Source organism: Metabacillus sp. FJAT-52054 (assembly GCF_037201815.1).
Classification (GTDB): domain Bacteria; phylum Bacillota; class Bacilli; order Bacillales; family Bacillaceae; genus Metabacillus_B; species Metabacillus_B sediminis.
The window spans coordinates 3,965,009-4,022,679 of the sequence record NZ_CP147407.1 but is presented as its reverse complement, the minus strand read 5'-3'; the positions used below and the strand labels follow the sequence as shown (position 1 = coordinate 4,022,679).

At 44.4% G+C, this 57,671-nt stretch carries 53 protein-coding genes and 1 riboswitch (1 of these 54 cut by a window edge); of the genes, 31 read left to right on the top strand and 22 right to left on the bottom strand.

Annotated features, from left to right (window positions below; translation table 11 throughout):
* Window positions 1-18: 18 nt before the first annotated feature.
* Together WCV65_RS20670 and WCV65_RS20665 are read left to right on the top strand one after the other, a co-directional pair.
* Window positions 19-897 (top strand): hypothetical protein, encoded by an 879-nt coding sequence (locus WCV65_RS20670; RefSeq protein ID WP_338779085.1) that lies wholly within the window; start codon window positions 19-21, stop codon window positions 895-897.
* 304 nt (window positions 898-1,201) lie between these two features.
* Window positions 1,202-1,675, top strand: coding sequence for a hypothetical protein (locus tag WCV65_RS20665; RefSeq protein WP_338779083.1), 474 nt, complete (start codon window positions 1,202-1,204; stop codon window positions 1,673-1,675).
* Between the two features lie 118 nt (window positions 1,676-1,793).
* Here the strand turns inward: WCV65_RS20665 and WCV65_RS20660 are convergent, their stop codons facing one another.
* The 6 genes from WCV65_RS20660 to WCV65_RS20635 all read right to left on the bottom strand — a co-directional run bounded on the left by WCV65_RS20660 (window position 1,794) and on the right by WCV65_RS20635 (window position 6,977).
* Window positions 1,794-1,982 carry a FeoB-associated Cys-rich membrane protein gene (locus WCV65_RS20660; RefSeq protein ID WP_338779081.1) on the bottom strand — a complete coding sequence of 63 codons (189 nt, stop codon included), beginning with the start codon at window positions 1,980-1,982 and terminating at the stop codon, window positions 1,794-1,796.
* Window positions 1,983-1,997: 15 nt separating this feature from the next.
* A complete protein-coding gene (feoB, locus tag WCV65_RS20655) occupies window positions 1,998-3,989 on the bottom strand; it encodes a ferrous iron transport protein B (RefSeq protein WP_338779079.1) in 1,992 nt (663 codons plus the stop codon).
* Window positions 3,986-4,216, bottom strand: coding sequence for a FeoA family protein (locus tag WCV65_RS20650; RefSeq protein WP_338779077.1), 231 nt, complete (start codon window positions 4,214-4,216; stop codon window positions 3,986-3,988). The genes feoB and WCV65_RS20650 overlap by 4 nt, the downstream gene beginning before the upstream one ends.
* Before the next feature lie 118 nt (window positions 4,217-4,334).
* A complete protein-coding gene (locus WCV65_RS20645; RefSeq protein ID WP_338779075.1) occupies window positions 4,335-5,102 on the bottom strand; it encodes an ABC transporter permease in 768 nt (255 codons plus the stop codon).
* On the bottom strand, window positions 5,099-6,007 hold the full coding sequence (locus tag WCV65_RS20640; protein ID WP_338779073.1) for an ABC transporter ATP-binding protein: 909 nt from the start codon (window positions 6,005-6,007) through the stop codon (window positions 5,099-5,101). Before WCV65_RS20640 ends, WCV65_RS20645 begins: the two co-directional genes overlap by 4 nt.
* A 133-nt stretch (window positions 6,008-6,140) precedes the next feature.
* Window positions 6,141-6,977 carry an alpha/beta hydrolase gene (locus WCV65_RS20635; protein ID WP_338779071.1) on the bottom strand — a complete coding sequence of 279 codons (837 nt, stop codon included), beginning with the start codon at window positions 6,975-6,977 and terminating at the stop codon, window positions 6,141-6,143.
* A gap of 247 nt (window positions 6,978-7,224) precedes the next feature.
* Between WCV65_RS20635 and WCV65_RS20630 the strand changes: the two genes are divergently transcribed.
* From WCV65_RS20630 to WCV65_RS20610, 5 genes are all read left to right on the top strand, one after another.
* Window positions 7,225-8,199 (top strand): aldo/keto reductase, encoded by a 975-nt coding sequence (locus tag WCV65_RS20630; RefSeq protein WP_338779069.1) that lies wholly within the window; start codon window positions 7,225-7,227, stop codon window positions 8,197-8,199.
* Window positions 8,200-8,202: 3 nt separating this feature from the next.
* Window positions 8,203-8,781 carry a TetR family transcriptional regulator gene (locus WCV65_RS20625; RefSeq protein WP_338779067.1) on the top strand — a complete coding sequence of 193 codons (579 nt, stop codon included), beginning with the start codon at window positions 8,203-8,205 and terminating at the stop codon, window positions 8,779-8,781.
* 178 nt (window positions 8,782-8,959) lie between these two features.
* Window positions 8,960-9,063: riboswitch (SAM riboswitch) on the top strand.
* An 84-nt stretch (window positions 9,064-9,147) separates the two neighbouring features.
* A complete protein-coding gene (gene mmuP / locus WCV65_RS20620) occupies window positions 9,148-10,551 on the top strand; it encodes an S-methylmethionine permease (RefSeq protein ID WP_338779066.1) in 1,404 nt (467 codons plus the stop codon).
* Window positions 10,526-11,494 (top strand): homocysteine S-methyltransferase, encoded by a 969-nt coding sequence (mmuM, locus tag WCV65_RS20615; protein ID WP_338779065.1) that lies wholly within the window; start codon window positions 10,526-10,528, stop codon window positions 11,492-11,494. The genes mmuP and mmuM overlap by 26 nt, the downstream gene beginning before the upstream one ends.
* A gap of 39 nt (window positions 11,495-11,533) precedes the next feature.
* The gene (locus WCV65_RS20610) at window positions 11,534-11,725 is read left to right on the top strand and encodes a hypothetical protein (protein WP_123913024.1); all 192 of its coding nucleotides are present in this window, start codon (window positions 11,534-11,536) and stop codon (window positions 11,723-11,725) included.
* Between the two features lie 139 nt (window positions 11,726-11,864).
* Here the strand turns inward: WCV65_RS20610 and WCV65_RS20605 are convergent, their stop codons facing one another.
* A complete protein-coding gene (locus WCV65_RS20605) occupies window positions 11,865-12,755 on the bottom strand; it encodes a LysR family transcriptional regulator (protein WP_338779064.1) in 891 nt (296 codons plus the stop codon).
* A 112-nt stretch (window positions 12,756-12,867) separates the two neighbouring features.
* On the opposite strand from WCV65_RS20605, the gene WCV65_RS20600 reads away from it, so the two are divergent.
* Both WCV65_RS20600 and htpG read left to right on the top strand, forming a co-directional pair.
* On the top strand, window positions 12,868-13,890 hold the full coding sequence (locus tag WCV65_RS20600; RefSeq protein WP_338779063.1) for a YeiH family protein: 1,023 nt from the start codon (window positions 12,868-12,870) through the stop codon (window positions 13,888-13,890).
* Window positions 13,891-14,027: 137 nt separating this feature from the next.
* Window positions 14,028-15,908 (top strand): molecular chaperone HtpG, encoded by a 1,881-nt coding sequence (gene htpG, locus WCV65_RS20595; protein ID WP_338779062.1) that lies wholly within the window; start codon window positions 14,028-14,030, stop codon window positions 15,906-15,908.
* A gap of 65 nt (window positions 15,909-15,973) precedes the next feature.
* Here htpG and WCV65_RS20590 read toward each other — a convergent pair whose 3' ends face one another.
* The gene (locus WCV65_RS20590) at window positions 15,974-17,092 is read right to left on the bottom strand and encodes a GGDEF domain-containing protein (protein WP_338779060.1); all 1,119 of its coding nucleotides are present in this window, start codon (window positions 17,090-17,092) and stop codon (window positions 15,974-15,976) included.
* Window positions 17,093-17,276: 184 nt separating this feature from the next.
* Between WCV65_RS20590 and WCV65_RS20585 the strand changes: the two genes are divergently transcribed.
* The 3 genes from WCV65_RS20585 to WCV65_RS20575 all read left to right on the top strand — a co-directional run bounded on the left by WCV65_RS20585 (window position 17,277) and on the right by WCV65_RS20575 (window position 22,619).
* Complete coding sequence (locus WCV65_RS20585) at window positions 17,277-19,808, top strand: DUF2339 domain-containing protein (protein WP_338779057.1); 2,532 nt, start codon at window positions 17,277-17,279, stop codon at window positions 19,806-19,808.
* Window positions 19,792-21,054 carry a DUF3999 family protein gene (locus tag WCV65_RS20580; protein ID WP_338779055.1) on the top strand — a complete coding sequence of 421 codons (1,263 nt, stop codon included), beginning with the start codon at window positions 19,792-19,794 and terminating at the stop codon, window positions 21,052-21,054. Before WCV65_RS20585 ends, WCV65_RS20580 begins: the two co-directional genes overlap by 17 nt.
* A 110-nt stretch (window positions 21,055-21,164) precedes the next feature.
* On the top strand, window positions 21,165-22,619 hold the full coding sequence (locus tag WCV65_RS20575; RefSeq protein ID WP_338779054.1) for an RQC-minor-2 family DNA-binding protein: 1,455 nt from the start codon (window positions 21,165-21,167) through the stop codon (window positions 22,617-22,619).
* A gap of 99 nt (window positions 22,620-22,718) precedes the next feature.
* Here the strand turns inward: WCV65_RS20575 and WCV65_RS20570 are convergent, their stop codons facing one another.
* On the bottom strand, window positions 22,719-23,771 hold the full coding sequence (locus WCV65_RS20570; protein ID WP_338779052.1) for a DUF3900 domain-containing protein: 1,053 nt from the start codon (window positions 23,769-23,771) through the stop codon (window positions 22,719-22,721).
* A gap of 133 nt (window positions 23,772-23,904) precedes the next feature.
* Here WCV65_RS20570 and WCV65_RS20565 point away from each other — a divergent pair, with 133 nt between their 5' ends.
* The 4 genes from WCV65_RS20565 (at window position 23,905) to WCV65_RS20550 (ending at window position 27,768) form a co-directional block, all read left to right on the top strand.
* On the top strand, window positions 23,905-25,350 hold the full coding sequence (locus tag WCV65_RS20565; protein WP_338779050.1) for a DEAD/DEAH box helicase: 1,446 nt from the start codon (window positions 23,905-23,907) through the stop codon (window positions 25,348-25,350).
* A 359-nt stretch (window positions 25,351-25,709) separates the two neighbouring features.
* The gene (locus tag WCV65_RS20560) at window positions 25,710-26,192 is read left to right on the top strand and encodes a hypothetical protein (protein WP_338779048.1); all 483 of its coding nucleotides are present in this window, start codon (window positions 25,710-25,712) and stop codon (window positions 26,190-26,192) included.
* 69 nt (window positions 26,193-26,261) lie between these two features.
* Window positions 26,262-27,005 carry an alpha/beta hydrolase gene (locus WCV65_RS20555; RefSeq protein WP_338779046.1) on the top strand — a complete coding sequence of 248 codons (744 nt, stop codon included), beginning with the start codon at window positions 26,262-26,264 and terminating at the stop codon, window positions 27,003-27,005.
* 49 nt (window positions 27,006-27,054) lie between these two features.
* A complete protein-coding gene (locus WCV65_RS20550) occupies window positions 27,055-27,768 on the top strand; it encodes a DNA alkylation repair protein (RefSeq protein ID WP_338779044.1) in 714 nt (237 codons plus the stop codon).
* Window positions 27,769-27,842: 74 nt separating this feature from the next.
* On the opposite strand, the gene pepT is transcribed toward WCV65_RS20550, so the two are convergent.
* Window positions 27,843-29,075, bottom strand: a complete 1,233-nt coding sequence (pepT, locus tag WCV65_RS20545; protein ID WP_338779042.1) for a peptidase T — start codon at window positions 29,073-29,075, stop codon at window positions 27,843-27,845.
* A 157-nt stretch (window positions 29,076-29,232) separates the two neighbouring features.
* Here pepT and WCV65_RS20540 point away from each other — a divergent pair, with 157 nt between their 5' ends.
* Window positions 29,233-30,219: a bile acid:sodium symporter family protein gene (locus WCV65_RS20540; RefSeq protein WP_338779041.1), complete on the top strand. Its 987-nt coding sequence runs from the start codon at window positions 29,233-29,235 to the stop codon at window positions 30,217-30,219.
* Between the two features lie 330 nt (window positions 30,220-30,549).
* Here the strand turns inward: WCV65_RS20540 and WCV65_RS20535 are convergent, their stop codons facing one another.
* Both WCV65_RS20535 and WCV65_RS20530 read right to left on the bottom strand, forming a co-directional pair.
* Entirely contained in the window at window positions 30,550-31,485 is a 936-nt protein-coding gene (locus tag WCV65_RS20535; protein WP_338779039.1) for an aldo/keto reductase, read from the bottom strand.
* 182 nt (window positions 31,486-31,667) lie between these two features.
* Window positions 31,668-32,372 (bottom strand): AraC family transcriptional regulator, encoded by a 705-nt coding sequence (locus WCV65_RS20530; RefSeq protein ID WP_338779037.1) that lies wholly within the window; start codon window positions 32,370-32,372, stop codon window positions 31,668-31,670.
* 72 nt (window positions 32,373-32,444) lie between these two features.
* On the opposite strand from WCV65_RS20530, the gene WCV65_RS20525 reads away from it, so the two are divergent.
* The gene (locus tag WCV65_RS20525) at window positions 32,445-34,166 is read left to right on the top strand and encodes an alpha-glycosidase (protein WP_338779035.1); all 1,722 of its coding nucleotides are present in this window, start codon (window positions 32,445-32,447) and stop codon (window positions 34,164-34,166) included.
* A gap of 131 nt (window positions 34,167-34,297) precedes the next feature.
* On the opposite strand, the gene WCV65_RS20520 is transcribed toward WCV65_RS20525, so the two are convergent.
* The gene (locus tag WCV65_RS20520) at window positions 34,298-35,761 is read right to left on the bottom strand and encodes an alpha-amylase (RefSeq protein WP_338779033.1); all 1,464 of its coding nucleotides are present in this window, start codon (window positions 35,759-35,761) and stop codon (window positions 34,298-34,300) included.
* A gap of 393 nt (window positions 35,762-36,154) precedes the next feature.
* Here WCV65_RS20520 and WCV65_RS20515 point away from each other — a divergent pair, with 393 nt between their 5' ends.
* Window positions 36,155-37,552 (top strand): amino acid permease, encoded by a 1,398-nt coding sequence (locus WCV65_RS20515; protein ID WP_035410390.1) that lies wholly within the window; start codon window positions 36,155-36,157, stop codon window positions 37,550-37,552.
* 32 nt (window positions 37,553-37,584) lie between these two features.
* On the opposite strand, the gene WCV65_RS20510 is transcribed toward WCV65_RS20515, so the two are convergent.
* The 5 genes from WCV65_RS20510 to WCV65_RS20490 all read right to left on the bottom strand — a co-directional run bounded on the left by WCV65_RS20510 (window position 37,585) and on the right by WCV65_RS20490 (window position 40,292).
* On the bottom strand, window positions 37,585-38,022 hold the full coding sequence (locus WCV65_RS20510) for a DinB family protein (RefSeq protein ID WP_338782390.1): 438 nt from the start codon (window positions 38,020-38,022) through the stop codon (window positions 37,585-37,587).
* A 40-nt stretch (window positions 38,023-38,062) separates the two neighbouring features.
* The gene (locus WCV65_RS20505; RefSeq protein ID WP_338779030.1) at window positions 38,063-38,206 is read right to left on the bottom strand and encodes a hypothetical protein; all 144 of its coding nucleotides are present in this window, start codon (window positions 38,204-38,206) and stop codon (window positions 38,063-38,065) included.
* A 117-nt stretch (window positions 38,207-38,323) separates the two neighbouring features.
* Window positions 38,324-38,692, bottom strand: a complete 369-nt coding sequence (locus WCV65_RS20500) for a hypothetical protein (RefSeq protein ID WP_338779028.1) — start codon at window positions 38,690-38,692, stop codon at window positions 38,324-38,326.
* A 22-nt stretch (window positions 38,693-38,714) separates the two neighbouring features.
* A complete protein-coding gene (locus tag WCV65_RS20495) occupies window positions 38,715-39,233 on the bottom strand; it encodes an acyl-CoA thioesterase (protein WP_035410383.1) in 519 nt (172 codons plus the stop codon).
* 174 nt (window positions 39,234-39,407) lie between these two features.
* Window positions 39,408-40,292 carry a LysR family transcriptional regulator gene (locus WCV65_RS20490; RefSeq protein ID WP_338779025.1) on the bottom strand — a complete coding sequence of 295 codons (885 nt, stop codon included), beginning with the start codon at window positions 40,290-40,292 and terminating at the stop codon, window positions 39,408-39,410.
* A gap of 211 nt (window positions 40,293-40,503) precedes the next feature.
* On the opposite strand from WCV65_RS20490, the gene WCV65_RS20485 reads away from it, so the two are divergent.
* From WCV65_RS20485 to WCV65_RS20445, 9 genes are all read left to right on the top strand, one after another.
* The gene (locus WCV65_RS20485) at window positions 40,504-41,832 is read left to right on the top strand and encodes a DUF2252 family protein (protein WP_338779023.1); all 1,329 of its coding nucleotides are present in this window, start codon (window positions 40,504-40,506) and stop codon (window positions 41,830-41,832) included.
* A 599-nt stretch (window positions 41,833-42,431) separates the two neighbouring features.
* Window positions 42,432-43,616: a ParM/StbA family protein gene (locus WCV65_RS20480; protein WP_035410375.1), complete on the top strand. Its 1,185-nt coding sequence runs from the start codon at window positions 42,432-42,434 to the stop codon at window positions 43,614-43,616.
* Between the two features lie 12 nt (window positions 43,617-43,628).
* On the top strand, window positions 43,629-44,219 hold the full coding sequence (locus tag WCV65_RS20475; RefSeq protein WP_338779021.1) for a hypothetical protein: 591 nt from the start codon (window positions 43,629-43,631) through the stop codon (window positions 44,217-44,219).
* Window positions 44,220-44,483: 264 nt separating this feature from the next.
* A complete protein-coding gene (locus WCV65_RS20470) occupies window positions 44,484-45,677 on the top strand; it encodes a class I SAM-dependent rRNA methyltransferase (protein WP_338779019.1) in 1,194 nt (397 codons plus the stop codon).
* Window positions 45,678-46,048: 371 nt separating this feature from the next.
* Complete coding sequence (locus WCV65_RS20465; RefSeq protein ID WP_338779017.1) at window positions 46,049-47,728, top strand: DUF6583 family protein; 1,680 nt, start codon at window positions 46,049-46,051, stop codon at window positions 47,726-47,728.
* Between the two features lie 8 nt (window positions 47,729-47,736).
* Window positions 47,737-48,951, top strand: a complete 1,215-nt coding sequence (locus tag WCV65_RS20460) for an ABC transporter permease (protein WP_338779015.1) — start codon at window positions 47,737-47,739, stop codon at window positions 48,949-48,951.
* Window positions 48,948-50,114 carry an ABC transporter permease gene (locus WCV65_RS20455; RefSeq protein WP_338779013.1) on the top strand — a complete coding sequence of 389 codons (1,167 nt, stop codon included), beginning with the start codon at window positions 48,948-48,950 and terminating at the stop codon, window positions 50,112-50,114. Before WCV65_RS20460 ends, WCV65_RS20455 begins: the two co-directional genes overlap by 4 nt.
* Entirely contained in the window at window positions 50,111-50,824 is a 714-nt protein-coding gene (locus WCV65_RS20450) for an ABC transporter ATP-binding protein (RefSeq protein ID WP_338779012.1), read from the top strand. The genes WCV65_RS20455 and WCV65_RS20450 overlap by 4 nt, the downstream gene beginning before the upstream one ends.
* Window positions 50,825-50,896: 72 nt before the next feature.
* Entirely contained in the window at window positions 50,897-51,616 is a 720-nt protein-coding gene (locus WCV65_RS20445; RefSeq protein WP_338782388.1) for a pseudouridine synthase, read from the top strand.
* A gap of 254 nt (window positions 51,617-51,870) precedes the next feature.
* On the opposite strand, the gene WCV65_RS20440 is transcribed toward WCV65_RS20445, so the two are convergent.
* Both WCV65_RS20440 and WCV65_RS20435 read right to left on the bottom strand, forming a co-directional pair.
* Window positions 51,871-52,221, bottom strand: a complete 351-nt coding sequence (locus WCV65_RS20440; RefSeq protein WP_338779010.1) for a PqqD family peptide modification chaperone — start codon at window positions 52,219-52,221, stop codon at window positions 51,871-51,873.
* Window positions 52,214-54,106: an oligopeptide transporter, OPT family gene (locus tag WCV65_RS20435; RefSeq protein WP_338779008.1), complete on the bottom strand. Its 1,893-nt coding sequence runs from the start codon at window positions 54,104-54,106 to the stop codon at window positions 52,214-52,216. Before WCV65_RS20435 ends, WCV65_RS20440 begins: the two co-directional genes overlap by 8 nt.
* 197 nt (window positions 54,107-54,303) lie before the next feature.
* On the opposite strand from WCV65_RS20435, the gene WCV65_RS20430 reads away from it, so the two are divergent.
* From WCV65_RS20430 to WCV65_RS20420, 3 genes are read left to right on the top strand one after another with little or no spacing between them, the layout of a single operon-like run.
* Entirely contained in the window at window positions 54,304-55,344 is a 1,041-nt protein-coding gene (locus tag WCV65_RS20430; RefSeq protein WP_338779006.1) for a methyltransferase domain-containing protein, read from the top strand.
* A 51-nt stretch (window positions 55,345-55,395) separates the two neighbouring features.
* The gene (locus tag WCV65_RS20425) at window positions 55,396-55,944 is read left to right on the top strand and encodes a DUF4825 domain-containing protein (RefSeq protein ID WP_338779004.1); all 549 of its coding nucleotides are present in this window, start codon (window positions 55,396-55,398) and stop codon (window positions 55,942-55,944) included.
* 51 nt (window positions 55,945-55,995) lie between these two features.
* Window positions 55,996-56,610, top strand: coding sequence for a PH domain-containing protein (locus WCV65_RS20420; protein WP_035410355.1), 615 nt, complete (start codon window positions 55,996-55,998; stop codon window positions 56,608-56,610).
* A gap of 479 nt (window positions 56,611-57,089) precedes the next feature.
* Here WCV65_RS20420 and WCV65_RS20415 read toward each other — a convergent pair whose 3' ends face one another.
* Both WCV65_RS20415 and adh read right to left on the bottom strand, forming a co-directional pair.
* The gene (locus WCV65_RS20415) at window positions 57,090-57,467 is read right to left on the bottom strand and encodes a DUF779 domain-containing protein (protein WP_338779001.1); all 378 of its coding nucleotides are present in this window, start codon (window positions 57,465-57,467) and stop codon (window positions 57,090-57,092) included.
* 20 nt (window positions 57,468-57,487) lie between these two features.
* A protein-coding gene (adh, locus tag WCV65_RS20410; protein ID WP_338778999.1) for an aldehyde dehydrogenase crosses the window boundary here: on the bottom strand, window positions 57,488-57,671 show its end. The gene runs 1,334 nt beyond the window's last position; the window shows 184 of its 1,518 coding nt (coding positions 1,335-1,518); the start codon falls outside the window, past its right edge; the stop codon is at window positions 57,488-57,490.

Below are 57,671 nucleotides of genomic sequence, written 5' to 3'. Positions count from 1 at the left end.
AAAAGGAGGCGAAAATAAGTGAGCTTAATCTCTCTCTCAGATGATCGATTAACAAAGGCGAAATCACTGCTAGCCAGAGCTTCCATGTACCAGGAAGAACTGCTCCAGACCCCGATTTCTCATGAGTTCATCGAAAGAGCCACACCGGTTGTCTGGCTCGGGGAGGCGGTTCCGGGCAGCTGGGTGACCATGGCCACCAATCCGTCTCCAAAGGAATTTCTCAATCAGAACGATCAGCTGCTGCTTGGGGACCTGGCAAGATTTCATATTCGGGAAGAGGGACGATCATTAGCCGAGTATGCGAAGGATGAGGCTCAGTTAGAGTCTGCGATTGAGTTCTATCAATCGTATTTTAAGGAGGGAAAAGCGTACCGGACATGGTTTGGCAAACCCGGGGGAGCGAAGCTGGAAGGTTTCTTAAATGGAATGGGCGGTTCTTTTTACGGATCTCCCCATCTTCAAAACGTGGTTCATTCGGACTTTTTCCCTTTTGCAACACGTACGCATATGGGGAGGATTAAAGAAAAGCTTAGTTTGCTCGGTTCTGATTTTTCACGGGAGTTTTTGCAGGAAAAGCTCGAGTTTTTAAGGCCCGGCATGGTCATTCTTCTAGGGAGAGAGCACTGCGCTCTGTTTGAAAGGGTCGAACCTGGGATTGAATTTGATCCGCCGAAAGCGATGGAACCCTACCCAAGCGCAGCCTATCAGCTTGGCTTTCATTCGAGGCTTGGAATTCCGCTGCTTGGCCTTCATTTTAAGCCGTCCGAGCAATTCCTTGGGTTAGGCGGGGGACAGGATAAAAATGGCCAAAGCCATGGGAAATACGGGACAAAAGCGGCGTTGAACGAGATAGGGAGTGAAATTGCACAGAATTTGGAATCCTTTACGAACGGATGAAATAAGGTCCGCAGCGTCATCACAAACGTCCACTTCTGTTCCCATTCCTATTACATATAAATCCGGAAAATCCTTATGGAGCCGATCGTAAGTCAGATCTTCCATGTGGTGCTACATGAATGATTAGATAGAAATCATCAATAAATTAATAAAAGGAGGTGCACTTCCCCTCCTTTTTTTGCTTTTGGAAAGCTTGAATTAGGTCGAAAGACCGCTAGCAATGTCAATATCTATCAAATTGAGTAGTTTTACCTGTTTTAAATTCCATAAAATAGGATAATATAATAGAAAAAGGAGGATAACTATGAAAAAAATTCTTGTTATTGCATTAAGCTGTGCTTTGTGTTTTCTGCTAATTGGTCAAACGAATGTCTCAGCAGCAAAGTTAAAATTTGGTGACGTAAAAACAGTACAAATAAAAATGAGTAAAAGCCAATTGCAAACTAAATTTAATAACGCCGCCTTATTGAATAGCTTAACAAATAATAAAGCTGTCGATGGAGGGTTTTTAGCTTATGTAAGTGCTCTAGCCAAAAGTAGTGCTAAGAAAGCAGGGTTATATGGGTTTATAGGAGGAGCAACATTAATGGGGTTAAATAAACTCACGGCTGCAGAAAAAAAGGACTTTGCTCAGAAGTTAAAACTTGTAAATCAAAAGAAGGCAAAAGGGATAATTATAACCACGAAATATAAATATACTCAAAGTTTTGATATAGGAGATTCATCTGCCAAAGGTTATTGGATACGGACTGGTCCATCAAAAATCAAAACATATTAAACGTAAAAAAGGAAAGTAACAAGTTACTTTCCTTTTTTACTATTAATCTATTATATGGACATTACTAACTTAAATAATTCCTTCTTAAACAACCTTTATATATTCTATTTCTTTATGTTCATCCTCCGTTGGAATGCTTCAGCAAATCTCCGCGTTCCTCTGCCGTCACAATCGAGCAGCCGGATTTGCAGGATTTATTTAAAGCGCATGTGCCGCATTTTCCCTGGCGGCTTTTTTTGAAAAAGGAGACAACCATCCATGTGGCGTATCCAAAAATGAGCAGTCCTAAGATGATGCTTGCGATCATATCGGAAACCTCCTCTTATACGATAAATTGCCCTGCTTTATAAACCGCAAGGGCCACGATATAGGCGATGGCAAACGAATAGCCAATCGAGAACAGTGTGATCTTTGTGCTGCCCGTTTCTTTTTTCATGATGGCGACTGTTGCCAGGCATGGTGTGTACAGCAGAATAAACACAAGGAATGTATAGGCTGAGAGCGGTGTGAAATAGTTTGGCAAAAGCCCTGCCATCGTTTGTCCATCCGGTACGTGATACAGGATATTCATGGTTGCCACGACCACTTCCTTCGCAAGGAAGCCGGTAATGAGCGCAGAAACCGCCTGCCAGGTTGCAAATCCAAGCGGAGCGAAAATAGGAGCTACAGCGCCACTCGCAATCGCCATAAAGCTTTCGTCGATTGGAACGTCTGCTCCTCCAGGTCCAAGGTAAGAAAACAGCCAAATAAAGACGGTTCCTCCCAAAATGAACGTTCCTGCTTTTCGCACAAACCCTTTTCCTTTGTCCCATGTACTTTTCAGCAGCTGCCGCATTTGCGGAGCGTTATATGGAGGCAGCTCCATAACAAAATAGGATTTTTCATTTTTCAGGAAAAGCGAAAGAATTTTTGCGACGATCATTGCGACTACGATCCCGAGAACGTACAGGGAAAGGACGATCAGTGCCTGGTTTTTCTCAAAAAAGGCTGCCGCAAACAGAGCGTATACGGATAGTCTTGCCGAACAGGACATGAACGGCGACACGAGAATGGTCAGCAATCGTTCCCTTGGCTGTTCAATCGTTCTCGCTGCCATAATGGACGGAACATTGCATCCGAAACCGATGACAAGAGGGATGAACGCTTTTCCGTTCAGTCCGATGTATTCCATCAGGCGGTCCATCACAACAGCAACCCGGGCCATATATCCGGAATCCTCCAATAAGGAAATAAAGAAAAACAGAATAAAGATTTGCGGGACGAATACGAGAACGCCGCCTACACCCGCAATAATTCCATCAAGGACAACAGCCTTGATGAACGGTGTGGCACCGATGCTGTTCAATAGCAGCTGAGCTCCACTGGTTAAAGGACCTGTGAAAAAGGAATCCAGCATATCGGAGATGGGGGTTCCAAGCCAATCAAACGTCAGCTGGAAAACCGCAAACAGGATGAGAAGGAAAAAGGGAATGCCCAAAACTGGATGAATCGCAATTTTGTCTATCCAGGCGGTCAAAGGAAGGCTTTCGCGCTGACCCTGCTGTTCGGTCACCTGCTCAACCAATTGGGTGATAAAGGCATTTCTTGTTTTGTACATATCATCTTCCGCAGAATGGCCTGCTGCTTTGAAAAGCTGTTCCTCAGCTTCTTCCTTTATTCGGCTGAGTCCCGGAAACTTCTTGTTCATTTCCAGCTGAATGAGTTCATTGTTCATCAGATATTGAACCGCGACCCAGCGCTTTTTCATGTTTCCTTCTTCACCTATTTCAGTAAGCATGCGTGCAATAGCCGCTTCAATGATTGGATGGTAGGAAATCATAAAGGGAGCAGACGAATGAAGCGGCTCGTTTTTAAACAGCTGGGTAATCTCTTCACAGCCATGTCCTTTGCGGGCAACAGCTGAATAGCTCTTCACACCAAGCAGTTCACCGAGACGCTCTAAATGAATGGATATGCCGCGCTTTTCAGCTAGGTCCATCATATTCAATACCACGACTTGAGGAAGATTCGTTTCTAAAAGCTCAATCGTTAAATAAAGGCTTCTTTCGAGCTGATTGGCGTTGACGATATTGAGAATTTGCTGCGCTTCCTCCTGAAGAAGAGCAATGGATGCGACTCTCTCATCATTGGAAAGAGGATTAAGGGAATAGACACCGGGCAAGTCAATCAAAGATTGCATGGAGTCTTTAATCTTGCCGACCTTTTTATCAACCGTTACGCCGCTCCAGTTTCCTACATATTCGTAAGAACCGGTGATTTGATTGAATAAAGAGGTTTTTCCTGTATTCGGATTGCCAAACAGTGCCGTATTCATGAAAGACGAGCCCCTTTAATGCAGAACGTGTCCTTTCTGCGAATGCCGACCCTTTGTCCGGAGCACTCCAATAGGCATGGCCCTCCAAGCGGACAATAGCGGATCACTTTGACCTCTTTTCCTTCGTAAACGCCCAGATCCTTCAAACGGCGTTTAACAAATGGATGGAGCTCGGTTAAATCCTGTATTTTAAATGTTTCATTCTGTTGAATTTGGTTTAGGTTCATCGTGGTTCACCTCATAATAATGATACTCATTATCAATTAACATCTGAACCTAGTGTACTCTAATTATCCCAATTCGTAAATAACCTGAAAATATTTTTTGAAAGGGCTATCATACATATTAATTCGCTACATCCCTTTTCACAAAAGCAGCCCAAGCCAAGCCAAGAAAAGATATAAAATGAAACAGCAATACCAATAGGGTGAATAAGGGGCTCATGCCTTCAAATAGCGGTACATTTCCTCTTGCATATTGACCGAAACCCGTATTGGAAAACAGCAAAAACCGCCCCCACGCCACATCGTAATGGGCAAGTAGCTGAACAGCGCTTTTGGCTGCAAGAAGGATAATGAAAGTCAATCCTACAGAAAGGACCGTGCTTCTGAAAACGGCTGAGAGCATAAAGGCAAAAGTCGCCGTAATGATCGTTTCAATCAGACAGTCACCGTAATCGATTAAAGCAGTTGTTAAGAGCGGACCGCTTTCTGCGGCGTTTTGAAACCCGAATAAGAGCATTCCGAGAAAGACAGATAGAAAAAAATACAATAGAACGATATAAACACTGAAAAGAACCGTTGTTATGTACTTAGAAAGAAGAACCTTTGAACGGGTCGCTTTTCTAATCAATAAAAATTTAATCGTTCCCCGTTCAAATTCGCTCGCTACGATGGCGCCGGCAATTGCGACGGTGAAAAAAGGGAGCATACCTAAAAAACCGGTGCTGAACGATAGGAATCCGAGATAATTCTCCTCTACTCCCGCACCAGCCAGCATTTTCTTCATAAATAGAGCCATGACGAAGCAGATCACAGCGAGTCCGATCGCCAGTGCCCAGCTTCCTTTTTTCAAAAAGATTTTCATATGTTCGTTTTTTAACAGCCGGATCATTCCGTTGCCTCCTCTATAAGCTCGAGGAATGATTCCTCTAAGTTTTTGCGTTTTGGATGGATGGCGAAGACGTCAATTCCGTTTTCTGTGAGTGTCCTGTTGATGAGCGGAATTTCCTCTCGCCTCACGAGGAATTCCAGACCGCCGGGCACAGGTGCTGGAGAGTAGGCTTTTGCTGCTTCCTCCGCCTCAAGAGGTTGATTTACCTCGAATAGGACACGAATTGGCAAATCGCTAGCCTCATATCGAACATTTTGAACGGACAGAATCTCGCCTTTTTTGATTATCGCCACTCTGTCACACATGTCTTCTACTTCTTTTAGCAGATGAGTGGAAATGACAATGGCTACATTCTCTTTGTCCCGCAGATTTTTCAGGTATTCGCGAAGTTCCCGTATACCGGATGGATCTAGACCATTTGTTGGTTCATCCAATAGCAGCAGCTGCGGTTTATGGAGGACCGCCTGCGCAATACCAAGCCGCTGCCGCATGCCTAACGAATAGGTGCGGACCGGATCATGAATTCGCTCTCCCAATCCCACCAAATCTACGACTTCCGCAATTCTGCCTCTCCCGATTGGGTCGCTCATGTTTGCAAAATGAACGAGGTTATAATAACCGCTCATATAATTGTAAAACTCCGGATTCTCTACAATGGCACCAGCGAGGCTGACGGCTTTCTCAAAGTCCTTTTTTATGGAATAGCCGCCGATGGATATTTCCCCGGCGTTTAAGGAAACAAGTCCGAGAACGGATCGGATCATGGTCGTTTTACCGGAGCCGTTTGGGCCCAGCAAACCGAGAATTTCACCTTTTTTCACGGTCAGGCTGACGTTTGAAAGGATTTGGTGATGCTTAATCCTCTTACTGACATTTTCGATTTGCAATACAGGTGTTTCGTTCATCCTGCTCCTCCTTGTTCGTGATGATCTCTTTTGACTATAGCTTAAGACAGAGGAGCGTGGATATGGAAAACAGCAAAGAAAAAAACCAGTTTGCCAATCAAACTGGTTTTTTGGCTCATTATTGCTATTCATTTTAAGAATTGAGGAAGTTGATTAAACCCCGGTTAAATTCCTCGGCATGCGTAGCGTTGAAGCCATGAGGAGCGCCTTCAATCACAACAAGCTCACTTCCTGGAATCGTTTCATGGGTACGCTTGCCGCTCACTTCAAACGGTACAGTCCCGTCTGAATCCCCATGAATGATGAGTGTTGGGACGGTTATTTTCTCCAAGTCGCCCCGAAAATCGGTTTTAGCGAACGCTGCGATACAGTCAAGGGTGCCTTTTGGAGACGCCATTGCTGCAATATCCCGGTTATAGAGACGGAACGGCTCGCTGACAAGGTCTGTCTTGTCTCCGGCTGCAAAGAAGTTGTGAGTAAACGTATCAAGAAACGCGATCCGGTCTCCCTTTACTCCGTTTTGGAACTCTTCAATTGCCCCATCATCAAGACCTCCATCGGGGTTATCCGATGCCTTGTACAGATAAGGAGGGACGGCTGCGGCGAAAACCGCTTTGCTCACCCGTTCTGTTCCGTATGTGCTTATATAGCGTGCTACTTCTCCGCCGCCCATTGAAAAACCGACAAGTGCCGCTTCACGAAGGTCTAAGTGCTCAAGCAATTTGTTCAGATCGGCTGCGAATGTATCATATTCATAGCCGCTATAAGGCTGCGAGGATTTTCCAAATCCTCTGCGGTCATATGTAATGACTCGATAGCCTGCATCAATTAAAGCAGGCACCTGCTTTTCCCAAGAACGCCCGCTAAGCGGCCATCCGTGAATCAGTACGACAGGTTTCCCCGTTCCTTGATCTTCATAATAAGTTTCAATTGGTGCATCGTTTTCATTACCAACAGTTAGCATTGCCATGATTATCCCTCCAAGCAAAAATTCGGATGAACCCGAAATTTCTAAACACGCTGCTTTTTTCATCCTGTAAATGCCAATTACCCCGATTTGTTTTTAGGTAATCTTTTAAATGTTCTTTATGGAAAGATTTGATTAGGTCTGGTGCTTAGAACATTGATGTAAAAACGAATGACAAAAAATAATATTTGTCATTCGTTTTTTGTTTTGTTATGATGACACTATAAACAAACAAATGGGAGGTCTCAAAATGGAAAATATAAAAATTGGTGCATCGAAAATCGGTTTAGGATTAATGGGCATGTCGGATCTTTACGGTGCAGCGGACAGAAACGAAAGCATTGCGACAATTCATGAAGCATTAGAAAAAGGAATAACCCTTTTGGATACAGGAGACTTTTATGGAACCGGCCATAATGAGCTTTTGCTCCGGGAGGCTTTACAGGGGAAGAAGCGGGAGAATGCATTCATCGCAGTAAAAACGGGAGTGCTCAGATCTCCGGATGGCGGCTGGATCGGGATGAATAACCGGCCTGAGGCAATGAAAAATAATTTAGCACAGACCCTTCAGAAGCTTGGTACGGATTACATTGATTTATACCAGCCTGCACGGGTTGATCCGAATGTGCCGATTGAAGAGACCATAGGCGCAATGGCAGATATGGTCAAAGCCGGATATGTGAAGCACATCGGCCTTTCAGAGGCAAATGCTGCAACTATACGCCGGGCACACAAGGTTCATCCGATCAGCTGGCTTCAAATCGAATATTCTTTATTCAGCCGCGGAATTGAGAAAGAAATCCTCCCGACTATAAGGGAGCTTGGAATCAGCTTGTCTGCTTACGGTGTTTTATCCCGGGGATTGCTGAGCGGCAAGTGGTCCAAGGATCGTCAAGGCGCTCCAGATTTCCGTTCTTTTGCTCCGCGCTTTATGGGAGAAAATCTGGACAAGAACCTGGCTCTTGTAGAAAAACTGCGTGAAATTGCCGAAGAAAAACAAGCAAATGTCGCACAGCTTGCGATCGCATGGGTTCTTTCTAAAGGCGAGGATGTTATTCCGCTGATCGGTGCCCGAAAACGTTCCCAGCTTCAAGATGCATTTGGTGCCTTGAATCTTGAGCTCACTGAAGCGGATCTGGCCAGAATTGAAGAGGCGGTTCCTGCTGAAGCGGTAGCCGGGACACGCTATGCAGCTGAACAAATGGGAATGCTGGGAGTCGAATAAAGAATGGCAGAGCAATTAACAAAAGAAGAAATCCTGGATGCGGCGGAACAAGTGCTGCGCCGTTTTGGACCAGAGAAAACAAGCGTGGTAGATGTAGCCCGGGCCTTGAATATTAGCCACGGAACGATATACCGCCATTATCCAAGCAAAGCTTCGCTGAGGGAAGCGGTGGCTGAGAGGTGGCTCCACAGCATCATTCAGCCCCTGAAGAAAGTTTTCAAGAAAGAATGCTCATCAACGGAACGGCTCCTTTTGTGGGTGGAAACATTGATTGGCATTAAGCACTCACTCGTAAAGGAAGATCCTGAGCTGTTTAGCATGTACACTTCTCTAGCTGAAGAGTCAGTAGATGTGATAACCGCTCATATTAGTGAATTGGTTGGCCAGATCATTCCGATTGTTAAAGAAGGAATGGCAAATGGCGAGTTCAAATCCGCTGATCCTGAGACAGCTGCTAAAGGCATCTTCATCGCTACAGCTAAATTTCATCATCCGGCACACGCAAAAGAATGGGCCTCCCCGGATATAGATGCGGAATTTAGAATGGTTTGGGATTTGATTCTTTCCGGAATTATAAAATAAGAAAGCCGGTTTTCCTGGGGAAGGAAGACCGGCTTTTATCGTACAGGTTTGGTGCGACGAAATTGAAGTTGGAGTTTTTGAAAAGAATCTAAAAAGGCAATCTGTTCCCCGTTCGTACCTATTTTTGAAGAAATGTTGACAATTTTCTGATAGATTGATAGTGTTATAAAAAAATAATTTCTTATCCAGAGAGGTGGAGGGACTGGCCCTTTGAAGCCTCAGCAGCAGGTCTGTACAGACACTGTGCTAATTCCAGCGGGTGAATAGCCTGATAGATAAGCTTGTTCTTTTATTTGTCAGTCACGCACTCTTTGCGAAAAGGGTGCGTTTTTCATTTTTCTGGGTGTGGAACAAAGGAGAGTCAAGATGGAGAGAGAGACTGGATTTCAGCGGAAAATGCAATCAAGACATCTTATTATGCTTTCACTCGGAGGTGTAATTGGGACCGGATTATTCCTGAGTACAGGCTACACCATTCAGCAAGCAGGGCCATTAGGCACACTGCTTTCCTACCTTGTCGGTGCGGTGGTCGTTTACCTTGTTATGCTTTGTCTGGGAGAGCTATCGGTACATATGCCTGAAACAGGGGCTTTTCACAGCTACGCTGCTAAATACATTGGGCCTGCAACAGGGTACACGGTTGCCTGGCTGTACTGGCTGACGTGGACGGTTGCACTCGGATCGGAGTTTACGGCGGCCGGACTGCTGATGCAGCGGTGGTTTCCATCCGTTAATGTTTGGATCTGGAGTGCGCTGTTTGCGGTTTTGATCCTTGTATTAAATGCTGTGACCGTTAAATTTTTTGCAGAATCAGAGTTCTGGTTTTCTTCTGTGAAGGTGGCAGCCATCGTAATCTTCATCATCTTGGGTGGAGCTGCCGTTATCGGGATTCTTCCTCTGGCTGATTCTGAACCTGCGCCTTTTCTGTCAAACTTCACAAATGAAGGCTTGTTCCCGAATGGAGCGTTTGCCGTTCTGATGACGATGCTTGCTGTGAATTTTGCCTATTCGGGGACAGAACTGATCGGCATCGCTGCCGGAGAAACGGCGAATCCGGAAAAAACCATACCTAAGGCGATTCGGACAACGGTGTGGCGATTGATTATTTTTTTCGTTGGAACGATTGTTGTCCTGTCTGCGCTGCTGCCTTCCTCGGATGCCGGTGTGCTGAAAAGCCCGTTTGTGGCGGTTTTCGAGAGAATCGGAATTCCTTATGCTGCGGATGTGATGAATTTTGTTATCCTGACCGCCATTTTATCCGCCGCCAACTCTGGTTTGTATGCGGCGTCCAGAATGCTCTGGTCCCTCGCGGATAAGAAAACGATCTCCCCTGTTTTTGCAAAAGTAACGAAGCGCGGCGTGCCGTTAAATGCGCTTCTTCTCAGTATGGCCGGAGGCGGCTTGGCCCTGCTGTCAAGTGTCATTGCACCGGACACGGTCTACATCGTCCTTGTTTCAATTTCTGGTCTTGCTGTCGTGGCAGTTTGGATGAGCATCAGCGCGTCTCAGTTTTTCTTTAGAAGGCAATATATCAGGCAGGGGAAATCGGTAGAGGACTTGGGATACCGGACACCGTTTTATCCATTCGTGCCGATTGCATCTTTCGTCCTTTGTCTCGCGTCACTGATCGGAATCGCCTTTGATCCGACACAGAGGATTGCCCTTTATTGCGGCATTCCCTTTATCCTGTTTTGCTACGGAAGCTACTATGTAACCCAGACTATGAAGAAGAGGGGCGAAGTTTATGCCGAAAAAACTCAATCCAATTGAAGAGATTTTAGCTGCCTATCCCGTCATGATTCTTGATGGCGCTCTTGCTACAGAGCTCGAGCGCCATGGCTGTCACTTAGATGATCCCCTGTGGTCGGCAAAGGTGCTGCTCGAAAATCCTGAATTGATTTATCAGGTTCATACAGATTATTTCCGTGCTGGAGCTGACTGCGCAATTACGGCAAGCTACCAGGCAACGGTCGATGGATTTTCAAAGCGGGGAATGGAAGAAGCGGTGGCACTGGATCTTATCAAAAAGACGGTGCAGCTCGCTAAGAAGGCAAGAGACGATTTTTGGGAGGGGAATGAGCAGGCGAACCGTCCTAAACCGCTTGTTGCAGCATCGATTGGCCCTTATGGAGCCTATCTTGCTGATGGATCAGAGTATAGAGGAAACTATGGTGTGACAGATGAAGTGCTGGCTGCATTTCATCGTCCTAGAATGGCAGCCTTAATAGAAGCGGGTGTGGATGTGCTGGCCATTGAAACGATTCCTTCTCTTCAGGAAGCGAGAGTTTTAGCCTCGCTCGTAAAAGAATTCCCGGAAGCTTATGCCTGGCTGTCTTTTTCCTTGAAAAATGATGCGCAGATCAGTGACGGCACTCCGCTTGAGAAATGTGCAGACCTATTGGATGGAAACAGCCAGATTGCCTCGATCGGAATCAATTGTGCCCCGGCATCTCTTGTTGCGGAATCCGTTAAAAGACTCAGCGCCCGGACCGAAAAACCGGTAATTGTCTATCCGAACTCAGGAGAAGCATACGATGCCGCTACCAAAACGTGGCATGGGCATGAGTCCGACCATGAACTGGATCATGAATCCGACGACTGGTACCGTGCCGGGGCCCGGCTGATAGGCGGATGCTGCCGCACAGGTCCGCAGCATATTGAAAGACTTTCGGAAAAGTGGCGGGCAGCTGAGAAAGGACTGGAGCGGGCATGATATACTTGGAGAATCCAATTCCCGAAGGAGTTATGTCCAGTGAAATACTTCAAAGGCCAAATGAAACAGCTGGTAAAAGACAACAAAGAACTGCAGCACCGCTTAAAAGAAATGATGGAAGAACATGACCTGGAGAAAAATTTCGCCCTCAAAGCACTTTATCATTCAGAAGTGGCGGAAGGCGGAAAGTATCAGTTAGCCTACCAAGCACTTGACCTGCCTAAAGGGTAGGTCAATTTTTTTGTGATTTTTTACTCATCAAATGTTTTACAAAGAGAGAACTGCATTATTGATTCATCTGGTTGCTTGTTCAAGGATGCATGATCGAAAACCAATCCCTAAATCTTCGGCACGATTTTACCCGTCCAATCTATTTTTTCCATCGCTTCCTCAACGTCTCGATAAAGGCTTCCACGTTCATCTTGCTTTCCATGGCAGGCGAGTACACCATCGAAAGCTTCCGTTTAAAGGTGTGATCCTTTAACGGAATAATGGAGAGTACCTTGTTCCGGAGATCTCTCTCGATCACATGATAGGAGAGCAGAGAAAGGGATTCCATTCCGCTTATGATCGTCTCTTTTATTCCCTGATTGCTGCTGATGGTCAGGAGAGATTGAACCTTTAATCCGTTGGAGCGAATCACGTGCTCCAAGTATTCCCGTGTACCTGAGCCTACTTCTCTTGTGACCCACGATTGACTGTGAAGGTCTGCGATGCCGGTTTCTCTTTTTCCAGCCAGCTTATGTTTGTTGGAAGCTACGACAAACAGTTCATCCTCGAGGAAGGGCTCAACGGTCAGTTCTTTTTCATTGGTCTGCCCTTCAATGAGGCCGATGTCGACTTTAAATAAACGGACGGATTGAACAATCTCCTCCGTATTGCCGATGATGATCTCAAGATCCAGGTTCGGATATTTTGCTTGGAACTCGACAAGGAAGGCGGGAAGAATGTATTCTCCAATCGTGAAGCTCGCACCAATCGTCAGCTTGCCTTTTATATCATGGTGGTGCTCGAGAATATCCTGTTTCGTTTGGTCATACATGTTGATCATTTGTTTGGCACGGCTGTAAAGAATTTCGCCGGTCGGAGTAATTTTTAACGATTTTGGCGACCGGACAAAGAGTTTCGTTTGAAACTCCTTTTCCAGATTTTTTATATGAAGGCTTACACTTGGCTGTGAAATGTGAAGCAGCTCAGCTGTTTTCGTGAAATTCTTTACTTCTGCAAGTGTAACAAAGGTTTTCAGTGCATCATAATACATATCATCCCGCCTTATCTATTATAAAAACTAATAAATATAATCATTTATATGTATTTTACTAATAGTTCAGCTTCCAGTAAAGTGTAAGGAACAACATAAGGAAGTGGCAATCATGGAGGAAACAACGATAAGACCAATCAAACAAAATATAAATTTGGGGTGGATAAAAGGAATCGGAGTGACGCTGTTTTTGGCAGCCGCAGCCAAGTATCTATCAGTCTTGCCTTTCCTCTCCATTTTGGGACAGTTGGTTATCGCTTTAATGCTCGGTATGGCATGGAGAGCGGTGTTCGGTGTAAAGGAAGACTTAATCCCAGGTGTATCTTTTTCAAGCAAAAAGCTGCTAAGGGCCGGCATTATTCTGCTTGGTATGAGGCTGAATTTAGCGGATCTGTACAGTGCCGGATGGAATGTGCTTGCGATCTCCGTTATTCACGTCGTATTCGCTCTCTTTGTTGTATACTGGCTGACACAATGGCTTGGCGTAGATAAAAAGCTGGGCCTGCTTACTGCCTGCGGAACGGCGATTTGCGGTGCTGCAGCAATAGCGGCAATTTCCCCGCAGCTTAAAGCAAACGACGATGAGACGGCAATCAGTGCAGCCGTAATCGCAGTGCTCGGGACTCTTTTCACACTAATTTACACCCTGTTTTACTCTCTGCTCAATCTCAGCCCGGCTGAATATGGGGTTTTTAGCGGTTCTACACTTCACGAGGTCGCACATGCCGTCGCGGCTGCAGCTGCCGGCGGCGGCCAGGCGATCGACAGTGCGGTCCTTGCAAAGCTTACAAGGGTCGCGTTATTAGTACCGGCTTCCATTGTCATTGGGCTGATTATGCAAAAAGGCAAGCCGCGTTCGGGTAGTTATAAGGGATCCTTATCCATCGTTCCCTGGTTCATTTTCGGATTCCTTGCGATGAGCGGACTGAATACGCTTGGGGTGGTTCCTGAAGCAGCAGCCAAAAACATGGTGGACCTTTCTTACCTTTTGATTGCGATGGCGATGGCGGGTCTTGGAATGAATGTGGACGTGAAGACGTTCCGCACTTTAGGATTGAAGACTTTTATAGCGGCCCTGCTTGGATCCATCCTTTTATCGGTACTTGGATATATGCTTGTGAAACTTTTCAGCTGAAAACAGTTCCAGTTTTAAGAAAGGTTTTTAAGGGAAATGAAAAAATATTGATTAGCACTCTTGATGATAGAGTGCTATTTTTATAAACTGATAGAGCAGGTGTTTACAATATTAGGTGAAAGAAGGGAGATTTTTTTATGGAAAAGAAGCAATTCCAGGCAGAGTCCAAAAGACTGTTAGAAATGATGATTAACTCCATTTACTCTCAAAAAGAGATTTTCCTCCGCGAGCTGATTTCCAATTCCAGTGATGCGATTGACAAAATCTATTACAGAGCCCTTACAGACGATACATTAACGTTTAATAAAGAAGGCTACTACATAAAAGTAACGGCAGATAAGGAAAGCCGCACATTAAAGATCTCAGACACGGGAATCGGAATGACGAAGGAAGAGCTTGAGAACAACCTTGGGATTATCGCAAAGAGCGGTTCTCTTGCGTTTAAAACGGAAAATGAATCAAAAGACGGCCATGATATCATCGGACAGTTCGGTGTCGGCTTCTACTCAGCCTTCATGGTGGCAGACACGGTAACCGTTCTGACAAAGCCGATCGGCAGCGAGGAAGCCTATCTATGGAAGTCTGATGGGGCCGATGGGTATACAATTGAAACCGCGGAAAAGGATTCAGTAGGTACAGAGATTGTTCTGACCATCAAAGAAAACACAGAAGACGAGAGCTATGATGAGTATTTGGACGAGTTCCGCCTTAAGTCCATTATCAAAAAATACTCCGACTTTATCCGCTACCCGATCAAAATGGATTCGACGGAAAGCAAGCTGAAAGAGGGCAGCGAGGACGAGTATGAAGAGATTTTTGGAGAGCAGATTGTCAACAGCATGGTGCCGATCTGGAGGAAGAACAAAGCAGAGCTGACAAACGAAGATTACGAGAACTTCTATGCAGAGAAACGCTACGGATTCGATAAGCCTCTCAAACATGTTCACATCAGCGTTGACGGAGCTGTAAGATACAATGCCATTCTCTTCATTCCGGAGCAAACACCTTACGACTACTATTCAAAGGAATTTGAAAAGGGTCTTGAGCTATATTCCAACGGCGTCCTGATTATGGAAAAATGCTCGGATCTTCTGCCCGACTACTTCAGTTTCGTTAAAGGGATGGTCGATTCAGAGGACCTGTCTCTTAATATTTCGCGTGAAATGCTCCAGCATGACCGTCAGCTTAAGCTGATTGCGAAAAACATTAAAAATAAAATTAAGAGCCAGCTTCAAAGCATGCTGAAGGAAGACCGCGAGAAGTACGAGAAATTTTACGCTTCATTCGGCAGACAGCTGAAATATGGCGTATACAGTGACTTTGGAGCGAACAAGGAAGATCTTCAAGACCTGCTTATGTTCCATTCCTCCAAGGAGAAGAAGCTTGTCAGGCTTGCTGACTATGTATCCAGAATGCCTGAGGATCAAAAGTACATCTACTACGCTTCCGGTGAAAACCACGAGCGCATTGAAAAGCTTCCTCAAGCGGAACTGGTGGCGGATAAAGGCTACGAAATTCTTTACTTCACAGACGAAGTGGACGAATTCGCGATCCGCATGCTGATGTCCTATAAAGAGAAGGAATTCAAATCCATCTCAAGCGGCGATCTTGGAATTGAAGATGCAGAATCAGAAAAAGAAGCCCAAACAGAAGACGCGGAAAACAAAGAATTGTTCGGCCGCATGAAAGAGCTTCTTGCAGGCAAGGTAAAGGATGTACGCGTGTCCAAGCGTCTGAAGTCCCACCCGGTATGCTTGACAGCTGATGGGGAGATCTCCATCGAAATGGAAAAAATCCTAAAAGCGATGCCGGATAACCAGAATATCCAGGCGGACAAAATCCTTGAAATCAACCCGAATCACGAGGTCTTCCGTTCACTGAAAGACTCTTTCGAAAAGGATGAAGCAAAGCTTGCTTTATATACTGGCTTGATTTACAACCAGGCCCTTCTCATTGAAGGCCTGCCGATTCAGGATCCGGTTGAGTTTACGAACGACATTTGCAAAATTATGGTGTGATAATAGAGCAGGCTGCCGGTGAAAACTAGGCAGCCTGCTTTTTTCTTCGGTATCTCTCTACTGTTCTAGATGCACGGTCCTGTCTCCGTTTTTCGCTCCGCCGCTTCTTCAGCAGCATAGCCCACTCGGTTTCTTCCAGACCTCTTTGCTGCATATAGTCCGCGGTCGGCCGTTTCAAAGAGAAGCTCCGGACGATTGACGTTTTCCGGATAACAAGCGACCCCAATTGATGAGGTCAGCATAATGCCGGTACTGTCTGGCAGAATAAAATCTTCTGATTCAATTGCTTGCCGGATGGCCTCTGCCATTTTTCCTGCTTTTTCTAAAGAACAATCATATAAGAGAACACTGAATTCTTCTCCGCCATTCCGTGAAACCTCTTCTTTATTTCGTGCGTTTCGTTCGAGAATCCTCGCCAGTTGCTTTAGCACCGCATCTCCTGCCGGATGGCCGTAAGTGTCATTCACCATTTTGAAATGGTCTATATCGATAATCAGGATGGAAAGGTGTTTTCCGGTTTTTCGTGCTTTTTTTACATTGGCATTCATCAATTCATCAAATCGCCGTACGTTATTGATTCCTGTTAAAAAGTCTTTTGATGAAATGCTCTTAAGATTATGGAATTGAATGTTGGATTTTTTAATATAGTCAGCTACGAATGATAGGAAAAATCCGGATGGGAGCCCTGCTGCTAAAATGGCGATATAAATTTGCTTTAATACATCCCGGTCTTCCATTTGAAGGTGAAAGGAAAACATAACAACCACAATCGCTGTTACATTCATTGCTATAGACTTCTTAAGAGAGGAAAGTCTAGTCCGTGATAAGAAGATACAGAATAAAGATATGAGAATCATTGTGAGACAGGACGTGATTGAAAAAGCGCTCCACTCGAAGAAAAAAATTCCGGAGCTGCCAACAATGATAGCAGTAAGAATCGAAGCCATTGCCCCGCCATACCAGGTAGCTAATACGATGGCGAAAAACCGCAAATCGATCTGGGCGTAATCTCCAACAGGAATGGAATATACAATCATCAGGATCGAACCAAGAACTCCTGCAACAATCCCCGTCAAAGCCTTTGTGTACATATTTAAGTCGGTGGGGTATCTCCTGAAAATCTGTCCTGCAATAAATAAAAAGGAAGTTAAAATCGCTGTATGGGTGGTTAAGTCTCGGATCATGGCAGCAGCCCTCCTTTGGGGATTATTAACTAGTTCAATTATCCTATTTATTCTTTTGTATGTCTACATATAGTGAGAGTTTAAAATATTATTTTGTATTTATATAGTATTGATGTAAAAATAAGGGTATATAGTGCAATGGTGCTAATAAATTGTAAAACAAATGTCATTCAGGGGGCATAATATGGACGAATTAAAAGGCAGGCTGAGGCAGGCAAAAGAAGCCCAGGCTCAGCTGGCAAATGAATTTAACGAGATTGTGAGAGAGTATGAAGCTCAGGACTTTATACAGGAAAATGAGCGTCTCCATCACGATAACAAAGCATATGAAAAGCAGGTCCATGAATTAAAAAAGAAAAATCGGGAAGTAACAGATGAAAACAGCAAGCTCCGGGTTGCTCTTCAGGAGCAAATGCTGGATGAAAAGCTCAGCATTCTTAAAATCTCCCGTGAAAAGCTCCATACATATTTCGGGAAAGGAACCAACTCCCGTGAAAACCGGCTGCAGGAGCTTGAGCAGCAGGTAAAACGAAATATTGACCAATTAAAGCTGCAGGCTTCCAAAAACCTGGGGGAGGATCAACACGAAATCCTGTCCGAACTTCAGCAGTTTTCAATGAAGGTAGAGGAGCGGATCAGGCAGCATAAAGAGCTCTTGAACCAAAAGGAAAAAGAGGCCGCACAAGGAATAGCGGCGCAATATGAAAAACTGGCAGCCGAAGAACTGACAGAAGACATGATGCAAAAACGAATGAAGCAAAATCAGGTGGAAATGAAAATCGGTTTGAGCTGGATTAACCGGATTGGGATTTTGCTGATTATTCTTGGAGTCGGTGCGGCATTCAGATATACGTATGCCACTTGGTTTAACGACTACTTCAAGGGAGCAACCTTTTTCCTTCTTGGCGGGCTTATGCTGGCAGGCGGGGAATGGCTTTACCGAAAACAGCAAAAAACGTTTGCCCTCGGTTTGATTGGCGGGGGAATTGCTGTTCTTTACGGATCAATCTTTTTCAGTTACTTCCTGCTGGATATTATTGGCACGACCGTCGCCCTTCTTCTATCCGTTCTCGTGACGGTATCAGCGGTTCTGCTTTCGCTCCGCTATCATTCGAGAACTGTATGTACATTTGGTCTTATCGGGGGATACATTCCGCTGTATTCCTTTATTATTGCGTTTGGGATGGAAGGAAATGCTGTTTATGCAGCAATGGGCTATGTGCTTTTACTGAATCTTTTTATCCTCTGGATTTCGTTTCAGAGGCAGTGGAATATTGTCCATTACATCAGCTTCTTACTGAATATGCCGACCATGATTCTGCTCATTATCCTCTCAGGTAATCCGCTTGCTGATCTGGGCTATTCGGTTTTCACGTTCCTTCTTTATCTTGGAGTCACACTCAGCTTTCCGTTTAAGCACAAGCTCTCGCTCAAAATACTGGATGTCATCCTGCTTGGATTTAACACCTTTATTAGCTGTGTTGTGATTTACGACCTTTTTAGTGAGCTGGACTGGAATCAGTTCCGGGGTCTTTTAGCGGTTATCTTCTGTCTCGTGTATTTCGGTCTCGGCCGTTTTGCCGAAAAGAAATTGGTCAAGGAAACGCAAACGATGCTGCTCTTCTACGGCACATCTCTTACGTTTGCTATTCTGGTCATTCCCTTCCAGTTCGGCTTGGAATGGGTATCCATCGGCTGGCTCGCTGAAGCGCTTATTCTCATGATTTACGGCTATTCATCCAAGCACAAAACCCTGCAGCAGGCAGGCTGGGTCATCTACGCATTGTGCCTGTTCGGATTCTTCATTGAAGCCGCAGGTAAAAGAGCGGGCTTTGAGTATTTCTTTGATGTGAAGTACACCGCTATTACAGTGGGCCTGCTTTTCGTTCCGGTCTATTACTTGCTGCAGCAAAAGAAGCAGCCTGGTTTTGCTGCCCCATTCCGTTCATTCAGACAGATCGTGGAGGGGCTGAAGTACACCGCATTGGTGAATGCATGGATTTATCTTCTTTATGAATCAATTAGTTTGTACCAGGAACAAGTTCCGGCTGATTTTGAGCAATACAGATTCTACTTGCTCATGATGGTGGCGTTTATCACGGTGGGTCTTGCCTATGCGCTTCCGAAAATCACTCTGCTGTATGACAGGTATGTCGGCTATTTCGGACTGGTTCTGCATGCAATCGGCTGTCTAATCGGGCTTGCTCTAACAGTAAGCACTCCGGTCCTGAAGGCGGAATTGGCGCAGAATACGTTCATTGAATATCTAGCTCTCGTGCTTTTAATTGGATTCAACTTTTTAATTTTCTTCACTGGAAGAGATATGCTGCTGGCCTATATCCGGAAGCAATACAAAAATGTAGAGCTTTATCCGACCATTCTATCTGTTTATTTGCTTGGAATTTTAGCGTCCTTCCTTTATGTGCAATTCCGTCTGGGAGACGTGGGGGTCCTGATCAGCACGATTTTCCTTGCCGTCGCAATCGGCTATATTTTCTACGGATTCAAAAAGCAGTACGTCTACATTCGCCGGATTGGCCTTGGCATTACACTGCTCTCTACGGGGAAACTGATTCTTTACGACCTTGCGTTTTTAACGGAGGGAAGCAAAATCATAGCGTATTTCTGCTTTGGAATAGCCCTGCTTGCCATCTCTTACATGTATCAAAAAGTATCAAGCCGGCAGGAGGCACAGCAGCATGTTTCGGCTGAATAAACCAATGATTCTTTTGGCTGCTGCTCTTTTTATAAGCAGCAGCCCTCCATCCGTCAAAGCAGAATCGAATTTAATAAATTGGAAGTTTGCGAAAAACATAGAAATTCAGAAGGAAGGCAACTACCAGTCCTTGTTTTTGGATGAGGAGGTGTATTCCGGAGCACGTGAGGACTTAGGGGATGTGCGCATCATAAATGAGAAAGGACAGACCGTTCCGTACTATTTGAAGAACGGCTACGGAAGCTCATCCGAACAGGAAACCGTCTATTCGTCGGAGGCCCTTCCCGGAAGAGAGGAAAACGGAAATACACTCTATGATTTCAAAATCATTCAAGAAGAAAAAAACACAGATATTCTAGGGGAGACCTTGAAGGCAGATCTCCCTGACCAGCCTTTTCTAAAGAAAGTAGAAGTGCTGGGTAGCTACGATGGTCTTAAGTGGGAGCCCGTAAAGGAGGACACCCTCTACAATACAGGCGAAGTGAAAAACGATACGATAGACCTTGGAATGGCAATGAAGTTCAGCTATTATCGGATCAAAGTAATCGGCAACACCGAAAAAATCGTTTTGCCGGGCTTATCGCTTATTCACAGCGAAACAACAGAAAGCTTCAAGGAATTTTCCGAAAAGAAAACACCGGAATTTACGGCTGTTGAAAAGGGAAAGCAAACCATCGTCACGATTGAAAACAAGCAAAGACTCAAAACCGCCAAGGTGTCGCTGAAAGCAGAGGGGAACTTCCGCCGGACAGTGGAAATAGAGGATGGCTCTGGCAGTCCGATCTCTTTAAGCGGAGAAGCAGAACTCTATAGTGCCAATTTCAAAAATACCCGCATTCAGAATACCGGCCTGACCTTTCAAGTACCTTCCGCTGCTGAGAAAATCGTCATAAAAATCAGCAATGAAGATAACGCACCGCTTGGCATTAAGGAAATCACCCAGGAATATGCTATTGACCAAATCGTATTCGAAAAAAGCAGCGGGGGTACGTACCAGCTTCTGTACGGCAACGAGGAGGCAGAAATTCCCCAATACGATATCGAAGAATTTCAACGCTTTATTGAAAAAGAAACCGTCAGCGAAGCGGTGCTCGGCTCTGCACTCCAACGTCCTAAAGCGGCAGAGCCAAAGGAAAAAAAGGTTTACTGGTTTCAAACAGAATGGGTATTCAACATCATCATCGGTCTCACTTCAATCCTGCTGATCGTTTTTATTTTGCAGAAGATGACAAATGTGAAAAAGTAGAAGCCGGTCCGGGTGCGGGCTGGCTTTTTTGAATGGCACCTTAAGATTTTAAATCACCTCCGTTCCTCGTTATAATGGTCATTAAACAACAACGGAAAGCAGGAATGGCCATGAGTCTTCAATTGCACGCCCAATATTTTGATCCGTACCCATCCCTTGCTGTGCTTCCGCTCGGCAAGAAAAATAAAGAAGTCCGGTCTGCCGGTCATAAGACGGAGCGGGCTTTGCTCAATCGTATTCAGGAATGCCTGGACGAGCTTAGCCTTTCAATAGACGAAAGGGAAAGGATCCAGAGCTTTCTCCAGCTTGAAAAGGGAGCATTCTTTCCGGTTTTTTCAAACAGGCAGGAGCAAATTCATCCGCATCTCATGAAACCGGAATCTTTTTTGTGGAATGATTTTTCAGCGGGACACGGCATTCCTCAGATAACGGAAGCTTTTTATACAAAGGATTTTACGGAGATGACCAAAACGGCCCTTTCTGCACACATTCAGATGGTCGTGAGAGATTATCTGTTTTGCGCTGCAATTTCATTAAAAAGCAAGAGTGAGTGGGAGAACATCATTGAACAGAGCTATGAGCTCCATCCATTTGTCCAGCTTGCGAGAGCAAAACGGGAGGTGGTTCAAGCGGTGGAAAAGATGAACCGTTCCTCCCTGCTTTCTCTCCTGACACCACCCGAAGATGTGGCATTTTGGAGACACCGTGTAGAAATTGTTATGAGACCTTACCGGGAACTTCCAGAGCAATGTGGCCACGAAAAGCAGCTGTCATTTGATTCGCTGAACGAAGTTATCACTCAAACATGTGATGAGTGCAAAACAAAGCGGATGTTTCATGTGAAACATTCCAAAGTGGAGCTTGAAGAAGAGCCGGATATGGAAAAAGCGGTAAAGCGAATTTCAACAATTGAGAGGCAGTTTAACGAAATTGCTTTAAAGAATGAAACCATTCTAAATGATTTAGGAAATGTAGCTCAATGGAAAAAGGAGCTTGCCAGTTTGCCTGAAATCCTGCAAATGAAAAAGGAGCTGACCCGCTATCCCGTTCAGCCGGACATTGTGAAGGAACCGTTTCTGGGCTTTGCGGAGGAGCTTTCTCAAGCAGACATTCCAGCTGAAAGAGCATCTTCCGAGTTGATCTGGCTAGCGGGCTTTAGGCTTCCAGCCATATCCATGCTTAAAGAGATTCGCAAGCAAACAGTGGATGAGGCAAAAGCAAAACTTGAAGCTCTGCACCAGGGATTAAAAGAAGCAATGGAAACCGAGCCTTTTCAGCCTGAAGATGTATGTATACAAGTTAAAAACCAGTCCCTATCCTTTGAACAGGTTTTTGCCATTCTGAATGAATTAGACGGTACACTGAAGGATAAACCGCTCCACTTAATCGCCCAGCTTCTCAAAGGCAGGACCTCCTATCAAATCAGAGCACAGGAGCTCGATCAAACACCGTTATACGGCAGTCTTGGAAGATGGGAAGAGAAAGATATCCAGAAGGGCTTTAAGAAGCTTGAGAAGGAAGGCTGGATTGAGAAACGCATGAAGGGGTATGAGGCTCTGAAATAAGCGGATTATCTCATAGTTGAATAGAAAAATAAAAAGAGGAATTGGACTCATCCAATTCCTCTAAGTGTAGTTTGAAGATATTCACCGCTGAGGCTTATTTTATTCTTTCCCCGCAATTCGCTCAATCACCTCATGCAGCCCCTCAGGCTTATGAAACTCGATCGGGGAAAATCCCTTTTCAAACGATATCGTTTCTGCTTCAACTAACAAAACGTACCGCCCATTTATTTTCGCTAGATGAATCGAGTCCCCAAATTCAGCAAGCATTCCTTTCACCTCGGTTTCCCCGAGCTTCATCTTCAGCTGTGCTTCCGGTGTATGCTCGACAATTTGCGCGGCCGCTTCGATTACCTGATGGGTATCGAGCCGCTCCTGAATTTCCCGTTTTTCACTGGCTTCCCAGATCTCCATATCATGTTCAAACTGCTGCCGTTCCTGGCTGTTTTCTTCGTATGTTTCCAGGACGTGCTCCTGTACCATCGTCATGACTTGGGTTTTCATAATTTCCGGCATGGATTCGCCGTACTCTACATATTTCAAAAAGTCTTCAAAGTACCGTGCGTGCGATGCCTGATGGATTTTCAGCTCAGATTCCTCTGTCATTCCTTCTTCGGGCATGTATGGGTATTGGATGGACTTCATGTTTTTTGTTGTGATGGCCATCTCGACCTTTTGAATTAATGCTTTTTCATCTGCAATGGAGGCGACTTTTGGTTCGAAATCGCATTTCATAATGAAAACAAAGGAGTCATCAAAGTATTTTCTCGGTACGGCTGAGGCAACTAAAAACGCCCCTCCGCGGACCGCGCTCGTATCCAAATAGGTGCGGACGAGCTGCTCGCTTCCCTCATCAAAAGCCTCTTTTGTTTCAGCGAAACGAATCCGGTGAAGCATATTGTAGTTCGGATTAGAATCGAGATCGTAGCCCGGCTCCACAGCAAAATAGCCGATCTTAGTCGGCACCTGCTCGGATGGCGGATGCTTTTCTGCCTTCCTCTTTACGATTCTTTTCAGCTCGCCATCAAGAAAATCCTTCAAAGCACTCGCTTCAAACTCCTCCTGATCAAGTGTTTGATAGTGCTTGAACCGCTTTGAATCCTGATCCTCTGCCTGTATCACGTAAAAGGATAAAAACCTCATGGTAAAATCCATTTTATCAGCCCCCGCTTTCAATTCTTTCAGTATAAAAAACACGAGCCGGTCCGTCAATTTAGCGAAGCTGTTAAAATGGGCCGCTGCACCGTATAATAGACAGAGGACAAATAACGAAAAGGGGCTTACGCTTTTGAGTACAAACAGCTTCAAAGATTTTGCATTAAACGAGGATATTTTACGAGCTTTGGACAGCCTTGGATATAAATCGCCGACAAACGTTCAGGCGAGTGTCATTCCGCCAGCGCTTGAAGGGAAAGATATAGCCGTTAAATCCCGGACAGGAAGCGGAAAGACAGCAGCCTTTGCGATTCCGCTTTGTGAATTAGTCGATTGGGAAGAAAATAAACCGCAGGCACTCATATTGACTCCAACACGGGAACTTGCGGCACAGGTTAAAGAAGACATCACAAACATCGGCCGCTTTAAACGGATTAAAGCAACAGCGGTTTACGGCAAATCGCCATTTGACCGCCAAAAATCAGAACTGAAGCAAAAAAGCCATATGGTTGTGGGCACACCGGGAAGGGTGCTTGACCATATTCAAAAAGGCACGCTTCAGCTGGATCAGCTCAAGTATTTTGTCATTGATGAGGCGGATGAAATGCTGAATATGGGCTTCATTGAACAGGTCGAAGCCATCATTCAGGAATTGCCGGAAAACCGTACGACGATGCTTTTTTCTGCTACTCTTCCAAAGGACGTGGAAAGTCTTTGCCACCGCTATATGAAGAATCCGCTTGATATCGAAATTGCGTCGCCAGAACAGGCAGCAAGCCAAATCCAGCATTCTCTTTATATTGTGAGCGAAGAGAATAAATTCCGTCTGCTAAGAGACGTAACGGTAACGGAAAATCCGGACAGCTGTATGATCTTCTGCCGGACGAAGGATCAAGTGGATGAGCTTTTCGAACTTCTCGACAGACTTGGCTACACAGTGGATAAAATCCATGGCGGGATGGTTCAGGAGGATCGCTTTGCGGTAATGAACGAGTTTAAAAGAGGCGAATTCCGATATCTCGTTGCGACTGATGTAGCAGCAAGGGGAATTGATATTGAAAACATCACGCATGTGATCAATTATGATTTGCCGCTTGAAAAGGAGAGCTATGTTCATCGTGCAGGCCGGACAGGCCGTGCCGGACGTTCCGGAAAAGCGATCACATTTGCAACACCATTTGAAGACCGGTTCCTTGCAGACATCCAGGAATACATCGGATTTGAGATCCAGCAGCTCGATCCTCCTGAAAGAGAACAGGTCAAAGAAGCTCAGCATGCATTTGACGAGAAAATGGAAGAAGAACCAGAGCTGAAAAAAGATAAAAGCGAGGAACTGAACAAGGGCATCATGAAGCTCTACTTTAACGGCGGGAAGAAAAAGAAAATCCGAGCCGTCGACTTCGTCGGAACGATCGCCAAGCTTGAAGGCGTAACAGCAGCTGACATTGGCATCATTACGATTCAGGAAAATGTTTCTTACGTGGAAATTCTAAACGGAAAAGGCCCGCTCGTCCTGAAGTTGATGAAAAATACTACGATTAAAGGGAAACAGCTTAAGGTTCATGTAGCAAATAAATAAACAGTAAAAGAGACTTGCCTTTAGGTGAGTCTTTTTTTTATGAACTCCATTTACTGACTCCTCACTCTGTTTCTTGACTATGTTTAAGCCGTTAAAAAATTTTACACCTGTTTGATTGGAGCGGAAGGCGAGAGACTCCTGCGGGAGCAGCGGGACATGTGAGACCCCGCAGGCGCAAAGCGCAGAGGAGGCTCACAGCCCGCCCCGAGGAAAGCGATCGCCTGTAGCGGAAATCAATAGCCAGATTCAGTAAAGAGTTTTTAATATTTTACCAATTATGTAAAAATAAAGTTTTAGGACCTTGTGTCTGTGGTAAAAGAACTAATGAATAAAAAATGATCGTTTAAGGAGACGTCTAAATGAAGAAAACGTTTGGTATTTTATCTTTGATTTTCATGATTTTTCTGGCTGCCTGTTCGAGCCCTCTTCAAGAGGAGCTTCTCACATATGCCAACGAACAGCTTCCAAAGCTTGGAAAAATGGAAGAGAGCGCAATGAAGAAATATGAAGAAGCTGCGAATACGAATGATGAGCAAAAGATTGCAGATGCCATTAATAACAGCGTCATCCCGGCATACACGAAAATTGCTGAAGAAGCAGACAGTATAACCATTACAGATGATGAGCTGCAAAAATTGCATAAACGCTACACGAATGTGATTAACCAGCAAATCGAAGGATATAAAATGGTCGCAGATTCCATTGATCAGCAGAGTGATGAAATGTTTAACATGGCAAGTGATTTAATCAGTAAAAACTACAGTAAAATGGAATCCTTTCGTAAAGATTTAGAAGCTTACGGGAAAGAGAATGATCTAAAAGTGGAAGAGCCTAAGAACTAAAACCTCATCACGAAGATGAGGTTTTTTATGCTATTCTAAACGTACCAACTATCTTCAACTGGAGGGCCTATGAAGGAAAACATCGTTTTTATCCATGGTTTGACGGGTTCAAGAAGAGCGTTCAAAAAACAAATGGACTATTTTAGCCACAAGTATAATACATATGCCTACGATTTGCTTGGCCACGGCGAGGACCGCGGCGAAATAACAGATTTTTCTCTTGATGGGCTGGTTGCACAGCTGGAGGAGCTGTATGAAAGGGAGGGAATTGAAAAAGCACACCTCTGCTCCATCAGCTACGGCTGTTATCCAAGCACAATCTTTGCAAGCTGGTATAAAGAGAAGGTGTCAAGCCTTTGCTATATCGGCGGCCATTATAACTCAGATTCCCCGCTCAAGCTTGTCCTTCAGCATTTCCGTGACAACCGCTACAGTGATTACCCTGATTGGCTCAGGCGCTATTCCAAAGACTTGTTTCCAAAAAGCGGAGTCGTGGATCCTTACGCCCTGATCTCCACCAGACTTTATTATAAATACGGATTGGAATTACACGAGGATGTGCTGAAAAAAGCCATTGAACACAGACTCGATTACGATTTAAAAGCAGACCTGAAACAAGTGGATGTTCCGGTTTTATGGATTATGGGGGACCATGATAACCTGTTTAAATCCAGTATTACAGACTTGGATGAGGTGATTCCGCATGCTTTCTATAAAGAAATTCCCCATACCGGGCATGCGGCCAATATGTTCCGTCCTTTTGCCTTTAGAAGGATGTATGCCGAATTTTTGCAGGGAAAACAGGAGATTTAATACATAGCGCAGAATGGAAAAAGAAAGAACGCATGCGGAAGGTGATTGAATGGCAACGTATCAGGAAGTCATGGAAAAACTGGAAGAGCTCGGATCAGAGCAGACAAAGAAGACCTTTTTCAACCATGGAGCACAGGAGCCCTTTTATGGAGTAAAAGTAGGCGACATAAAAAAGCATTTAGTGAAAAAAGTGAAAAAGGATCAGGAGCTGGCTCTAAAACTGTATGATTCAGGGAACAGCGATGCGATGTACTTAGCAGGCCTTTCCGTCAATCCAAAGCTCATGACAAAGGACCAGCTGCATAAATGGGCGCAGGGAGCGTACTGGTACATGCTTAGTGAATATACGGTGGCGCAGGTGGCAGCGGAGTCTCCGTATGCACTTGAGCTTGCCCGCGAATGGATCGGGTCAGAGCAGGAAATGACAGCTTGCGCTGGGTGGAGTACATATTCCAATTTTCTTTCGATCGCTCCGGATGAATCCATTGATTACGAAGAGGTCAAAGAGCTGCTCCATCAAGTGGAAACAGGGATTCATCAAGAACGGAACCGCGTCCGTTATGTCATGAACGGCTTTGTTATTTCGGTCGGCGGCTACTGCCTGCCCCTTCATGAAGAAGCAAAACGAGTGGCTGCGGCAATTGGAAAGGTCCATGTGAATGTTGGAAACACGGCTTGCAAAGTCCCGCTGGCAGAAGCTTATATTGAAAAAATGGAACAGCGGGATTCGATTGGGAAGAAGCGGAAGACGTGTATATGCTGAAAAACGGCATCATAGCATGAATCAATGATAATGAAAAAAGAGACCAATCCATGAAAGCGGATTGGTCATTTTTACTATGCCCGTTCTTCAAACAGCTCAGCAATCTTAGCAATAACTTGAACCGATTTCAGCATATGATCAACAGATGCAAATTCATATCTTCCGTGGAAGTTCTCGCCCCCGGTGAAGATATTTGGTGTAGGCAGTCCCATGTAGGAAAGCTGGGAGCCGTCTGTTCCGCCGCGGATCGGGGATACGAGTGGCTCGATTTCAAGGCTTTTCATGGCGTCATAGGCAATGTCGACGATTTCTTTAACCGGCTCAATTTTCTCGCGCATGTTGTAGTACTGGTCGTTCATTTCAAGATGGATACAGTCTTCCCCGTATTTTTTCTGGAAATCGGCAACAATCTGTTCCATGAAGACCTTTCGGTTAGCAAACTTGTTTTTATCATGATCACGGATGATGTAGCTCAGTTTCGATTCCTCCACATCTCCCGTCATAGAGGTAAGGTGGAAGAAGCCTTCATACCCTTCGGTTGATTCAGGCGCTTCTTCTGACGGAAGCATGCTGTTGAATTCCATGGCTATTTTAGCAGAGTGAATCATTTTGTTTTTCGCTGTACCAGGATGAACGTTTTTCCCTTTGATGGTAATCTTTGCGCCTGCCGCATTAAAGCTTTCATACTCTAATTCTCCAAGAGGACCTCCATCCACCGTATAAGCAAAAGAAGCGCCAAAGGCTTCCACATCAAAACGGTGAGGTCCGCGGCCGATTTCTTCATCAGGAGTAAAGGCAACGCGAATTTTTCCATGTTTGATTTCCGGGTGCTGAATTAAATAATCCATTGCCGTCATGATTTCTGCAACACCTGCTTTATTGTCAGCACCAAGAAGTGTTGTGCCGTCCGTGGTAATTAAGGTATGGCCTATGTAATTCTTCAGGTTCGGAAAATCAGATGGGGAAAGAACAATGCTTAAATCCTTGTTTAAAAGAAGATCTTCTCCATCATAGTTTTCGCGGATTTGGGGTTTTACATCTGTTCCGGTGAAATCCGTAGCTGTGTCGACGTGCGCAAGGAAACCGATGACCGGAACATCCTTTTGTGTATTAGAAGGCAGTGTAGCCATTACGTACCCGTTTTCATCCATCGTAACGTCTTCCATGCCGATTTTTCTTAGTTCCTCCGTCAGCATCCTGGCAAGGACGAGCTGGCCTGGTGTGGATGGGCACGTCTCGCTTTCTTCATTGGATTGTGTTTCTACTTTTACATACGATACAAACCGGTTAATTAATTCCTGCTTCATAGCTGGAAGCCCCCTCTATCATTCATATACCTATTTTACCACCATTCATGGGCAGATTCCTATAACGGGACGGAATACTCTTAATTGTCAGAATCTATTGAAAGTTTAATGCGGCAGCGTTATAATCGGAACATTATCTGACAAGGGAGAGGATCAAATGAATGGATTAAACAAAATTAGTGACATTGCAGGGAAGACATTCATTATTTGGATTCTCTTATTCGGCGTGATTAGCTTTACCGCTCCGCAGGGATTTTTATGGATCAAGCCTTACGTATCGATTTTGCTGGGAGTTGTTATGTTTGGAATGGGAATGACATTATCGATGAATGATTTCAAGGAAGTTGGGAGAAAGCCGAAAAGTGTATTAGCAGGGATCGCTGCACACTACGTCATTATGCCGGGACTCGCATACGTGCTTGTTTTACTTTTTGAACTGCCGCCTGAGCTTGCGGTAGGAGTCATTTTGGTAGGATGCTGTCCGAGCGGGAGCGCATCCAACGTGATGACCTTTTTAGCAAAGGGAGACACGGCCCTAGCGGTGGCGGTAGCCGCCGTTTCAACCTTGCTTGCCCCTCTTTTGACACCGGCTATTATCTATCTCCTTGCCAGTTCCTGGATTAAGGTCGATGCAGGCAAAATGTTCGCTGATGTCATGCTCGTCATCCTGATACCGGTTATCCTGGGTGTGTTCGTCCAGTTCTTCTTTAAAAAGCAGGCTGAAGGCGCAACTAAAGCGATGCCGCTCGTTTCCGTTGTGGCCATCACCGCAATTTTATCTACGGTCATTGCAGGAAGCCGGGATTTAATAGTAGAATCCGGCTGGATCGTGCTCCTTGTAGTGGTCCTGCACAACCTCGCAGGATTTGGCCTCGGTTTTCTGGCAGCGCGGCTGCTGGGACTCAGCTACGAAGCTCAAAAAGCCATTACATTCGAGGTCGGCATGCAAAACTCAGGGCTCGGGGCCTCACTCGCCATCAGCCATTTTAGTCCGGTAGCTGCCGTGCCGAGTGCGATTTTTAGCTTCTGGCACAACGTCTCAGGTCCGCTGCTGGCAAGCTATTGGGCGGGAAAATCTGGGGGGAGTAATGACGGGAAGCCCAGTTTGGAGGGGAAAATGGTGAATGCGAGAGAAGCTAGGTGAAATTAGGGGTAATTTCGATAAGCTGGGCAGGATAAATTATTGAAATTTGCAGATCGATTATCGAACCCATAGCGATGGAGGTCACTAAACTGCCCCTGATTAACTATATCGACCGAAATTCTAATATATCGGCCGAAATAAAAATATATCGACCGAAATTCTAATATATCGACCGAAATCTCAATATATCGACCGAAAAATCGATATATCGACTTTTCGACAAAATCCGCACCGCCGTTGCGCCACCCGTACAACCAGACCAAGAAGTCCGCTCCCTTCAATACAAAGAACCCCGGCTACCCAACAAAGCCGGGGTTCAACAACATATATCTATCCTCGAAAAATCGAGTCAATCCGCTCAATTTCTTCTCTCGTCAGCTGTACATCCAGTGTTTTAAGGTTGTCCAGTACCTGATCCGGTCTTTTTGCTCCTGGTATGAGAGCGTCAATCGAGTCACGGGTTAAATACCACGCAAGCACGACATGAGCCACGTCTGCGTGATTGGATTCTGAGATTTCACGAAGTTTTTCCACCTTTTCCAAATTCCGCTCGAATGCTTCTCCCTTGAATAAAGGATTTTCCGCTCGGATGTCGTCGAACTTCGAATCCTTCGAGTATTTCCCTGCGAGCAATCCGGATGCGAGCGGGAAGTAAGGGATGAATGAAATTTGATTTTCAGCTGTGTAGGGAAGGAGATCCTTTTCTGCCTCTCGCTGAAATAGATTGTATTCGGACTGAAGGACATCTACATAGCCGTCTTTGTTGGCTTCCTTCAGCTGATCAATTGAAAAATTGGAAACACCGATTGCTTTGATTTTCCCTTCATCTCTCAGCCGCTTTAATTCCCCAACCGCCTCATCCTTCGGCGTTTGTTCATCAGGAAAGTGAATATAGTAAAGGTCGATATAATCCGTCTGCAGCCTTTTTAGACTGCCTTCAACGGCCTCTCTCAAAAAAGCGGGGGAGTTGTCGAGTTTTACTTCGCCATTGACAAATTTATGTGCGCCTTTTGTTGCAATTACGATATCATCACGGCTTCCGCGTTCCTTTAATACTTCGCCGATCAGTTCCTCTGAGCGCTCCGGTCCGTAGATAAAAGCGGTGTCGAGGAAATTCATTCCGGAATCAAGTGCAGTGCGTACCAATTCCTTTCCTGTTTCCTCATTCAAGTTTGGATACAGGTTATGCCCGCCTACTGCATTGGTGCCGAGTCCTATTGGATGAACAAGTAAGTCAGATTTTCCTAGCGCTATTCTTTCAGTCAATTCTTTTCAACTCCTCATGTTAGTCTGCGTTCATCATAACAAGCCTTGGAGTCTTATGAAAACAATCTGATTCTATTAAAAAAAGGCCCCGGTTTTAGGGCCTTAACTAAATTAACAGTTTTTATATACATAGAATCATATAAATGTACAAATCAGGTTATCCATTTTTCTTATAATAAAAATTATGATTGCGACGCTGGCAGCTTTCTCCGGTATTGAGTTGGAGACATGCCGGTTAATGATTTAAATGTTTTGCTGAAATGTCCCTGATCATGGAAGCAGAGGATCATGCTGATTTCGAAAATGCTTTTGTTCGTAGTGGAAAGAAGGATCTTTGCCCGTTCAATTTTGATCTTTTTCGCATATTTCATAATGCTGACGCCCATCTCCTTTTTAAAGCAGGAGGAGGCATAGCCCGCTGAAATCTCAAGTTCTTCAGAGAGTTTTTTTATGGAAAGATGGTTTTCAATGTTCATGTGCAGGTAAGGCAGAATTTTGTTGGTTACAAAGCTTTCTGTCACTTCCATGTCGTAGATCACCAGGTCAAAGTACGCGGAGGTCATTTCTGCTTCAAGCGATTGAAGGGCTAAGAGACTTGGCTGCCTTGGAATGGAAGTGTAAAACCGGTTGTACAGGCTGTGAAGGTAGTGCTTTGTGACGCCAAGCTTCATGATTTCCCTTGTGTAGACGGCATTCCAGATATAGAGGTCGATTTTCTTTGCAGAGGCCGGATAAAATTGTTCGTTTTCTTCTTTGTGCTTGGCTGTGATAATCTCCAGCATCTTCGGCTTGTCCCTTGATTCAATGAGGTACGCGGCGTCAAAGGTAAACAGGTAGGAATCGGATTGATACGTTTCATGCATTAGCACATACACCTCGGAAATCATGATCGATCTACTCCTATTATAGTCCATTCTATGGAAGTGCAAGAAAAAAATGTTTAATAAGGAGAGAGTTCATTGAACAAACATGCAATCTATCATATACCGGATGTGCCATATGCCTATCCAAGAAATAATGAGACCTTAACTGTAAGGCTTAGAGCAGCAAATCAAGACTTGAAAACATGCAAAATTTATTACAAAGACCGGTATGATTGGACTTCTTCGTTTCTCGTAAAAGAGATGGAAAGGAGCGAGGAAACGGACCTGTTTTCTTTTTATGAAACAAGCCTTTCATTGAAACGTAACCGCTATCGTTATTATTTTGAGCTGATTGATCAGAGTGGCGATTCAGTCTTTTATGATGAAAGGGGATTTAGAGAGGGCGATTTGATACAAAACGAGGCCACAGCCTTTCAGTATGCGTACATAGCAGAAGCAGATGTGTATGAGGCGGCAGAGTGGCACAAGGAAGCGATTGTCTATCAGATTTTCCCCGATCGTTTCTGCAATGGAAATGCAGCTATTAATCCGCCTGGAACTAAAGAATGGGGAACGGAAATCAACGCTTCCTCCATGTTCGGCGGAGATCTGCAAGGAATCATGGATAAACTCGGCTATATTGAAGAACTAGGGGTGAATGTGATTTATATGACACCTGTTTTCCCGTCATCCTCCAATCATAAATACAACACAGCCGACTATTTTTCAATTGATCCGCAGTTCGGCACGCTGGATACAGCGAAGGAACTGATCAGGAAGTGTCATGAAAAAGGAATCAAAGTTATTTTTGATGCGGTTTTCAATCATACGGGAAATGACTTTTTTGCTTTTCAGGACCTGCTGAAAAATCAGGAGCAATCAAAATATAAAGATTGGTATTTTGCAGACAGCTATCCTGTAAGCGAAGAAAAGGTTAATTATTATACATTCGCAGACAACATTATGGAAATGCCCAAGCTGAATACGTCAAATCCGGAAGTGCGGGAATACTTGCTGAAGGTAGCTGAATTCTGGATAAAGGAAGCAGGTATTGACGGGTGGAGACTGGATGTCAGCGATGAGGTCGATCATGAATTTTGGCGGGCATTTAGGAAAACGGTCAAAGCTGCCAATCCCGATGCGGTTATCATTGGAGAAATCATGCACGAATCCAGTGCCTTTTTAAAGGGAGATCAAATGGACAGCATTATGAATTATCCTTTTAAAGGCGCAGTAGCGGACTTTTTTGCCAAACAGGAAATGACGGCTGAACAATTTGACGACATTTTAACCTTTAACCGCACGATTTATATGGAGCCTGTAACGAGACAAATGTGGAACCTGGTCGGCAGTCACGATACAAAGCGTTTCCTGACGGAGTGCGGGGAGAGGGAAGAAGCGGTAAGACTTGCGGCTGCTTTTCAATTCGCGTACATTGGTGTTCCTTATATTTATTACGGAGACGAAATCGGCTTAAGCGGCGGTGAGGAACCGCAATCAAGGAATTGCATGGTTTGGGATGAAAAAGAACGCAATAACGAGCTGCTCGAATTTTTTAAAAAGCTGATTTCCATCCGTAAATCAAGCAAAGCTCTAACTCAGGGAAGCTATAGAACGCTTTATGCAAAAGAAAATGTCTTCATGCTGATCCGGAAGTGGGAGAATGAACGTGTTGCAGCCGTTTTTAATAATGGAGATTCGGCAGTAAAATTAACATGCCCTCTTTCAGGTACAGAGCTGATGACTGGTGAAAAAATCGCCTTCGGTCATGCTCTGACAATGGAGCCTATGTCATTTAAATGGATTAGAGCTGAATAGAAAAAAAGCTGATTGCAGCGGAAATCAGCCCAGCCATAATTAAAATAACCCCCGGAATGCTGACTGCATTCCGGGGGGTTCATAAAGTATTTCTTTTCAGCAGGACTTTTTAGACCGCCCATTCCATTTTATTACTTATCTTCATCCGGCAAAGCCCAAACGGAAACACTTTCCCCGTTTACAGGAAATACCGCGAAACCGTCTTCTTCAATTTCGACCGTGTCTTCTCTTGTATTGGTTAAATCCACCCAAACCTCACCGGCCCGGTGTTCGCCGACGAACATTCTTTTCTCTCCTTCATCTCCATTGGAGATCACAACAGCCAAGCCGGAGCCTTCCATTTCATCCACGCCCCTGCGGACCCAGCCAATAGTATTCGGATGATCAAAATAGTCATCCTGCTCACCGTAAGCTTTGTTGCAGCGCGCTTTAAGCAATGGATCAATGGCGATTTGCTTGCCATCAACCGGTTCGTCTCCGCCAATGCCGAAGTAATCTCCATAGAATACACAAGGATACCCGTCTTTTCTAAGCAGAATTAATGCATAGGCGCTCTGTTTAAACCAATCGCCAACCCATGATTCAAGGGCTTCGTTCGGCTGTGAATCATGGTTATCGACAAAAGTCACAGCATTCATCGGATGGGACTGGACAAGTGTATCGTCAAAAATCGTGGTAAGGTCAAAATCGCGGCCCGCCAATGATGCTTCATGAAGCTTGTAATGGAGGGAAACGTCGAAAAGGTCCATCTGATAATCAATCTGATCCAAAAATTCCTGGCAGGCGGCAAGCTCCGAGTTCCAGAACTCTCCAACCATGTAGAAGTTATCTCCGCGATGGCTGGAAGCTTCCTTCGCAAAGTTTTTGATAAATTCATGGTTGATATGCTTGATTGCATCCAATCTATATCCATCACAGTTCAGCGTATCGGCAAGCCACTTGCCCCAGTCGATCATCTCCTGCTGAACATCCGGGTGGTCGTAATCAATGTTGGCAAACATGAGGTAATCATAGTTTCCAAATTCGTCGTCCACATTTTCATTCCAGTCTTTGTTTTTGCCAAGTATGCGGAAAATTCCTGACTTTCCGGTTTTTGCGTCGTAGTCGGTTCCGTTAAAATGCCCAAAATTCCATTTAAATGAAGAATATTTGTCTCCGCGTCCCGGGAAGGTAAATTTCGTCCATCCTTCAATATCGAAAGGCTCGGAAATGACGTTTTCGCGGTTTTCCGGATCGACCTCCACTACTTTAAATGTTTCCGTTTCATCCGCTGCGGCTTTATGATTCATGACAATATCGGCATAAACCTGAATGCCATTGTCGTGGCAGGCCTCGATAGCAGCAAGAAGCTCATCCTTCGTGCCATATTTCGTGCGGACGGTTCCCTTTTGATCAAACTCTCCTAGATCATACAGATCGTATATTCCATAGCCGGTATCTTCAGCTGACTGTCCTTTCGTAACAGGGGGAATCCAAACTGAATCAATGCACATTTCTTTTAATTTGGGAGCCATTTTGCTTAGGTTCTTCCAGTGCTCCCCATCTGCTTTCAGATGCCATTCGAAAAATTGCATCATTGTGTGATTCTGCGGCATATCCATTCCTCCTGTATTTAGCTCATCTAAAGATAAATAGCCATAAAGGGGGGGGCGGTAAACCTTTCACTGGGAAGTATTTCATGCATAGGTGTCCTATTTCGATCAAAAGGACCAAAAACTGACACTGGCATTCACTAATAAATCATGGTAGGATTTCATAGTGAGATAATATCTGACTATTAGTAAAAAAGAAATATTTTAGCTAATTTCTATTGTAAGCGGTATCAGTTTTATCAGCTATTGTATATACACCCTACTAATGACACAATTTACGTCAGATTGTGAGATTTTATTCCGATTGGATATCTCTCACTTAAATATTCTGTCAGTATAGGGATATACAGGAGTAATTGTCCAGGAAATGTCTGTCTCAGGAAGGGAGAAATTTTTATGCAAAATCAGCAGAACAATGAACTGAAACGCGGACTTGAGCAGCGCCATATTACGCTTATGTCACTGGGTGCTGCCATCGGGGTAGGCCTATTCCTTGGCTCGGCTGCGGCGATTGACCTAGCTGGACCCGGAATCCTGCTTGCTTACGCATTTGCAGGAATGATTATGTTCTTCATTATGAGAGCACTCGGCGAAATGGCCATTCAAAAACCGGTAGCCGGCTCCTTCAGCCGCTATGCAAGAGATTATCTTGGTCCTCTGCCTGGCTTTTTAACAGGCTGGAATTACTGGTTTTTGTGGGTTGTAACCTGTATGGCTGAAATTACAGCCGTCGCGAAATATATGACGATGTGGGTGCCTGCAGATCAGGTCGCACCATGGATTTGGGCACTTCTTGCTCTCATCATTATGACACTCGTGAACTTTCTTGCAGTTAAAGCATACGGAGAATTGGAGTTTTGGTTCGCCCTCATTAAAATCGTAACCATTATCGGAATGATCATTATCGGGGCGGGAATTATTTTCTTCGGAATCGGCAATGGGGGAATCGCAACAGGAATCTCGAACCTATGGAGCAATGGCGGCTTCTTCCCGAACGGAATTCAAGGAGTGCTTCTTTCCCTATCCATGGTTATGTTCGCTTTCCTTGGAATTGAATTAATTGGGGTAACAGCAGGAGAGGTAAAAAATCCTGAAAAAACACTCGCGAAAGCGATTGATACCGTATTCTGGCGTATCTTGATTTTCTACGTCGGCGCCCTGTTTGTCATCATGTCCATCTATCCTTGGGATCAAATCGGAACGCAGGGAAGTCCATTCGTTCTTACCTTTGAGAAGCTTGGAATACCTGGTGCCGCAGGAATTATCAACTTTGTTGTTCTGACGGCAGCCTTATCATCATGCAACAGCGGAATTTTCAGTACCGGCCGGATGCTTTTCAACCTTGCCCAGCAGGATGAAGCACCAAAATCCTATGGAAAAGTAACGAAAAACGGAGTGCCGGGGGTAGCTATCCTAACATCTGCAGCCGCTTTGCTGATTGGTGTTGTGCTTAATTATTTTGTTCCTGAAAAAGCCTTTGTTTATGTGACGAGCATTTCAACATTCGGAGCAATCTGGACATGGTCCATCATCCTGCTCTCGCAAATGCGTTACCGCAGGAGCTTAAATCCGGAGCAAATTAAAAATTTGAAGTACAAAATGCCGCTTTTCCCATATGCAAACTATCTGGCATTGGCGTTCCTTGGACTTGTCATTGTCCTGATGGCATTTAGTGCCGATACAAGAATTGCATTGATTGTCGGACCAATCTGGTTTGGAATCCTGCTTGCTGTCTATTACGCAAAAGGGTTTCACAAGCGAAATCATCCGAATTCCCATAATCAAGTCAGCTAAAAAAAGAGCTCCTTCCGAATTCGGAAGGGGCTCTATTGCTTTTTAAGGAGCATGATTTGACCAGCATGGTAGATTACATGCTGGATATTGCCATGAACCGTAATATAAACAGGTGAAAATTCTTCAATAATGGGATCATCCAAGCGATCCTCACTTACTGTCTTAAGTGCTTCAATAAGCTTCTCGTGGGACTGGCTTAACCGGTCAAGAGCGGCTTGCCAGCTGCCGGCATCGGCGGTTTCAATAGACGGCCAGTCCTCCTCAGGTGTCATAGTGGCAGGGGCTCCATGCAATCTCTTCGTGACGGTTTCATTTGTTGACGCCACATGAAGAACAATTTCCCAAATCGAGTGTGCGCCAGGCAAAGGGTGTTTATAAGCTTTAGCAAAATCAACATCCTCCAGCGCTTCCAATAATGAAGGCCCATGCCAGGCGCTTCCTTTGAATGCCTTCTCTTGCTGATCTGCGATACGCGCAAGCTCAAGAATTTTCTATCACTCTCCATCCAATTTAGAAAAGCAGAATTCCCGCCAAGCATCCAAGGCCATAACCGCTCATTAAGATGGCTGCTCCAAGGATGATAAATAGGCTATATCGAATAAATTCAGGCTGTTTGTATACTAAATCTGCAGCTGTGCGAAACGTTCTTTCCACTGTAATTCCTCCATCAATTTATTACCATATAGGTGAAGAATATCTGGATTTACAATGAAAATCAATAGGAAATCAAAAGAAAAAATCCTGTGCCTTAAAAACACAGGATTCATTGACTTATGCGATTGAAACGCCTACAAGTGATTCGGGCGGATGTCCTAAGGATAAGCGGCTTATTTTTGAAAAGCCGGTATCATGATAATGAGAGAGGATTCTTTTTAATTCTGGAAAATCAGGATCATCCTTTAGCTTCTCGGCCTCTTTTTGATAAAGGAGTATGACTGATTTTTTGGCACTGGTCGGAAAATATCTGCCTGGCTCTTCATCCAGCAAAAGGCTCCCCATAAAATGATGCTTAAATTGAAGCTGCCTTGTTAAGTTCACAAGATGGATCCACTGCGTGAAAAGTCCTGGGTGCACTTCTTTCAATTTTTCAAGATCTGCCTGCAGCGTCTTTAATTGCTCTATGCTCGAAATGGCTACCATTCGAATCCCTGCCTTTCTGAAATTAATGATCCCATGGCTTGCTAAGGGTAATATTTTTCGCAAGCTCCTTGCTCTTCGTTCTTCTATGCTTTCTCATTTCAGCCCGTTCATTCGCGGTTTCATACAGGAAAGTCTCTTCTTCTGTTTCAGGAATTACAGCAGGTACTTCAAGGGGGCGCTTATTTTCATCCAATGCAACGAAGGTTAGAAACGCAGTCGCTGCGATCCGGCGTTCGCCTTTAATCATATCCTCGGCAATGACCTTGCAGAAGATTTCCATTGATGTTTTTCCCGTATAAGAAACAAAGGACTCAATACAGACCGAATCGGTTTGATGAATCGGGCATAGAAAATCGATCGAGTCGGTTGAGGCTGTCACACACTCTTTTGCCCGCGCGTGCCGTCTCGCAGATAAGGTGGCACAGCTATCCAGCTTTTTCATCAGTACGCCGCCGAATAACGTGTTGTAATTATTTAAATCACACGTTAATACTTGATCTGTATTCACAATGCGGCTTTCTTTCGCTCGTTTTGCTTCCATGTCGTCAGATCCTTTCCGTCTAAAGCACTCGGTTGGTTATACGGCTAGTGTAGTATGAGAAAAATTGTAAGTAAAATGGTTATTTTTTATTCTGACTATTCAGTTTGTCTATGTAAACGCTTCGATTTGGCTGTAAGAAAAAGCGGCCCTCTTTTTAGTCGAGGAACCGCAAACTTAATGCTGATTTAGTTGCTTCTGGGCGTATTGCAGCCATTCTCTTGCTGCATAGGGGAGATAGTGGTCTTTTCTCCAAATAACTGCAAGGTGCCAGCCCATTGATGGGTTTACGATCCTTACAGAACGTACTTTATTTGAGAGGTGACAGCAAATACTCTCGGGAAATAAGGCAACTCCAAGCTTGCAGGCAGCCATCTCCTCAATAAACTCCCACTGGGAGCTCTCAGATACAACTTTTGGATGGAAGCCCGCACGATTGCATGCAGAAAGGATGCGGTCATGAAGAACAAAGTCCTTATTAAAAAGGATAAAGGGTTCAAATGCAAGCTCTGAAAGCTCAATTTCATCCCTGGCAGCGAGAGGGTGATCCGGGTGCAGAACGACCCGGAAATCCTCTCTCATATAGGATAGACACTCAAATTCATCTTCCTTAGCCGGCAGGACAACGACCCCCGCATGAAGACCTCCGCCTGCTACCTCTTCTTCGATTTTTTTAGAGCCATCCTCCACAAGATGGAAGGTGATATTCGGGTATTTTTCATGAAAAGATCCGATCATTTTTGGAAAAAAGCCGGTGTCAATAATAGGTGGGAGGCCGAGCCGGATGACTCCTTTTTTCAGGTTAAGCAAATCATCAAGCTCCAGCTGAAGATTGCGGAAAGCTTGATCAATCGACTTCGCCTGCTCATAAATGACCTGACCGGCATCCGTCAAAACGAGTTTTTTGCGGGAACGCTCAAATAGCGTGACCCCCAAATCCTCCTCAAGATTTTTGATCATCTTGCTGATGGTTGGCTGGGTGATGAACAAGTGATTGGCCGCTCGAGTAAAGCTTTTAAATTTAACGACTTCAATAAAATATTGCAGATGCTTGATATCCATGTTCTTCACCCTCTTTTCCATTCTTCTTTCATCTTAGCAAAGATCGCTTCCTTCTTCACAAAGGTTTTTGCAGGATTAAAAAAATAGGAATATACTAAATTTGTCCTGCATTTACCGCAATGGAAATCTCGATTCTTTCAGCTGCTCAATGAAAATCTGCTATTAAACGTTTCGCATTATAATGATTGGAAAGCGGTGAGGAAAAATGAACATGGAAAATATTGCGGATCGTGCAAATGCCACGAGAAGAAAGCTGCGCTATCAAACAATCGATACGATTTTAAATGAATTTGATGGGGAAATAATGGGACTGACCCATGAAATGAGAGTAGAAAAATATCGGAAAATGGCAGAGAGCCCATTTCGTTTTTACAGAGGCAGTGCTTATTTATTTTATTTTGATGTAACGAAAATCCCTTTTTCTTTTCACACCCCGGAAGACAAACCAATTTGGATCCAGGGGGATCTGCATATTGAGAATTTCGGTGCCTTTCAGAATGAGAAGGGTGACTTTGTTTTCGATGTAAACGATTTTGATGAGGGGACAATGGGTTCTTATTTATATGACGTGCTTCGGATGTCGGTCAGCATAGCCTTGTTTTGTGAAGCCGAGGGGTACGATGATCAGGAGCAGGAAGAGCGGATACGAACTTACTTACACGCATACTGCCAGCAGATGAAACGATTCGCAAAAGGCAAAGATGATCCTGTGACCCTCTACTTTACGGCAGATAACACGAAAAATCCGGTTCGTAAATTGCTGAAAAAGCTCAAGAAAAGACGAATGAATAAATTACTTGATGATTTTACTGAAATGAATGGGGATGGCATTAGACAGTTTAAGTGGTCTGAGGAGATTGTGTCAGCAAATGAAGCTGAACGGGTAATGATTCAAAATGTGTGGGAGGATTACATCCGAACGCTCGATGAAGCAGACCAGAAGGATTTAGCATTCTATCATATTAAAGATATAGCACGAAAACATGGGTCAGGTACAGCTTCAATCGGACTCGACCGCTTCTATGTGCTGATAGAAGGGGAAAAAGGTGAGCAGGACTTAGATGACCTGGTTTTAGAGGTAAAAGAGGTTCGTGCTCCAATTCCCGGGTTCTTCCTTCCGGCAGGAAACGAATTTTGGCAGGAACATTTCCATCAGGGTGAGAGAGTCATTGCTACACAAAAGGCGATGCATCATCACGAGGATCCGTTTTTAGGGTATGTTACGATGGATGGCCGCCATTTCTATATTCGTGAACGCTCTCCTGTTAAAAAGAAGCTGAAAGCTAAACACATCGAGGGCCCTCAGGCTTTGGATGAAGCCCTGGATACAATGGGAAGAATTACAGCAAAAATTCATGCCAGAGCGGATGCAGATCTGGATGATTCTTTCATTCGCCATCACAGTGAGATCGAGATTGCCAAAGCGATTGGCTCTGATACCGGCAGGTTTACGGATCAGCTCTCATTTACTGCCATGACCTATAAAAGACGGGTGAATGCGGACTATGCCCTCTTTTGTGAATGGGTAAATACATTCTAATTTTAGGAACGAAGGCTGTTAAGGCGCCTTCGTTTTTTTTAGATTTTACTGCTGCTGCCGACTCTTCTCCCTCATTTTCGACAGTTTTCTATCATATCTTTCAAGTTTTGCCCATTATTGGATTTTCCTCTTTTCTTTCTACCTCTTTATCTTCTATTTACCCTTCTTATCCAGAAACGTTTTCGATCGTTCAGTATTTTCCAGATTTTGATGCGTCGCGCTCTCTGTGAAATTTACAAATATAGACATTTATATCTTTTTGGCATAAATATATAGTGCCTAAAAAGAGTTTTTAATTCACTTTTTTTGGAAAAAACATGATGTTTACACTATTGTTTACTTGTATACAAATTGTTTTCTTTTGTACACTTTAATGTATACAAGTAAACAAACAAGTACACATGTTGATTTAACGGTATGTGTACAATAAAGTATACTTGTTTACAAATTAAGTAGTTTTGTGTACGGAAATGTCTGCATGTATACAAAAATGAAAACGTTAAAACCTGTATTGAAAGAAAGCCTTTTATGTATTACCTTTAAAGTAGACCATGTAAGCGAATGGTATATGGAACTTTAATAAGAAGGGAAAGTTGACTATGAATCTTTCAAGAATTGCAGCAGTCGATGTCGGGAACGACGCAGTTAAAGCATTGTTCGGAAAACTAGACTCAGAACTATACATACCAAATGTAATTGCAAGAGATTTAGAAGATCGTCCGGTTATTGGAATTGAAGAATTAAATGAAAAAGACCCGCTGGAGAACATTCACATCCGTGTGCACTCTCCTGCCCTGAAAGAAAACAATGTGATTTATCGAGTAGGAAGCCTTGCAGCAAAGAGCAATAATTCCACGGAGCTGGATCCTGGAAGCAGCAAATCCGAAGAGGATCAGACGCTTGTTATGCTGTTTGCTTCATTAGCTCTTGATGCAGTTAACGGAACATCAGAAAAAGGCTTTAAGAAAAACAACCAGGTAATCGATGCGAATTATACGCTTGGAACGGGTCTTCCTTTAAGAGAAGTAAAAGAAGGCAAGGATGTTGGGTACCGCTCCCAGCTGCTTGGCTCTGTCCACCAGGTAGAATTCCTGGTAACACCGAAATATCAAGGGCTGAAGGTTAATATCAAGTTTGATGAAGTGAAAGTATATCCGGAGGGATTTGCAGCGTACGTCAATCTTGTTATGGATAATGACTTAAACATTATTAATAAAGATTTGATTGATAAGCGGATCCTCATCCAGGACATCGGCGGCCTTTCGACAGATATCGCTGTCATCCGCAACCGTAATGTGGATGATGATAAAGCGCAAGGTTTTAACTTGGGAGTTTCTGAATCTCTTGAGGCAATCAGAGAAGAAATTCTTACGAAGCATGGTGTGGAGCTTGATAGCCGCAGAGATGTGGTTGAAATCATCACCCGCAAAAATGACCGCAACCACATCATGGTAAAAGGAAGCCGTACAAGCGTACATGATATTACAGACCGTATTCTTTTAGAATTAGCGAAGAAACAATATCGCTTCCTGCGCAATGTTTGGCAGCGCAACTCTCAAACGGAGATCTGCTACTTTGTCGGCGGCGGGGCATCTGTGTTGAAGGATTACCTTAAGGCGCTTAATAATAATCTTGATGGCTATAATATTGAGTTCTTTGAAGATGAAAAAGAAAGCATCTGGATGATGTCCAATGCTTACTATAAGCTGATTTCGGATTTTGTCCGCAAAACAGCTAAACAAGAAAAAAGGGATGAAAAGCAGCCGGCTTCCTCATCCAAATAAGGTGATGACTAGATGAAACCGTCGGATAAACGTATTGAGCGGGGCCAGGCGATCACGTTCAGGGTCCCCTCTGATACTCCCGATCACCTGCTGAAACAGCTATCAAAGCTGAAGGAAATGGAAAAGCGCAATTTTTCAAGCAGAATTGGAGAGTTTGTCATGAAGGGAGTGAGCGAATCCCTCTCTAAAGAAAGGCAAACTCTCACAATCCCCCTTCCCCGCCAGCTTACGAAGGAACAAAGAAACTGGCTGAAACATGAGCATTCAGAAGCTCTTCTCGGAAGTATGATTCACCAGCTGCTTGCCAACCCGGTGAGAGCGACTGCGCTTCTTGCCTCCATGAACAGCCATACCCTGGATCCCGATGAACTGATTATGTTTGAGGATCAGACAGGGGCAGCGCTGGAACAAGAGCAGCCTTCATTTACTCCCGTTCCTGCTGAGGAATTTCCCTTGGATGATGCAGAGTCCGGGGATGATGATCTGGAGAGCTTCAGCTTCGATCAAATGCAAGACCAGATTCGAAATCATGAACCTGAAGAAGAAAAGGAAGAGAGTGCAGAAGATCTTCTTGGAGATTTCCTGTCGAGTATGAACAAATAAGGCTCCCGTGGCGGGAGCCTTATTTGTGTTCTCAAACACATTATTGCCTAGGAAATTCTCGCTTTGCTTTCATAATAGAAGTTCAGAACCCTAGGATTTTTACCATTTACACCAGGCTCCATCATCTCATTCATGTATAGCCTTCCGTCTAATGATCTACCATTTACATCAATTGCTTAGCAGTAAGAGCGGGCCCGGGATAATATGTTATACTTTGCAATTAGGGAAGCTGAAAAAGCTATTACACGACACGGAGTGATTTCATTGCAAAAAAAACTTCAATCAAAACCTGCTTCAGCCAAGCTCTTTCAAAAAGGGTATCCCCTAGTTGAAATGGAAGCAGTGGCGAATCCGGGTGTCCTAAAAGAAGAAGGGGAGATTTTCACTCTGACCGACTCAAAAGGGGCATTTTTAGGGACAGGTTATTATGGCAAACAAAATAAAGGAATTGGCTGGATTTTAACCTTTAAAAAAGGTGAATCAATTGACCAGCCTTTCTTTGATAAAAAAATGATGGAAGCTGCAGACTATAGGTCCTCAATGCTGAAGAGTGAAGATACTACAGCTTTTCGCCTGTTTAACGGTGAAGGTGACGGGATTGGCGGCCTAACCATAGATTACTTCGAAGGCTACTGCCTCATCAATTGGTACAGCAAAGGAATTTACGCATTTAAAGACCAGGTGCTGGCCGCCCTTCAGAAAGCAATTCGTCCAAAGGGGATTTATCAAAAGAAACGATTTGATGAAAAAGGCCAATATATTGAAGAAGATGATTTTGTTGCTGGTGAGGAGGCTCCATATCCTCTTCTGGTTAAAGAAAACGGGGAAAAATTTGCGGTTTATTTGAATGAAGGTGCAATGGTCGGGGTGTTTTTGGATCAGCGCGATGTCCGCAAGGCGATTAGAGATGCCTATTCGAAGGATAAGACGGTTTTAAATATGTTTTCCTACACAGGAGCATTCTCTGTGTTTGCTGCGCTGGGAGGGGCTTCTAAGACGGTGAGTGTCGATGTGGCGAACCGCAGCCTTCCGAAAACGATTGAGCAATTCAGCATCAATGGAATTGACCATGAAGCGCAAGAGATAATCGTGGAGGATGTATTTAAATATTTTAAATATGCAGCTAAGAAAGAAAAAATCTATGATCTGGTGATCCTAGACCCTCCAAGCTTCGCAAAATCCAAAAAGCATACGTTCAGTGCTGCCAAGGATTATAAAAACCTGCTGAAAGATACAATCAGTCTGACTGCGCGAAATGGTGTGATTGTTGCCTCAACAAATGCGAGCAACGTGAGTGACGAGAAATTTAAAGGGTTTATCGATCAAGCCTTTAAAGAATCGAACGCAAAGTACAGCATTCTGGAAAACTACAAGCTGCCAAAAGACTTTCGGACTAGTCCGCAATACAAGCAGGGAAATTACCTGAAAGTATATTTTATAAAAGTAACGGCGAAGTAAGATTGGACAGGCTTAATGCCTGTCTTTTTTGATGGCTTTTTTCCCGCTGAGTGCTGTGAATATTCGATCCAAACTGACCGCTTATCCTTGGTATGCACTTTAAATGAATCAAACGCAATCCTTAAAAAATCCGATCACTTCGGAAAAAATATGTAAAAAGAAGGTTGTTTTAGTTTTATTTTCCTTTTCTTGGGTATAGGTAGATTAGACCTCATCTACCCTCATAATCAGAACTAAAGTTGCAGAACTAATCGCTTATTGTTTGCAAAGATTGTCGAATGTATAGTATTCACCTTTGTGTTTTTTTATGATGGTTTAGGTGATTTCCACGATTTAGTAAAATCTTACATAATCCAGGGGGTATTGAGTTCATGAATAACAATGAAAATCGAACAGGAAGATCTGAAGCCGCTGCAGCAACGGAGACCGTTCCAAGCAGACAAATGAAATTCCCGCTGAAATGGGTCATTGCAGGAATCGTTGCTTTTTTAGTAATCGGGGGAACGGCTGCTTATGCTTTAATTTTCAACAAATCGGCTAAACAGGTTTACTTGTTCTCCGAATTTAAAACGTTTCAAAAAGCAGCTGAGGATTTTGAAGATCAAAACGGCGAGCTTGCTGATTTTCAGGAAAAGTTCGCGGAAATGGCTTCCAGCACAAAAACAGAAGTTACAGGCGGTGTTGAAGCCGATGGAGTACTGCCTCCCGAATTTGAAATGATCCAGGAGTTAATAAATGAGGCTGCCATTACAACAGATGTCGAACAGGATCCAAAATCAGATAAGAGCTTTACGAAGGCAGGCATTGCCATTCAGGGAGAAAATCTTCTGGATATGGAAATTTACCAATCACCTGAACAGGTTGCTGCAAAAATACCTTCAATTTATGAAAAGTACCTCTACCTGAATTCAGATGAATACGGCAAGTTCATGAGACAGGTAGATCCAGCCTATTCCGGACCTGAAAAGCTGAGCTTTCAGCCGCTTACGATTAAAGACTTTGAACTGAATGAAAAGGAACAGAAGCACCTTCAGGATACGTATGTGTCCTTCTTAAATGAACAGCTGAAGGATGAATTCTTCACGAAAAAGGATAATGTTTCTTATGAGCATAACGGCGAAAAGCAGAGTGTAACCCAGGTTACAATGAAATTAACAGAAAAAGAAACAAAAACGCTGATCAGCCGTTTACTTGATCAAATGATTAAAGATAAAGAGCTTCATACTATTATAGCGAACAGGGTAGTGAAAATCGGGAATACCGGAGCAAGCCAAATGGATATGATGGACCCTGAAACAGTAAAATCTGATTTCGTGGATGGTCTGAAAGACGCGAAAGAAGGTTTGAAGGATGCAAAGATCCCTAAAGGATTTACTTCCGTACTGATGGTGAACGGCGATGAACTGGTCATTGACCGCAAAATGGATCTGGCCGTGACGGACACGGAAAGCGGATCGAAAAATGAGGTTTCCATTCATACAATGGACGTTCCTTACGATGGGGATAAGAAAAGAGACCAGGAATTTAAAATGGATTTGGTCTCTGATAATCAGGATGAGGGTGCATCGATCCTATTAACAAACAAGATCACAAAAACAGATGATGCCAACCGGAAAGAGAACCTGAAAGGCAAAATCTCAAGCCAGGATCCAGCAGCTGAGGGTGCATTTAATTTCTCAATGAAATCAGAGTTTTCCGGAAAAGATCCAGCGAAGCAAACGATTAAACGCGACTTCTCATTAGGTTCAGAAGACGGAATGGAGTTTGAAATTGAGGGTAATGTAACACAAAAGCAGGATGTAAGCGTGAAGGACAATTACAGCAACCAGCTTTTTGAAATTAAACTCAATGGTGGTGCAGATATGGCAGAAGGATCTATTTCTTTAAAAATCGACACGAAGACAAAACTCAAGAAAAATGCCGATATCCCTAAAGTTAATCTGGACAATGAAGTTAATATCAATAACATCACACCTGCCCAAATGACAGACATCCAAATAAAAGCCGGCACTAAACTGCAGGATCTAATGATGCAGCTTGGAGTCATTTAAGTTAGGCAATGATATCTTTCCTTTATATGACGCTGTTCTTTCTGAAAGGCGTTGTCCGAAAATGGAAAACTCTTATTCTCTTATTCTCTGTCCCGCTCATCTTAATGGGCGGTTCAGCTTATATTGCGGCAAAGGCGTTCACGAATAAGGAACGCCTTGAACCGTTTAAGGCCGCAATTGTAGACCAGGATGAAACCTTTCAGACAGGATATGTCATCAAACAGCTGACGGACAATAAGGAACTGACACGTGTTGTAAAGCCTGTGGTAACAACTGAAGAGAACGCGAGAAAGCTGCTTGAAGAAAACAAAATTGCCGGCATGGCAATCCTGCCTGAAAACTTCAGTAAAACCATTATGAACGGGGAAAATGTCCCTCTCACGGTGATTGGGAATGAAAATAAGCCTCTTCAGGCCTATTTGTTCCGCCAGGTCATGGAAAGTGCAGCTGATTATACATCGGCTGCTCAAAGCGGAATAAACACCATCTATGATTTTATGCTTCGAGAGGACCTTTCAAGTGAAGTCAGAAAGACAGAATATAAAAAGGATGTCCTCTCCTTTTCCTTGCATGCCCTCGGAAGAAATGAAATATTTGACGAAACGGAAGAAGGCAGTTTATTTCTGAAGAATATCCTTTCCTACTACGGGATATCGATCTTCACGCTGCTTTTTATGGTTTGGGCCTATCAAATCTTACTTTTTATGCGGGGGCAGATTACGTCTGGAATACGGACGCGTTTGCTGCTTTACAAAATGAGTGCTTGGAGATTGAGCCTTTCCGAATGGCTGGCTGCGAGTGTTTTCCTGCTCCCCTTGCTTGCAGCAGGGGTGTATGCCTTAAAGGCGATTGATATCTGGAATGGAGAACGCATGCTGGAAATAGGGGCAGGGTCTATTTTGATCTTACTGATTTTTACGGCTCTATTTGGTTTTGTATCATCCATTTTCACGAGTGACCGGCTTTTCCAGCTTGTATCTGCTGTATTTATTTCCACAGGCTGTGTACTGGGCGGGCATTTTATTCCTTCCTTCTACTTGCCGGCATGGCTTGAACCATACTCATTGTACTCAATCAATACGTACGCGCTGGATTTGACATACGCTCTTTTCGAAGGCGGGACTGCTAATTTCGGACCTCTCCTTATTCTGTTATGTGCCTTAATTATTCTTATAACACTTGGTGCGTTCCTGAGAGAAAAGAGAATGGAGGCGAAAGGATGAGAATAGCGCATCATACATTCATGCAAATCCTGAAAAAGCCATTTCTCCTTCTCCTCCTTCTCTTTTTGCCGGCTGCCGCCATATACGGGTTAAGTGAATTCACAGGAAATGTCGAAGAGGATTTGAGTGTACCGGTCGCCATCGTAGATCAGGACCGGACTGATTTTTCAAAAACCTTCATAAACAGACTGGAAAAACAGGAACGGATTAAGCTTTCTCAAACGACCGAAGCGGATGCAAAAGATTTGCTGCTAAGAGAAGAAACGGATACGGTTTTCATAATTAAAGAAGGCTTTAAACAATCAATTAGGGATGGTGAGAGAGAAGGCATTATTGAAATGCGGACCTCTCCGTTATCAGTAGCCTCAGGTGTGGTTCGGGAGATAGCTGCGAGTGAAGTGATCCGGTTTACATCCAGCGCTAAAGCGGCAAACCGGGTGGAAAAGATTGCCCGGAAATATGAGGGGAATTTTTCAGCTATAGAAGGAATCTGGCAGGAAGCCTATCAATACGCAGATCAGCAATGGGAGCCAAAGCCGCTCATGACTATCCGGTATGTCCCTGCAGAGAAGGAAAAAAGCGCGGAAATGGAGTCCGATTCCGGATCGGGATTGCTTGAATCTCCAGCTAGAATATGGACGATAGCTGCCTTGCTCTTGTGCATGTTCACATGTGACTGGATTCCAAAGGAAAAAGACGTTCTTTATAAACGCATCCAGACGACACCGGCAGGGCTCAATGCTTATATTGTGCAATCCTTCATTGCGTACCTGGCCCTGAATGTAATACAGGCTGCAGTCAGCTGGTGGATGATTGGCAGGCTTGAAAGCGGAACCTCGATTACGCTGCTCATTCCAATGGTGATTTTCATGATGCTTGGGCTATCTGTCAGTTTTTTTCTCGCCAGCATCTCACCGCATACAGGTAATTATTACACGGCAAGTACCGTGTGGATTTTTACAGTAAGTCTGCTTGGAGGAAGCGTTGTCCCTGCTGGTGAAATTCTGCCGCAGCTGAAAAACCTGCAGGAATGGCTGCCTCAGGCACCTGTTCTGAACTGGGATCTTTATAGCGGCTCCATCTGGCTGAAGCTGGTTCTTACATCAGCCCTGAGCAGTATCCTTATCTTTATTTCAATGTCTCGCTTAAGGAGTACCCGATGATTAATATAGATAAAGTCACCAAGACCTATGGAAAAAAGCAGCCCCTTAAAGAGGTGTCTCTCACAATCTCCAAAGGTGAGGTATTTGGGCTCCTTGGCAGGAACGGGGCCGGCAAGTCTACCCTTCTTTCCATTCTCGCGGCGATTTCTAAACCGGATTCCGGAACGGCTTATATTAACGGTATGGACAGCAGGAAACAGAAAAGAAAGGTCAGGGAATGCATCGGCTATGTACCGCAGGAAATTGCTCTTTGGGAGCAAAATACCGTGAAGGAAAACATGATCGTGTTCAGCAAGCTGGCCAAAATCAAGGCATCTGAAGAAAGCTTAAAGAAGCTTTGTTCTGACGTTCAGCTCGAGGATCAGTGGGAGGAGAAGGTAAGCAGACTCTCAGGAGGCATGAAAAGGAAGCTCAATATTGCCGCAGCGCTCATTCATCAGCCGGATATTTTGCTGATGGATGAGCCGACTGTCGGAATCGACCTTCAATCGAAGCTAGAGATTAACCGTCTCGTAAGAAAGCTTGCGGATGAAGGAAAAACAATCGTTTATACGACCCATGATTTAAACGAAATTATGACCTTGTTTAACAGAATCGGTGTTTTAAAGGATGGGGATTTTTCCTTTATTGGCACAGCGAATGAGGCGGAAGAGGAATATGGAGGGAACACCTCCCGGGATGAGTGGATCTATAACCTTCTGAACCGGTAAAAAACCAGCATTGCCCTTCCCTTGAAAAAAGCGTTTAATAAGAGAATGGAAAAAACGAAAGCAGGCGGAAGTTTGAGAATCAATAAATATATGAGTCTCTCAGGGCACTGGTCCAGAAGAGAAATAGACCGTTTCATTGAAGAAGGCAGTATTACCGTAAATGGCAGCGTTTGTGTCCGCGGTCAGGACGTTTCAGAGGAAGATGCCGTTCTTGTGAAGGGGATGCCCATACCTGAAAAGCCAAAACCTGTCTATATCGCTTTAAATAAGCCTCCCGGCATTGTGTGCACCGCTGTCAGAGACGTGCGTAATAACCTTTTCGAGTATATGGACTATCCAGTGAGGATTTTTCCTGTTGGCCGTTTGGATAAGGATTCCCAGGGACTTTTAATCATGACAAACGATGGCGATATTTCAAATCGAATTCTTCGCTCTGAGAACAGCCACGAGAAGGAATATGTGGTGACCGTCACCAAGCCGTTCGGAGATGAATTTCTGGAAAAGATGGGAGCGGGTGTTGCCATTCTTGGGACAGTCACCAATCCGTGCAAAGTAAGCCGAATATCCTCTGACACGTTCCGGATCATATTGACTCAAGGGCTGAACAGACAGATCAGAAGAATGTGCAAGGAGCTCGGCTTCTATGTAAAGAGGCTTGAAAGAATCCGGATCATGAACATAAATCTGGAAGGGATTGAGCTTGGGGTATGGAGGCATCTTACGGACGATGAGATGCTGACTTTATTTGAAAAGCTATATGGTAAAACCAGGGGAATTACGTCTGGAAAGTAACATTAACAAAAACAGGGAGACGCATTTTATAGCGTTTCCCTGTTTTGTTTTAAAATTTGAGTCAGGCTGATTGAAGCGGAAGGACGACACTCCGGCGGGAGCAGCGGGACAGGTGAGACCCCGCAGTCGCGAAGCGAGGAGGAGGCTCACCGCCCGCCCCGCGGAAAGGGCGTCATGCAGCGGAAATCAGCCCAAACAAATCTAAGTTAAATAGTAAGTGGTTTATCTACGATGCTTTTTGGATAGCCTCTTGTTCATTCATCTTTCCATATTAGCCATTCCTGCGATTCCAGGATTTGAATAAATTTTGTCAGCCGGGGGAGAACGGGCTCGGCATCTTCGCCAAAATGGGCGCTCATAGCATTGGCCAGATCCGTCACGGTGGCATCATCCTTCATTTGTGAGAGGGCATACGTCCCGTACTCATCCATCTGAATGGTTCTAAAAGCAGGCTGTTTCAAGAAACGGATGGAAAATCGTTCAGCCCAGTTTGCCCGCTGTACGATTAAAACCCCTTTGCCGCCGTCCTTCATCTGCAGTTCAACATGATTAGCAAGAAGAGGAACCAGTTCAAGCAGGTTCCTCTCTTTTTTCTTATTAAACACGCTTTTTGCTGCCTTTAAACGATACATACCCAAGCAGTACCGCTAAAAGAAGGAATAGGATAAACGGAAGCAATGCACTAGGGAACAGGGCATTTTCCGGAATGTTTACTTCAAAATACAGGAGAATCGCAATGACAACCCCGATAAGAGCCTCTCCTGCAATCAGACCGGATGCAAACAGGGTTCCTCGGTCTGTACGTTCTGCAAGAGCTTCTTTGGTCTTCGAGAATTTCTCAATGAAGAAGCGTACAAATCCGCCAATCATAATGGGTGTGCTTACGTGGACAGGCAGGTAAATACCAACCGCTACGACAAGAGAATTCATTCCGAAGAATTCAAGCGTTACGGCAATTGCCGCTCCAATAAAGATTAGATCCCAAGGAAGATCTCCGCCAAGAACACCCTCAGCCAAAATTTTCATTAACGCGGCTTTCGGTGCAGGAAGATCAGCTGAACCCATGGTGTACGCATTGTCCATCAAAATTAGAATGAATCCAATCAGGGAACCGGATGCAACGACACCAATCATCATCGCAACCTGCTGCTTCCAAGGCGTTCCTCCGACAATGTAGCCGGTTTTTAAATCCTGGGAAATATCTCCTGCAACAGCAAGGGCTGTACAGATGATTGCAGCTACGAGAAGGGCAGCAACCATTCCATCCATGCCGGAGAATCCGGTTGCTTTATACACAACCGTAACAATCAGTAGTGTTGCAATCGTCATTCCTGAAACAGGAGAGGAAGAGCTTCCGACGACTCCGACAATACGGGAAGCCACGGAAACAAATAAAAATCCGAAAATCGCAATGGCAATAGCGCCAATGATTCCGATTTGCGTAACAGGAACAAACGCGATAATCAAAACAAGTGCAAGGATCCCGATTAATACATATTTCATCGGAATGTCCTGCTCTGTCCGGATTGGTGCTGCCTGCAGGTTCCCTCTATTATCACGAACCCCTTTGAATGTAGCAAACGCCGAACTGAAAAGGGTCGGAAGGGATTTAACCAAGGTAATCAAACCGGCTACTGCAACCGCTCCGGCACCGATATAGCGGATATACCCTTCCCAAATACCCCATGCATCCAATTCGCTGATTGGGGCATCAGCAGGGAAGATTGCAGCGTCAGAACCGCCTCCGAAGAAGCCGATTGCAGGGATCAGGACGATCCAGGCAAGAAGTCCGCCGCCAAGCATTTGACCGGCAACTCTAGGTCCGATAATATAGCCGACACCGAGAAGGGCAGGCAGTGTATCAATCCCGACTACGGCATTTTTAAAGTTTGTTATGCCGGTTTCCACTTCGGTCTTAAACAATTTAAATCCATCGCCAAGTGCTTTAAAACCTCCGCCGATTAACAGGCCGATTCCAATCAGCTTCGCACTGTTTCCGCCTTCTTCACCGGATTTAAGCACTTCAGCACAAGCTGTGCCTTCCGGATAAGGGAGGATCTCATGCTCTCTGACAATTAAAAGCTGGCGAAGAGGCACCATCATAAATACACCAAGGAATCCCCCGGTAAGGACCACGAAGATAATCAGCCCCTGGCTGACATCCACATCCCAAAGAAATAAGGCAGGAAGGGTGAATACCGCTCCGGCTCCAACCGCTTCTCCTGCTGTCGTCATCGTCTGAACGATGTTGTTTTCCAAAATCGAGTTCCTTCTGAATAATCCTCTTAAAATTGCCATTGAAATAACTGCAGCAGGAATAGATGCTGATACCGTTAAGCCAATCCGAAGTCCTAAGTATGCATTCGCTGCACCAAACACGACCGCTAAAATAATACCAAGAACAATAGCGGTTACAGTCAGTTCAGGCAAAGATTTAGATGAAGGAACGTAAGGGACAAATTTATCACGTTGTTTTGAATCATCTGACAATTTACTCGCCACCTATAGTTATAGTAAAAAAACATTTATTATCTTACCACTGTTTCGCGTATATCAAAAGTGTTTTTTTTTCAGAAGGGTATGAAAAAAAATTGTGGAACTATTATATAGAAAACACATCTGCTAACTATTCCCCCTCTTGTCAGCAATTATTCTGCTACGCGTAAATTGGAAGGGAGCGTATTCATATGGAATTAATAAATGCGGTTCAACATTCATTGCGGTATACGGAAGATGATGCAGGTATTACGGAACTGCTGCCGAGCTACAGGGTGGATATGAGACATGCGAAGGAAAATGAAAAGTTTTTTAATGCTGGTCTAGTCAGTGATTGGTCTAATTTGACCTGGAAAGAAGCAGGAAAGCCGTATGAAGTGAAAATCGCCGCTAAATCCAAACGCGAGTATGAACGCGAGAACGGGGAAATGTCCGTAAAAGCTTCATGGGAATACTTTAACCGGTCCTTTCACGAATGGTTTGTGAAGGACGTACCAGATGAACTAACCCAAAGCAAGCGCGAACTGAAGCAGCACCTCTCCAGATTCCGGTTTTCAGAAGTTAAAGAAGCATTAGGGGAAACCGTCCGCTTATCATTATGGAACTATGCCCACCGAATCGAGGATGGTGTCTGGGATCCAAGGGGCAAGCGCGCCCTGTTTGAAGGATTGGACGTCCATAAACCGAGAATCCTCTTCCTCGGCGCTGCAGAAGGATATGAAGCCATGCAGCTTTATGCCATGTACCCCGGCGGTGAGATTGTGATGGCTGATTATGATGAATTCTGCAAAACCGACCGTTTTGGGCACTTTCCCGATACGTATCCCTTCCTTGGAACGAACCCGCAGACGGGCCATATGAAGGTATGGTATAAGGATCAGATGAACATCACCTTTTTGGTTGAAGATATAAGGAATTTACAATTCGGAAAAGAGTTCGACATTGTCTTAAGCGTCGGTTTGTTAGAGCATTTTCCGGATGAGCTGAAGCACGAGGCGTTGGATTGGCACCGCAAATTTTTAAAGCCGGGGGGTTATGTCATTATGACAACTCCAAGGCTGCAATTGAAATCCAAGCTGTTCTACACCATCATGGCCGATATAATGAACCATACGTACCGGGAGCTCATGGATATACGGCAGATGGGGCTTTATGTGTATGAAGGCGGCTTTGAAATTCTCCGTCACGGTTTCATTAAAGTTCATAATGGAATCGTGGCAAAACCGCGCTGAAAATGGGAACTTATTTCCTTATGGATCGTATAGCATATGGGAGGCGGTTTTTTGAAAAAATGGCTGGCGTTTTTATTTTTAACAGGTGCAGTAACTCTTTTTGCAGGGTGCCAATCTGGAGAGTCTGGGGAAGCCGCAGCCCAGAGAGTTCTTATAGATGAGAAACACACATTCGTTGGAGACAATAGCGCTGTAGGCGGAATCTTAAGCCAGCTTCCAGGCAGTCAGTATGTAAAAACACTGCAGCTTGATACGAAGGAAAAGCCTTATGGTCTGACGGTCACGTACGGGCTGAAGAATGGTCAAAATGAAGCTTCTTTTGAAAAAAGCTGGGATGCGAAAAACAGTCAAAAGGTGCTGCTGAATAATGCAGCCTCCCTGCTCATCCTGATTGAAAATGCAGAGTGGGCTGAATTGAAAATCGAAACGGAGAAGCCAATGTCTTTAAAAGTGACAAAAGACGAGCTTCAGTCTCTTTTTGGTGAGGATTTATCCATGTATGCAGACGATCCGGAAAAATGGAAGAAGGACGTTGCCGATCGGATGGCAAAAGGAGATCCGGAAATTACAAAATTTTTGGAAACTCATCTAGCAGAATAGCAGACTCTCTATGTTAGACTAGAACCATAAACAGTTGAAAGGAAGATGTATATGTTTGGAAAAGTAGCATCAGATATGCTGGGACTTAGTGATATTGGGAGCGTCATCAAGCCTGCCGATTATGACAAGGTGGACGCAGATGATTACATCCTGCATGAAGAGAACGAACGGATCTTTTTCCTGATCAAATCAAAAGCTGATGAATATTGCTTCACAAACCGCGCCCTTGTTCATTTGGACGGAGCAAGTGCTGCAAGCAAAAAACGTACACTGAAGCGATATGAATACCGCGCAAATAAAATCTCAGAGGTCTTTCTCGAAACGGCAGGAACGGTAGATTTGGATGTAGAGATTAAATTTAAGCTCGGAAATACCGCGTTCTCAATCGATGTACATAAAAAGCATCTGGAAGAGCTGAAGGATCTCTATAAAGCTCTCATTAAGATTGCTGAAATCAACCGCGAAAGCCACCAGGCGCTGGAGTATGCAAAGCAAAGCCTTCAAATGGCATCCTCTACGCTCGGCAATATGAGAAGCACAGAAGGAAGCCTGTCCGAAGAGTTCAAAAAAGTAAACCAAACAGCCTTCAACTGGCTCATGGATACGAAAAAGCAATACAGCATCAGAGATTTTGGCTACGTATTTGAGAAATACATTAATAATTGATGAAAAACCCAGCTCCTGGTGGTGAGGAGCTGGGTTTTTTGGCGGTTTAGCGGTTTTGTGTGGCAGACATCAGGTTGGTTCTGTTGGCACAGAGATTAAATCGCCGGCTAATTGGGATATATCGATCGAAATAAGGATTTATCGGCTATTAATTGGATATATCGACCGAAATAACAATATATCGGCTATTAATTGATTATATCGACCGAAATAAGGATTTATCGGCTATTAATTGATTATATCGACCGAAATAAGGATTTATCGGCTATTAATTGAGTATATCGACCGAAATAAGATATATCGGCTATTGATTGGATATATCAACGAAAAATCGAAAATATCGACGGAAAAATGAGTTTATCGACGAAAATAGAATTATATCGACGAAAATACGAATATATCAACGAAAATAACAATATATCGATTTTTCGACTGAATTCGACCCCCACCCGAAGCGAACGGGCGAACCGTATATGCACTTACCGCCGCCCAGCTTCCTCTTCCGCATTCAGCTCCCGAATCTCCTCCGCTGTAAACGGGCGGGATCGGCTCAGGAATCGAACTCCTTCCACCCCTTCAAGCGAGAACATGCCGCCTCTGCCATCGACCACGTCAATGATGACTTGAGTATGCTTCCAGTAGTCGTATTGTTTTTTATGAATATAGAAGGGGCTGCCCCCAATTTCTCCAAGCAGAATGTCCTGGATGCCGATGAGAAGATCCCCCTCGGGGTAGCACATCGGCGAACTGCCGTCACAGCAGCCGCCTGACTGGTGGAACATGATGGGACCGTGCTTCTCTTTCAGCTTTTCGATTAATGCGATCGCCGTTTCAGTCGCAGTAACGCGGTCGGCCATTTTGTTATACACCTCCGTTTTTAAAAGAAACCAAGTTTGTTTGTGCTGTAGCTGACGAGCAGATTTTTAACCTGCTGGTAGTGGCTGAGCATCATTTTGTGATTTTCCCGTCCGATTCCGGACATCTTGTACCCTCCGAAGGCAGCATGTGCCGGATACTGATGGTAGCAGTTTGTCCAAACGCGGCCGGCTTCAATGGAACGG

Coding starts and splice junctions, on each gene's coding strand:
- WCV65_RS20630 (WP_338779069.1), top strand. CDS start 7,225: ATGGAAAATATAAAAATTGGTGCATCGAAAATCGGTTTAGGATTAATG.
- WCV65_RS20465 (WP_338779017.1), top strand. CDS start 46,049: ATGAATAACAATGAAAATCGAACAGGAAGATCTGAAGCCGCTGCAGCA.
- WCV65_RS20415 (WP_338779001.1), bottom strand. CDS start 57,467: ATGGCCGACCGCGTTACTGCGACTGAAACGGCGATCGCATTAATCGAA.
- WCV65_RS20520 (WP_338779033.1), bottom strand. CDS start 35,761: ATGCCGCAGAATCACACAATGATGCAATTTTTCGAATGGCATCTGAAA.
- mmuP (WP_338779066.1), top strand. CDS start 9,148: ATGGAGAGAGAGACTGGATTTCAGCGGAAAATGCAATCAAGACATCTT.
- WCV65_RS20540 (WP_338779041.1), top strand. CDS start 29,233: ATGAATGGATTAAACAAAATTAGTGACATTGCAGGGAAGACATTCATT.
- WCV65_RS20625 (WP_338779067.1), top strand. CDS start 8,203: ATGGCAGAGCAATTAACAAAAGAAGAAATCCTGGATGCGGCGGAACAA.
- WCV65_RS20530 (WP_338779037.1), bottom strand. CDS start 32,372: ATGATTTCCGAGGTGTATGTGCTAATGCATGAAACGTATCAATCCGAT.
- WCV65_RS20550 (WP_338779044.1), top strand. CDS start 27,055: ATGGCAACGTATCAGGAAGTCATGGAAAAACTGGAAGAGCTCGGATCA.
- WCV65_RS20570 (WP_338779052.1), bottom strand. CDS start 23,771: ATGGATTTTACCATGAGGTTTTTATCCTTTTACGTGATACAGGCAGAG.
- WCV65_RS20665 (WP_338779083.1), top strand. CDS start 1,202: ATGAAAAAAATTCTTGTTATTGCATTAAGCTGTGCTTTGTGTTTTCTG.
- htpG (WP_338779062.1), top strand. CDS start 14,028: ATGGAAAAGAAGCAATTCCAGGCAGAGTCCAAAAGACTGTTAGAAATG.
- WCV65_RS20480 (WP_035410375.1), top strand. CDS start 42,432: ATGAATCTTTCAAGAATTGCAGCAGTCGATGTCGGGAACGACGCAGTT.
- WCV65_RS20585 (WP_338779057.1), top strand. CDS start 17,277: ATGGACGAATTAAAAGGCAGGCTGAGGCAGGCAAAAGAAGCCCAGGCT.
- WCV65_RS20560 (WP_338779048.1), top strand. CDS start 25,710: ATGAAGAAAACGTTTGGTATTTTATCTTTGATTTTCATGATTTTTCTG.
- WCV65_RS20450 (WP_338779012.1), top strand. CDS start 50,111: ATGATTAATATAGATAAAGTCACCAAGACCTATGGAAAAAAGCAGCCC.
- WCV65_RS20575 (WP_338779054.1), top strand. CDS start 21,165: ATGAGTCTTCAATTGCACGCCCAATATTTTGATCCGTACCCATCCCTT.
- WCV65_RS20645 (WP_338779075.1), bottom strand. CDS start 5,102: ATGATCCGGCTGTTAAAAAACGAACATATGAAAATCTTTTTGAAAAAA.
- WCV65_RS20650 (WP_338779077.1), bottom strand. CDS start 4,216: ATGAACCTAAACCAAATTCAACAGAATGAAACATTTAAAATACAGGAT.
- WCV65_RS20660 (WP_338779081.1), bottom strand. CDS start 1,982: ATGATCGCAAGCATCATCTTAGGACTGCTCATTTTTGGATACGCCACA.
- WCV65_RS20455 (WP_338779013.1), top strand. CDS start 48,948: ATGAGAATAGCGCATCATACATTCATGCAAATCCTGAAAAAGCCATTT.
- WCV65_RS20500 (WP_338779028.1), bottom strand. CDS start 38,692: ATGGTAGCCATTTCGAGCATAGAGCAATTAAAGACGCTGCAGGCAGAT.
- feoB (WP_338779079.1), bottom strand. CDS start 3,989: ATGAATACGGCACTGTTTGGCAATCCGAATACAGGAAAAACCTCTTTA.
- pepT (WP_338779042.1), bottom strand. CDS start 29,075: ATGAAGCAGGAATTAATTAACCGGTTTGTATCGTATGTAAAAGTAGAA.
- WCV65_RS20600 (WP_338779063.1), top strand. CDS start 12,868: ATGGAGGAAACAACGATAAGACCAATCAAACAAAATATAAATTTGGGG.
- mmuM (WP_338779065.1), top strand. CDS start 10,526: ATGCCGAAAAAACTCAATCCAATTGAAGAGATTTTAGCTGCCTATCCC.
- WCV65_RS20590 (WP_338779060.1), bottom strand. CDS start 17,092: ATGATCCGAGACTTAACCACCCATACAGCGATTTTAACTTCCTTTTTA.
- WCV65_RS20460 (WP_338779015.1), top strand. CDS start 47,737: ATGATATCTTTCCTTTATATGACGCTGTTCTTTCTGAAAGGCGTTGTC.
- WCV65_RS20420 (WP_035410355.1), top strand. CDS start 55,996: ATGTTTGGAAAAGTAGCATCAGATATGCTGGGACTTAGTGATATTGGG.
- WCV65_RS20430 (WP_338779006.1), top strand. CDS start 54,304: ATGGAATTAATAAATGCGGTTCAACATTCATTGCGGTATACGGAAGAT.
- WCV65_RS20515 (WP_035410390.1), top strand. CDS start 36,155: ATGCAAAATCAGCAGAACAATGAACTGAAACGCGGACTTGAGCAGCGC.
- WCV65_RS20495 (WP_035410383.1), bottom strand. CDS start 39,233: ATGGAAGCAAAACGAGCGAAAGAAAGCCGCATTGTGAATACAGATCAA.
- WCV65_RS20640 (WP_338779073.1), bottom strand. CDS start 6,007: ATGAACGAAACACCTGTATTGCAAATCGAAAATGTCAGTAAGAGGATT.
- WCV65_RS20605 (WP_338779064.1), bottom strand. CDS start 12,755: ATGTATTATGATGCACTGAAAACCTTTGTTACACTTGCAGAAGTAAAG.
- WCV65_RS20555 (WP_338779046.1), top strand. CDS start 26,262: ATGAAGGAAAACATCGTTTTTATCCATGGTTTGACGGGTTCAAGAAGA.
- WCV65_RS20475 (WP_338779021.1), top strand. CDS start 43,629: ATGAAACCGTCGGATAAACGTATTGAGCGGGGCCAGGCGATCACGTTC.
- WCV65_RS20635 (WP_338779071.1), bottom strand. CDS start 6,977: ATGGCAATGCTAACTGTTGGTAATGAAAACGATGCACCAATTGAAACT.
- WCV65_RS20485 (WP_338779023.1), top strand. CDS start 40,504: ATGGAAAATATTGCGGATCGTGCAAATGCCACGAGAAGAAAGCTGCGC.
- WCV65_RS20490 (WP_338779025.1), bottom strand. CDS start 40,292: ATGGATATCAAGCATCTGCAATATTTTATTGAAGTCGTTAAATTTAAA.
- WCV65_RS20580 (WP_338779055.1), top strand. CDS start 19,792: ATGTTTCGGCTGAATAAACCAATGATTCTTTTGGCTGCTGCTCTTTTT.